At 70.3% G+C, this 56,079-nt stretch carries 52 protein-coding genes, 1 tRNA gene, 1 pseudogene and 1 riboswitch (2 of these 55 running past the window's edge); of the genes and pseudogenes, 19 read left to right on the top strand and 35 right to left on the bottom strand.

The window, feature by feature from the left end; genetic code table 11:
- Together IG08_RS0119055 and IG08_RS0119050 are read left to right on the top strand one after the other, a co-directional pair.
- On the top strand, positions 1–185 hold the 3' portion of the coding sequence (locus IG08_RS0119055) for a roadblock/LC7 domain-containing protein (RefSeq protein WP_030603543.1). 316 nt of this gene lie to the left of the window's left edge; the window shows 185 of its 501 coding nt (coding positions 317–501); the start codon falls outside the window, past its left edge; it ends in the stop codon at positions 183–185.
- A 14-nt stretch (positions 186–199) separates the two neighbouring features.
- Positions 200–574 (top strand): roadblock/LC7 domain-containing protein, encoded by a 375-nt coding sequence (locus IG08_RS0119050; RefSeq protein WP_030603540.1) that lies wholly within the window; start codon positions 200–202, stop codon positions 572–574.
- 188 nt (positions 575–762) lie between these two features.
- Here the strand turns inward: IG08_RS0119050 and IG08_RS0119045 are convergent, their stop codons facing one another.
- The 3 genes from IG08_RS0119045 to IG08_RS0119035 form a co-directional block, all read right to left on the bottom strand.
- Positions 763–1,356, bottom strand: a complete 594-nt coding sequence (locus IG08_RS0119045) for a hypothetical protein (RefSeq protein WP_234342909.1) — start codon at positions 1,354–1,356, stop codon at positions 763–765.
- 81 nt (positions 1,357–1,437) lie between these two features.
- A complete protein-coding gene (locus IG08_RS0119040) occupies positions 1,438–2,310 on the bottom strand; it encodes a MurR/RpiR family transcriptional regulator (protein ID WP_234342908.1) in 873 nt (290 codons plus the stop codon).
- Entirely contained in the window at positions 2,307–3,815 is a 1,509-nt protein-coding gene (locus IG08_RS0119035) for an aromatic amino acid ammonia-lyase (RefSeq protein ID WP_030603530.1), read from the bottom strand. Before IG08_RS0119035 ends, IG08_RS0119040 begins: the two co-directional genes overlap by 4 nt.
- Before the next feature lie 142 nt (positions 3,816–3,957).
- Between IG08_RS0119035 and IG08_RS0119030 the strand changes: the two genes are divergently transcribed.
- From IG08_RS0119030 to IG08_RS0119005, 6 genes are all read left to right on the top strand, one after another.
- Positions 3,958–4,992 carry an ABC transporter ATP-binding protein gene (locus IG08_RS0119030; RefSeq protein WP_030603528.1) on the top strand — a complete coding sequence of 345 codons (1,035 nt, stop codon included), beginning with the start codon at positions 3,958–3,960 and terminating at the stop codon, positions 4,990–4,992.
- Positions 4,989–5,630, top strand: coding sequence for an ABC transporter permease (locus tag IG08_RS0119025; protein WP_030603527.1), 642 nt, complete (start codon positions 4,989–4,991; stop codon positions 5,628–5,630). Before IG08_RS0119030 ends, IG08_RS0119025 begins: the two co-directional genes overlap by 4 nt.
- A 2-nt stretch (positions 5,631–5,632) precedes the next feature.
- Positions 5,633–6,295, top strand: a complete 663-nt coding sequence (locus tag IG08_RS0119020) for an ABC transporter permease (RefSeq protein ID WP_030603525.1) — start codon at positions 5,633–5,635, stop codon at positions 6,293–6,295.
- A gap of 11 nt (positions 6,296–6,306) precedes the next feature.
- On the top strand, positions 6,307–7,242 hold the full coding sequence (locus IG08_RS0119015) for an ABC transporter substrate-binding protein (RefSeq protein WP_030603523.1): 936 nt from the start codon (positions 6,307–6,309) through the stop codon (positions 7,240–7,242).
- Positions 7,243–7,357: 115 nt separating this feature from the next.
- Entirely contained in the window at positions 7,358–8,020 is a 663-nt protein-coding gene (locus IG08_RS0119010) for a carbonic anhydrase (protein ID WP_030603521.1), read from the top strand.
- A 22-nt stretch (positions 8,021–8,042) separates the two neighbouring features.
- Entirely contained in the window at positions 8,043–9,620 is a 1,578-nt protein-coding gene (locus IG08_RS0119005) for a SulP family inorganic anion transporter (protein ID WP_030603518.1), read from the top strand.
- Between the two features lie 58 nt (positions 9,621–9,678).
- On the opposite strand, the gene IG08_RS0119000 is transcribed toward IG08_RS0119005, so the two are convergent.
- The 7 genes from IG08_RS0119000 to IG08_RS0118970 all read right to left on the bottom strand — a co-directional run bounded on the left by IG08_RS0119000 (position 9,679) and on the right by IG08_RS0118970 (position 16,411).
- On the bottom strand, positions 9,679–11,061 hold the full coding sequence (locus tag IG08_RS0119000) for an MFS transporter (RefSeq protein WP_030603515.1): 1,383 nt from the start codon (positions 11,059–11,061) through the stop codon (positions 9,679–9,681).
- Positions 11,058–12,041, bottom strand: a complete 984-nt coding sequence (locus IG08_RS0118995) for a hypothetical protein (RefSeq protein ID WP_052424778.1) — start codon at positions 12,039–12,041, stop codon at positions 11,058–11,060. Before IG08_RS0118995 ends, IG08_RS0119000 begins: the two co-directional genes overlap by 4 nt.
- Positions 12,028–12,369, bottom strand: coding sequence for a darcynin family protein (locus IG08_RS0118990; RefSeq protein WP_030603510.1), 342 nt, complete (start codon positions 12,367–12,369; stop codon positions 12,028–12,030). Before IG08_RS0118990 ends, IG08_RS0118995 begins: the two co-directional genes overlap by 14 nt.
- A 2-nt stretch (positions 12,370–12,371) precedes the next feature.
- Complete coding sequence (locus IG08_RS0118985; protein ID WP_052424777.1) at positions 12,372–13,319, bottom strand: TauD/TfdA family dioxygenase; 948 nt, start codon at positions 13,317–13,319, stop codon at positions 12,372–12,374.
- A 42-nt stretch (positions 13,320–13,361) separates the two neighbouring features.
- The gene (locus IG08_RS0118980) at positions 13,362–14,900 is read right to left on the bottom strand and encodes an AMP-binding protein (protein ID WP_030603504.1); all 1,539 of its coding nucleotides are present in this window, start codon (positions 14,898–14,900) and stop codon (positions 13,362–13,364) included.
- A complete protein-coding gene (locus IG08_RS55870) occupies positions 14,897–15,538 on the bottom strand; it encodes a thermostable hemolysin (RefSeq protein WP_030603501.1) in 642 nt (213 codons plus the stop codon). Before IG08_RS55870 ends, IG08_RS0118980 begins: the two co-directional genes overlap by 4 nt.
- Positions 15,539–15,700: 162 nt before the next feature.
- Positions 15,701–16,411, bottom strand: a complete 711-nt coding sequence (locus IG08_RS0118970; RefSeq protein ID WP_158812257.1) for a TetR/AcrR family transcriptional regulator — start codon at positions 16,409–16,411, stop codon at positions 15,701–15,703.
- Positions 16,412–16,567: 156 nt separating this feature from the next.
- Between IG08_RS0118970 and IG08_RS0118965 the strand changes: the two genes are divergently transcribed.
- Positions 16,568–17,002 carry a hypothetical protein gene (locus tag IG08_RS0118965; protein WP_030603494.1) on the top strand — a complete coding sequence of 145 codons (435 nt, stop codon included), beginning with the start codon at positions 16,568–16,570 and terminating at the stop codon, positions 17,000–17,002.
- Positions 17,003–17,031: 29 nt separating this feature from the next.
- On the opposite strand, the gene IG08_RS0118960 is transcribed toward IG08_RS0118965, so the two are convergent.
- Positions 17,032–17,439 (bottom strand): RidA family protein, encoded by a 408-nt coding sequence (locus IG08_RS0118960; protein WP_030603491.1) that lies wholly within the window; start codon positions 17,437–17,439, stop codon positions 17,032–17,034.
- 97 nt (positions 17,440–17,536) lie between these two features.
- Here IG08_RS0118960 and IG08_RS0118955 point away from each other — a divergent pair, with 97 nt between their 5' ends.
- A complete protein-coding gene (locus IG08_RS0118955) occupies positions 17,537–17,920 on the top strand; it encodes a winged helix-turn-helix transcriptional regulator (RefSeq protein ID WP_030603488.1) in 384 nt (127 codons plus the stop codon).
- Between the two features lie 583 nt (positions 17,921–18,503).
- Here the strand turns inward: IG08_RS0118955 and IG08_RS0118950 are convergent.
- Positions 18,504–19,892 carry a cystathionine beta-synthase gene (locus IG08_RS0118950; protein WP_030603485.1) on the bottom strand — a complete coding sequence of 463 codons (1,389 nt, stop codon included), beginning with the start codon at positions 19,890–19,892 and terminating at the stop codon, positions 18,504–18,506.
- Positions 19,893–20,239: 347 nt separating this feature from the next.
- Here IG08_RS0118950 and IG08_RS0118945 point away from each other — a divergent pair, with 347 nt between their 5' ends.
- From IG08_RS0118945 to IG08_RS0118935, 3 genes are all read left to right on the top strand, one after another.
- Positions 20,240–21,265, top strand: a complete 1,026-nt coding sequence (locus IG08_RS0118945; RefSeq protein WP_030603482.1) for an SGNH/GDSL hydrolase family protein — start codon at positions 20,240–20,242, stop codon at positions 21,263–21,265.
- A gap of 371 nt (positions 21,266–21,636) precedes the next feature.
- The gene (locus IG08_RS0118940) at positions 21,637–22,854 is read left to right on the top strand and encodes an acetyl-CoA C-acetyltransferase (protein WP_030603480.1); all 1,218 of its coding nucleotides are present in this window, start codon (positions 21,637–21,639) and stop codon (positions 22,852–22,854) included.
- Between the two features lie 307 nt (positions 22,855–23,161).
- Positions 23,162–23,935: a hypothetical protein gene (locus tag IG08_RS0118935; RefSeq protein WP_030603477.1), complete on the top strand. Its 774-nt coding sequence runs from the start codon at positions 23,162–23,164 to the stop codon at positions 23,933–23,935.
- Positions 23,936–24,076: 141 nt separating this feature from the next.
- Here IG08_RS0118935 and IG08_RS0118930 read toward each other — a convergent pair whose 3' ends face one another.
- On the bottom strand, positions 24,077–24,358 hold the full coding sequence (locus IG08_RS0118930; protein ID WP_043454709.1) for a hypothetical protein: 282 nt from the start codon (positions 24,356–24,358) through the stop codon (positions 24,077–24,079).
- 134 nt (positions 24,359–24,492) lie between these two features.
- Between IG08_RS0118930 and IG08_RS0118925 the strand changes: the two genes are divergently transcribed.
- Positions 24,493–24,723 carry a DUF4287 domain-containing protein gene (locus IG08_RS0118925; protein WP_030603472.1) on the top strand — a complete coding sequence of 77 codons (231 nt, stop codon included), beginning with the start codon at positions 24,493–24,495 and terminating at the stop codon, positions 24,721–24,723.
- Between the two features lie 95 nt (positions 24,724–24,818).
- On the opposite strand, the gene IG08_RS0118920 is transcribed toward IG08_RS0118925, so the two are convergent.
- The 3 genes from IG08_RS0118920 to IG08_RS0118910 all read right to left on the bottom strand — a co-directional run bounded on the left by IG08_RS0118920 (position 24,819) and on the right by IG08_RS0118910 (position 27,314).
- Positions 24,819–25,712, bottom strand: a complete 894-nt coding sequence (locus tag IG08_RS0118920; protein ID WP_030603469.1) for a Bax inhibitor-1/YccA family protein — start codon at positions 25,710–25,712, stop codon at positions 24,819–24,821.
- 227 nt (positions 25,713–25,939) lie between these two features.
- Positions 25,940–27,115 (bottom strand): 4-hydroxybenzoate 3-monooxygenase, encoded by a 1,176-nt coding sequence (locus IG08_RS0118915; protein ID WP_030603466.1) that lies wholly within the window; start codon positions 27,113–27,115, stop codon positions 25,940–25,942.
- 115 nt (positions 27,116–27,230) lie between these two features.
- A tRNA-Leu gene (locus IG08_RS0118910) sits at positions 27,231–27,314 on the bottom strand.
- Positions 27,315–27,739: 425 nt separating this feature from the next.
- On the opposite strand from IG08_RS0118910, the gene IG08_RS0118905 reads away from it, so the two are divergent.
- On the top strand, positions 27,740–28,513 hold the full coding sequence (locus tag IG08_RS0118905; RefSeq protein WP_030603463.1) for an ABC transporter ATP-binding protein: 774 nt from the start codon (positions 27,740–27,742) through the stop codon (positions 28,511–28,513).
- Entirely contained in the window at positions 28,513–31,041 is a 2,529-nt protein-coding gene (locus IG08_RS0118900; RefSeq protein WP_030603461.1) for an ABC transporter permease, read from the top strand. Before IG08_RS0118905 ends, IG08_RS0118900 begins: the two co-directional genes overlap by 1 nt.
- 51 nt (positions 31,042–31,092) lie before the next feature.
- Here IG08_RS0118900 and IG08_RS0118895 read toward each other — a convergent pair whose 3' ends face one another.
- The 9 genes from IG08_RS0118895 to IG08_RS0118855 all read right to left on the bottom strand — a co-directional run bounded on the left by IG08_RS0118895 (position 31,093) and on the right by IG08_RS0118855 (position 42,494).
- Entirely contained in the window at positions 31,093–32,385 is a 1,293-nt protein-coding gene (locus tag IG08_RS0118895; RefSeq protein ID WP_030603458.1) for a class I SAM-dependent methyltransferase, read from the bottom strand.
- A 227-nt stretch (positions 32,386–32,612) separates the two neighbouring features.
- Positions 32,613–33,995: an NAD(P)/FAD-dependent oxidoreductase gene (locus IG08_RS0118890; RefSeq protein ID WP_030603455.1), complete on the bottom strand. Its 1,383-nt coding sequence runs from the start codon at positions 33,993–33,995 to the stop codon at positions 32,613–32,615.
- A gap of 444 nt (positions 33,996–34,439) precedes the next feature.
- Positions 34,440–35,381 (bottom strand): Ppx/GppA phosphatase family protein, encoded by a 942-nt coding sequence (locus IG08_RS0118885; RefSeq protein ID WP_030603452.1) that lies wholly within the window; start codon positions 35,379–35,381, stop codon positions 34,440–34,442.
- 139 nt (positions 35,382–35,520) lie between these two features.
- On the bottom strand, positions 35,521–36,048 hold the full coding sequence (locus IG08_RS0118880) for a DUF501 domain-containing protein (protein WP_030603449.1): 528 nt from the start codon (positions 36,046–36,048) through the stop codon (positions 35,521–35,523).
- A 36-nt stretch (positions 36,049–36,084) separates the two neighbouring features.
- Positions 36,085–36,561 carry an FtsB family cell division protein gene (locus IG08_RS0118875; RefSeq protein ID WP_030603445.1) on the bottom strand — a complete coding sequence of 159 codons (477 nt, stop codon included), beginning with the start codon at positions 36,559–36,561 and terminating at the stop codon, positions 36,085–36,087.
- 150 nt (positions 36,562–36,711) lie between these two features.
- A complete protein-coding gene (eno, locus tag IG08_RS0118870) occupies positions 36,712–37,998 on the bottom strand; it encodes a phosphopyruvate hydratase (RefSeq protein WP_030603442.1) in 1,287 nt (428 codons plus the stop codon).
- Positions 37,999–38,288: 290 nt separating this feature from the next.
- Positions 38,289–38,972 (bottom strand): LysM peptidoglycan-binding domain-containing protein, encoded by a 684-nt coding sequence (locus IG08_RS0118865; RefSeq protein WP_030603439.1) that lies wholly within the window; start codon positions 38,970–38,972, stop codon positions 38,289–38,291.
- Positions 38,973–38,975: 3 nt separating this feature from the next.
- A riboswitch (cyclic di-AMP (ydaO/yuaA leader) is annotated at positions 38,976–39,154 on the bottom strand.
- A 207-nt stretch (positions 39,155–39,361) separates the two neighbouring features.
- Positions 39,362–40,348 carry a LysM peptidoglycan-binding domain-containing protein gene (locus tag IG08_RS0118860; RefSeq protein WP_030603436.1) on the bottom strand — a complete coding sequence of 329 codons (987 nt, stop codon included), beginning with the start codon at positions 40,346–40,348 and terminating at the stop codon, positions 39,362–39,364.
- A 199-nt stretch (positions 40,349–40,547) separates the two neighbouring features.
- A complete protein-coding gene (locus IG08_RS0118855) occupies positions 40,548–42,494 on the bottom strand; it encodes a recombinase family protein (RefSeq protein WP_030603435.1) in 1,947 nt (648 codons plus the stop codon).
- 201 nt (positions 42,495–42,695) lie between these two features.
- On the opposite strand from IG08_RS0118855, the gene IG08_RS0118850 reads away from it, so the two are divergent.
- A complete protein-coding gene (locus IG08_RS0118850; RefSeq protein WP_030603432.1) occupies positions 42,696–43,967 on the top strand; it encodes a cytochrome P450 family protein in 1,272 nt (423 codons plus the stop codon).
- 1 nt (position 43,968) lies between these two features.
- Here IG08_RS0118850 and IG08_RS63025 read toward each other — a convergent pair.
- The 9 genes and pseudogenes from IG08_RS63025 to IG08_RS0118805 all read right to left on the bottom strand — a co-directional run.
- Positions 43,969–44,310, bottom strand: a pseudogene (locus IG08_RS63025) (hypothetical protein); the annotation flags it as partial.
- On the bottom strand, positions 44,264–46,153 hold the full coding sequence (locus IG08_RS0118840) for a tetratricopeptide repeat protein (protein ID WP_030603427.1): 1,890 nt from the start codon (positions 46,151–46,153) through the stop codon (positions 44,264–44,266). The pseudogene IG08_RS63025 and the gene IG08_RS0118840, both read right to left, overlap by 47 nt.
- A gap of 21 nt (positions 46,154–46,174) precedes the next feature.
- Positions 46,175–46,306 (bottom strand): hypothetical protein, encoded by a 132-nt coding sequence (locus IG08_RS62490; protein ID WP_267964968.1) that lies wholly within the window; start codon positions 46,304–46,306, stop codon positions 46,175–46,177.
- A gap of 41 nt (positions 46,307–46,347) precedes the next feature.
- Positions 46,348–47,337, bottom strand: coding sequence for a nucleoside triphosphate pyrophosphohydrolase (locus IG08_RS0118830; RefSeq protein ID WP_030603424.1), 990 nt, complete (start codon positions 47,335–47,337; stop codon positions 46,348–46,350).
- 95 nt (positions 47,338–47,432) lie between these two features.
- Positions 47,433–48,077 carry a SurA N-terminal domain-containing protein gene (locus tag IG08_RS0118825; RefSeq protein WP_030603421.1) on the bottom strand — a complete coding sequence of 215 codons (645 nt, stop codon included), beginning with the start codon at positions 48,075–48,077 and terminating at the stop codon, positions 47,433–47,435.
- A gap of 134 nt (positions 48,078–48,211) precedes the next feature.
- Complete coding sequence (locus IG08_RS0118820) at positions 48,212–49,039, bottom strand: glycoside hydrolase domain-containing protein (RefSeq protein ID WP_030603419.1); 828 nt, start codon at positions 49,037–49,039, stop codon at positions 48,212–48,214.
- 190 nt (positions 49,040–49,229) lie between these two features.
- On the bottom strand, positions 49,230–50,744 hold the full coding sequence (locus IG08_RS0118815; RefSeq protein ID WP_261725329.1) for a serine/threonine-protein kinase: 1,515 nt from the start codon (positions 50,742–50,744) through the stop codon (positions 49,230–49,232).
- Between the two features lie 17 nt (positions 50,745–50,761).
- Complete coding sequence (locus IG08_RS0118810) at positions 50,762–51,358, bottom strand: hypothetical protein (protein ID WP_030603414.1); 597 nt, start codon at positions 51,356–51,358, stop codon at positions 50,762–50,764.
- A 180-nt stretch (positions 51,359–51,538) separates the two neighbouring features.
- Positions 51,539–53,728 (bottom strand): N-6 DNA methylase, encoded by a 2,190-nt coding sequence (locus IG08_RS0118805; protein WP_030603412.1) that lies wholly within the window; start codon positions 53,726–53,728, stop codon positions 51,539–51,541.
- Positions 53,729–53,930: 202 nt separating this feature from the next.
- Here IG08_RS0118805 and IG08_RS0118800 point away from each other — a divergent pair, with 202 nt between their 5' ends.
- Together IG08_RS0118800 and IG08_RS0118795 are read left to right on the top strand one after the other, a co-directional pair.
- Positions 53,931–54,626: a hypothetical protein gene (locus IG08_RS0118800; RefSeq protein ID WP_030603410.1), complete on the top strand. Its 696-nt coding sequence runs from the start codon at positions 53,931–53,933 to the stop codon at positions 54,624–54,626.
- A gap of 107 nt (positions 54,627–54,733) precedes the next feature.
- The gene (locus IG08_RS0118795; RefSeq protein WP_030603409.1) at positions 54,734–55,543 is read left to right on the top strand and encodes a hypothetical protein; all 810 of its coding nucleotides are present in this window, start codon (positions 54,734–54,736) and stop codon (positions 55,541–55,543) included.
- A gap of 53 nt (positions 55,544–55,596) precedes the next feature.
- Here IG08_RS0118795 and IG08_RS0118790 read toward each other — a convergent pair whose 3' ends face one another.
- A protein-coding gene (locus IG08_RS0118790; protein ID WP_030603407.1) for a GNAT family N-acetyltransferase crosses the window boundary here: on the bottom strand, positions 55,597–56,079 show its 3' portion. Its footprint extends 261 nt past the window's final position; the window shows 483 of its 744 coding nt (coding positions 262–744); the start codon falls outside the window, past its right edge; the stop codon is at positions 55,597–55,599.

The raw sequence follows: 56,079 nt of genomic DNA, 5'->3' as shown, positions 1-56,079 counted from the left end.
TCCACCTGGAGGGCCACCGCGCCGCCGCCCGTATCGCGGAGCTCCTCGACACCCACGCGGCCATGGCGGCCCGGGCACCCGCCAAACCGGCCCGAACGGCCGCCAAGCCCGGCCCGGCCCGGGCCCGGAACGCGCGCACCCCACGCCCCACGACCACCAACACCCGTACGACAGCCGAAAGTTGAAAGGAAGTTCCGTCATGGCCAACACCGAAACCTCGTTGAAAGAGGCGCTCGCCTCCATCGAGGGCGCGACCGGAATCGCGCTCGTCGACTACACCAGCGGCATGGCGCTCGGCACGCTGGGCGGCAGCAAGAGCTTCGACCTGGGCGTGGCCGCCGCCGGCAACACCGATGTCGTCCGCGCCAAGATGCGCACCATGGAGCACCTCGGGCTCAAGGGCCAGCTCGAGGACATCCTGATCACCCTGACCGACCAGTACCACCTGATCCGCCTGATCACCGGCCGCGGCGGCAACGGCCTCTTCCTCTACCTGGTGCTCGACGCCAAGAGGTCCAACCTGGCGATGGCCCGCCACCAGCTGAAGAAGATCGAGGAGGACCTGGAGGTCTGACCAGGGCCAAGCGCTCCGCTGGCTGTGTCGATTTGCGGCTGCGCCGCGGGGCCGCGATAGGCCGTCGCTTTGCTGCGGCGCCGTCGTGGCTGGTCGCGCCCACGCGGCGGTAGCCGCACATTCAACACAGCCCCGCGCCCCTGGGGGGCGGGGCTGCGCCCCGGCCCCCACGGCGAGGAACCATCTGCTCAGACCAGCGCTGCGGTGCGGCGACGCGCCCCGCCCGGGGCCGCGTCGCCCGCCGCGATTCCGGTGCTGCGGTAGGCCTTGACCGTCTTGCCGGCCGGGCTCCCGCCGTGCGCGCCGAGCCAGTCGACACGCACCCACAGCAGCGCGTTCTCGGCCCGTTCGCGCCGTCCGAGCCAGGCGGCCTTCAGCCCGAGGCCCGTACCGCAGCCGGCGAGCAGCATGCCGCCCGCGACGGGCACGGCGAACGAGCTGCCCAGCGCGACCAGCCACGCGAGCAGCAGCCACCAGCGGTGTCCCCGGCGCCAGTTGCGCACGCTCACCGCGCGGTCCTGGAGCACGTCGTGCTTGCCGGCGCGGACGGCCGGACGGGCCAGCGCGACATAGCGCTTGCGGCGCGTGTACGACACCACCGCCGTAGCGATGATGAACAGCGCCGCTCCCGCCATCACGCCGATCCGGCGCCCCGTCAGCCCCGGTATCAGCAGCCCGACACCCGCCGCGAACACCCCGAGCCACCACATGGGCGCGACCCCGGCGCGTACGACGACAGCCACCCGAGCCAGGCCTTGACCTCCGCGAACTCCGCGTGCCACGTTCCGCCTCCTCGTCCGACCGGCACATTCCCTAGGGCGCGCAGGCTAGCGAGCGAAGGTGAGACGAGCCTTAAAGCCGCATCACTCGACGAACAGCCCCCGCGCCGCCGCCCGCGCGTCGAACTCCTCCAGCCGCGCCTGCGCGTCCGGCAGGTCGTCGCACATCGCCTCCAGCAGGACCCGGCCGAGCAGCATCGGCGCGCAGGCCGTGTCGAAGGCGAGGCCGGTGCCGACGGCGGCCGGCAGCAGCAGGTCGGACACCTTGGCGACCGGCGCGAACGCGGAGTCGGCGACGGTCACGACCGTGAGGCCCGCCTCCTTGGCATAGGCGAGCGTGTCCACGACCTCGCGCGGATGCCGGGGCAGGGCGAAGCACAGCAGCGTCGACGCGCCCGCCCGGACCGCGGCGTCGATGCGGTCGTGGATCATCGTGCCGCCCTCGTGGAGCAGCCGTACGTCCGGATGGACCTTGGCGGCGAAGTACGCGAAGCCGTACGCCTGCGAGGCCGCCGCGCGCAGCCCGAGGACGGGCAGCGGGCGCGAGGCCGCGAGCAGCCGTCCCGCCTTCTGCACGGGCCGCGGGTCGGCGAGGACCTCCGCCAGGTGCTTGAGGTTCTCGATCTCGGCCTCGACGGCCTGCTGGTACTCGTTGTACGACGCCGAGGCCGCCGTCTGTTCGCCGGGCGCGACCTCGCGCAGGTGCTTGCGCAGCGCCGGGTAGCCGTCGAAGCCGAGGGCGACCGCGAAACGGGTCACGGAGGGCTGGCTGACCCCGGCCAGTTCGGCCAGCTCCACGCTGGACAGGAACGGCACGTCGGCGGCCCGCCGCACCATGCTGTGCGCGATGCGCCGCTGGGTCGGCGTCAGCCGGTGCCCCTCGAACAGCGCCTGCAGCCGCGCCGCGGGGCTGTCGACCACACTCGCCTCCACGCCCATGTCGCTCTCCGCGCTCATGCCCCGTTCCCCCTCCAGATCTCCGTGAACCGGTCGAGCAGTGCGGCCGCCGCCTTCACGTCGTCCGTGAGCGGCCGGTCGGCCGGGTTCTCGTCGAGCACCGACTCGGCGAGCTCCAGCGCACGGCCCACCGGAAGGTCCGGTTCGGGCCGGAGGCCGCGCTGGCGCAGCGCCCGTACGGCGGCGACGAGTTCACAGCCGACCACGAGACGGTACGCGCCGCACAGACGCAGTGTCTGACGTGCGGCGAGCGAGGCGAAACTGGCCTGTTCCTCGACGCCCCGGGAGAGTACAGCGTGGCCGAGCGAGGCGGGCGCCGAGAAGGCCCGCAGGTCGCCGAGGGCGGCCGCGGCGGCGTACTCCAGGATCATCACGCCGGAGGCGCCGGGCTCCTGGTCGGCGAGGAAGGGTCGCAGCCTGGTGAACCCGGGCTCGTTCAGCGAGGAGAGCCGGGACGTCGACAGCCGGGCCACCTGGGTCAGCGCCAGCCTGAAGTGGTCCAGGGCGAGGGCGAGTTGGGCCTGGTAGAAGCCGCCGTGGTGGTAGGCCGTCATGTCCTCGGGGGCGATCAGGGGGTTCTCCGCGGCCGCGTTGATCTCGATCGCGAGGACCTCCTCCAGGGCGTCCGCCGCGTCCTGGGCCGGGCCGTGGATCTGGGGCAGGCAGCGGAAGCCGTACGGGTCCTGGATCCGGCCCAGCGGCGGGGTCGGCCGGTCCTCGGCGCCGATGAACTCCCGCATGCGGCGGGCGACTTCACTGGAGCCGCGGTGCGGTCGGGCGGCGTGCACGGGGGCGGCGTACGCCTCGTGCGAGCCGTCGACCGCGAGCAGGGAGAGGGCGCCGACGACCTGGGTGGCCTCCACCAGGCCCCGCAGTTCGTGCAGGGCGAGGGCGGCCTGGCCGAGGGTGAGGGCGTTGCTGCTGATGAAGGCAAGGGCGTCGTTGTTGTCGATGGGCTGGGCCTCGGGGGCGCCGGATCCCCGCCAGGGGTGCTCCCCCGCCAGCGCCAGTCCGGCCTGTGCGAGGGCCGCGATGTCCCCCGTGCCGACCGACCCGAACTCGTTGACGACCGGATACGCCCCGCCCTCCAGCGCCTCGCACAGGGCCGTGACGACGGTGGGCCGCAGCCCCGCACCGCCCGCCAGCAGCTGGTTGGCCCGCACGGCGAGCATCGCCCGCACCTGCCGGGCCGGCAGCTCGTCCCCGATCGCCCCGGCGTGACTGCGCAGCAGACGGAGCCCGTGCTCGGCGGCCGCCTCGGTCGGCACGTCCTCGTTCCGGTTGGCACCGACGCCGGTGGAGCGGCCGTAGACGCGGCCGGTCGCGGCGATCTGCCGGGCGGCATCCCAGGATTCGGTCACCCGCTTCATCGCCTCGGTGCCGGGAACCGGCCGCGCGGTCCCGTCGGCGAGGCGCGCGACGTCCTCGACGCCGAGTCCGATCCCGTCGAGGACGACCAGGCCGGTGTGGACAGAACCGATCGTGTCCACGATCCGAGACGACATAGAGCCTCAAACTCCCCTCAATCCGGACATCCGATCTTGCCCTTCGGTCAGCCGTTACGTCGGATTAACGCCGGACCGTTGACAAGCTATTCACTCACCAAGAACTCTGCATGAGGTTATACAGCCGGGCAAGGGACAACTCATGATCCAGTTCGACGCGGTCCACAAGCGCTTCCCCAACGGCACGACAGCAGTGCACGATCTCACCCTCGACATGCCGGAAGGCGGCGTGACCGTCCTCGTCGGATCCTCCGGTTGCGGCAAGACGACCACCCTCAGGATGATCAACCGGATGGTCGAGCCGACCTCCGGCACCATCCGGGTCGGCGGCAAGGACGTCACCCGGCAGGACGCGGCCGAACTGCGGCGTTCCATCGGATACGTCATCCAGCAGTCGGGCCTCTTCCCGCACCGCACGGTGCTCGACAACATCGCCACCGTGCCGCTGCTCCTGGGCCACGGCCGACGCAAGGCCCGGGCCCGCGCGGCCGAGCTCCTGGAGACCGTCGGCCTCGCCGCCGACGCCGGCAAGCGCTACCCCCACCAGCTCTCCGGCGGCCAGCAGCAGCGCGTCGGCGTCGCCCGCGCGCTCGCCGCCGACCCGCCGGTGCTGCTCATGGACGAGCCGTTCGGCGCGGTCGACCCGGTCGTCCGCACCCAGCTCCAGGACGAACTGCTCCGGCTCCAGAAGGAGCTGAACAAGACCATCGTCTTCGTCACGCACGACGTCGACGAGGCGGTGCGGCTCGGCGACCAGATCGCGATCTTCCGCACCGGCGGTCACCTGGTGCAGTGCGCCACGCCCAGCGAGCTGCTGGCCCGCCCGGCCGACGACTTCGTCGCCGACTTCCTCGGCGCCGAGCGCGGCCTGAAGCTGCTCTCGCTGAAGACCCTCGCGGAGGTCCCGCAGGGCCCGGCGCCGGAGGGCGGCGCCTGGACGCTCGTCCTCGACGAGGCGGACAAGCCGGTCCACTGGGCCTCGCAGGACGCCGAGATACCCGTACGACCGCTCAAGAACGAGGACTCCCTCCTCGCGGCCCTCAACGAGTCCGTCGCCTCCCCCACCGGCCTGATCGCCCGCGTCGACGCCGCCGGCGTCCTCACCGGCGTCTCGTCCCGTGACGACATCCACACCCACGCCGGCCAGGCACACACCGAGGCGCGGGTGGCCGTATGACCATCGACTGGTCGTGGATATCCGGCCACACCGACGACCTCACCACCCTCACCGTCTCCCACCTCCAGGCGGCCCTGACCGCGGTCTTCTTCGGCCTGCTGATCAGCCTCCCGCTGGCCGTGGTGGCCCACCGGGTCCGCCCCCTGCGCGGCCTCCTGCTCGGCCTCTCGAACATCCTGTTCACGATCCCCTCGATCGCGATCTTCGTCCTCCTGCTGCCGATCAGCGGCCTGACCCGCACCACGACCGTGATCGGCCTGACCGTCTACACCCTGGTCGTCCTGCTGCGGAACACGGTCGAGGGCCTCGACTCGGTCCCCGCGAAGACCAAGGAGGCGGCGAAGGCCATGGGCACGCGCCCCCTGCGCACCCTCCTCACCGTCGAACTCCCCCTGGCCCTCCCGGTGATCATGGCGGGCGTCCGGATCGCCACGGTCATGTCGATCTCGCTGGTCTCCGTCGCGACCTACATCGGCGACGGCGGTCTCGGCCAGCTCTTCACCGACGGCTTCCAGCGCAACTATCCGACCCCGGTGATCGTGGGAGTGGTCCTCACTCTCCTGCTCGCCGTCGTGGCGGACGCACTGCTGGTCGCCATCCAGTACGTCCTCACCCCCTGGAAGAGGAGGCGAGCCTAGAAATGTACGAGCTCTTCAAGAACCTCGGCAGCTGGCTGACCAGCGGCGCCCAGTGGTCCGGCTCGGACGGCATCGCCCACCGCCTCGCCGAACACCTCCAGTACTCGCTCCTCGCGACCCTCATCGCGATGGCGATCGGCCTCCCGCTCGGCCTGCTGATCGGCCACACCGGCAAGGGCGCCTTCCTCGCGATCAACCTCGCGTCCTTCGGCCGCGCGCTGCCGACCGTCGGCCTGGTCGTCCTCGTCTTCCTAGCCAGCGGCCTGTCCATGACCCCGGTCTACGTCTCGCTGGTCGCCCTCGCGGTCCCGGCGATCGTCACCAACACCTACGCGGGCATGACGGCCGTGGACCCCGACGTGAAGGACGCGGCACGCGGGCAGGGCATGCGCGGCCACCAGGTGCTGTTCCAGGTCGAGTTGCCGCTCGCCCTCCCCCTGATCATGACGGGCCTGCGTCTCGCGCTCATCCAGGTCGTCGCCACGGCCACGATCGCCGCGTACGTCTCCTTCGGCGGCCTCGGCCGCTACGTCTTCGACGGCCTCGCCCAGCGTGACCTCGTCCAGGTGCTCGGCGGCGCGGTGCTCGTGGCCGCGGTCGCCGTCGTCCTCGACCTGGCCCTCTCCGGGCTCCAGCGCTTCCTCTTCCGCCACCGCACTGCCTAGGGACCCTTTCGATGAACCGTCGCACTCTCCTCGGCGCGCTCGCAGGAGCGGCCGTCACCGTCCCCGCCCTGTCCGCCTGTTCCAGCGGCATCACCTCACTCGACAGCACCGGCACGACGTCCGGTGGCGGCGGCTCCAGCAAGAGCGGAGTCACCATCGGCACCGCCAACTTCACCGAGAACCAGGTGCTGGGCTACCTCTACGCCGCCGTACTGGAAGCGGCCGGCGTCAAGGTGACCGTCCGCCCCAACCTCGGCACCCGCGAGATCCTCATCCCCGCCCTCAAGGGCGGCGACATCGACCTGCTCCCCGAGTACCAGGGCGCCCTCCTCCACTACCTGGACCCCAAGGCGACGGCCACGGAGGAGGGCGAGATGCAGAACGCCCTCGCCATCGCCCTCCCCGCCGGCCTCCAGATCCTGCCGTACGGCATGGCCGAGGACTCGGACGCCTTCGTCGTCACCCAGGAGACGGCCAAGAAGTACGGCCTGGCCTCCCTCGCCGACCTGAAGAAGCAGAACGGCAAGCTGGTCATCGGCGCCGCGCCCGAGGTGAAGAAGCGTCAGGTGGGCGTCGTAGGACTGAAGGACGTGTACGGGGTGGAGTTCAAGGAGTTCAAGTCCCTTGATTCCTCGGGCCCCTTGGTCAAGGGCGCCCTGAAGAAGGGCGACGTGGACGTCGCGAACCTCTTCACCACCGACACCGACATCCAGGCCAACGACTGGGTGGTCCTGACCGACCCCAAGAACCTCATCCCCGGCCAGCATGTCGTCCCCCTCATCGCCGACCGCAAGGCCGACTCCACGGTCCGCAAGGCCCTCGCCGAGCTCGGCAACGTCCTGACCACCGCCCAGCTCACCGAGCTCAACCGCCAGGTGGACAAGGACAAGAAGGACCCGGAGGACGTGGCGAACACGTACGCCAAGCAGCACGGGCTGGCGAGGTGAGTGAAGTGAATGATCTGACGACGAATCAACCAAGTGTCGTTAAACAGCACTAAGGGTGACTGATCGGATGCATACGGTGAAGGAGCGCTATCGGTACGACTCCTGAGGACGCGTCATGGCCTCCAACCGCAGGGCCTTTCTGACGGCCACCGCCGTCGGCGCACTGGCCGCCGCCCCGGCAGCGGCGGCCCCCGCCGCCACCGACCACCCGACCGACCCCCACACCGCGCTCGCGGAACTGCTCGCCGGCAACCGGCGGTACGCCACCGGCCACGAGCGCCACCCGCACGAGAGCCGCCCGCTGCGGCACCGGCTCGCGAGCGTGCAGCACCCCTTCGCGGTGATCGTCGGCTGCATCGACTCCCGCGTCCCGCCCGAGCTGGTCTTCGACCAGGGGCTCGGGGACCTGCTGTGCATAAGGACGGCCGGCCAGGTACTGGACGAGGCGGTGCTCGGATCCGTCCAGTACGGCGTCGAGGAGCTGCGCATTCCCCTGGTGCTGGTGCTCGGACACGAGCGCTGCGGGGCCGTCGCGGCGACCCTCGACCATCTGCGCACCGGCGCCCCCGTCCCCGGCCATCTCGCCCTCCTGGTCGACGAGATCGCCCCCGCCGCGCGCCGCACGCGAGCGGTCCCCGGCGACTGGGCCGAGCACACGATGACCGCGCACACGGCCTGGGTACGGGACGCGATCCGCGCGGACCCGGCGTTCCGGCAGGCCCATGTGACGGCGGCGCGCTTCGACCTGGACACCGGGCTGGTCTCCCTCCTCCCCTGAGAAACCCTTCGTGAAGAGAGCCATGAACCTCTCCGTCGTCCCCACCCTCACCGACCTCCGCACCATGACCCGCAACCCCCGCCGCGACCTCCTCTGCGGCCTCACCGTCGCCGTCGTCGCCCTCCCCCTCGCCCTCGGTTTCGGGGTCACCTCCGGACTGGGTGCCGCCGCAGGCCTCGCCACCGCGATCGTCGCCGGGACGCTCGCCGCGCTGTTCGGCGGCAGCGCGCGCCAGGTCAGCGGGCCCACCGGCGCGATGACCGTCGTCCTCGTGCCGATCGTCCATCACTACGGCGCCGACGGCGTCCTGACCGTCGGTCTGCTGGCCGGGGTCATGCTGCTCGGGCTCGCCTTCGCCCGGGCGGGGGCGGCGATGGCGTACGTGCCCGCGCCGGTGATCGCCGGTTTCACCCTCGGGATCGCCTGCGTGATCGCCCTCCAGCAGGTGCCGAACGCGCTCGGCGTCCCGCTGCCGCGCGGCGAGCAGGTGGCGGTCGTGGCGGCGCGGGCGGGAGAGGAGTTCGCGCGCACCCCGCACTGGCCCGCGCTCCTCCTCGCCGCCGCCTCGGCGGCCCTGATGCTGGCCGGCGCCCGCTGGAAGCCGACCGTGCCCTTCTCGCTCGCGGCCGTCGCCGCCGCGACCGCGGTCGCCGAGGCCCTGCACCTGTCCGTCACCCGCATCGGCACGCTCCCGGCCGCCCTCCCCGCGCCGTCCCTCGGCTTCCTGGACGTCGGCCGCGTCCCCTCCCTCCTCGCCCCCGCCGCCGCGGTGGCCGCCCTCGCCGCCCTGGAGTCCCTGCTGTCGGCCTCCGTCGCGGACGCGATGCGGCCGGGCGAGCGCCACGACCCCGGCAAGGAGCTCTTCGGCCAGGGCATCGCGAACCTCGCGGCCCCGCTGTTCGGCGGGGTACCGGCGACGGGTGCGATCGCGCGGACGGCGGTCAACGTCCGCACGGGTGCCGCCTCCCGGCTGGCCGCCCTAGCGCACGCCGTGATCCTCGCCGGGATCGTCGCGGTCGCGGCCCCGCTGGTGGGCCGTATCCCGCTGGCGGCCCTGGCCGGTGTCCTGCTGGCGACGGCCGTACGGATGGTGGAGACGGACGCGGTCCGGGCCATGGCGCGGGCGACCCGCGGGGACGCGCTGGTCCTGGTCCTCACCGCGGCCGCGACGCTCGCGCTGGACCTGGTGCGGGCGGTGCTGATCGGCCTGGGTGTCTCGGTCCTCCTCGCCCTGCGCGCGGCGGTCCTCGGCACCCGCCTCACGCCGGCCGCCGCCGACGAACTCCCCGGCCCGGGCACCGGCACGGTGACCTACCGCTTCGACGGCCCGCTCCTGTTCGCCGCCGCCCACCGCTTCCGCCGCGGCCTCGCCGACGTGCAGGGCGTCACGGCCGTCGACCTACGGCTGTCCGGCCTCACGGCGGTGGACGCGACCGGCGCGCTCGCGCTCAGGGACGCGGTCGACGACCTGCGCGGCCGCGGCATCGAGGTCCAGGTCACCGGGGTCGGCGACGGCCACCGCAGGGTCCTGGAATCCCTGGGGGTACTCCCTGTCGTCCCGAGTCCGAACAGGTACGAGAAGCAGCCCGGGCTGGTGTGAACGCGCCGAGGGCCGCGACCGGGCGAACCGGTCGCGGCCCCTGAACCGCCGTGCTCCGTCAGGTCGTTGTCGTCCGCTCCCTGGGCGCCGTCAGCGCCGGGGCGAGGACCAGCAGCGCGACCAGGACGGTCAGCGCCCAGAAGGCGCCGTTCCCTGCGTGCGACGAGGTGGCCAGTACGGCGGTGAGCGCCGCGATGCCGTTGACGCCCACCGCCGAGCCGATGTTGCGCACCATGGTCGCCGCGGACGTCGCCACCCCGAGCTGCTCGGCGGGAGCCTGGTCCTGGAGCAGGGCGAGCGTCGCCGCGGTGACGGCGCCCGTGCCGAGGCCCGCGGTGACCCCGGCCAGCCAGGGCAGCGCCCCGGTCGCACTGCACACCGTGCTGGCCAGCAGCACCAGCGAGCCGGCCAGCATCGGCGGCCGGTAGCCGCGCTTCGCGACCATGCCCCCGGTCACCGCGCTGCCCAGCACCCAGCCGACCGCCGAGACACCGACGATGACCGCGACCTTCGTCGTCGAGGCGCCCTGCGCGGCCAGCCGCACCGGCAGGACGGTCACCGTCGCGTACATCACCACGCAGGCCCCGACCGTGGCCAGCGCCGCCCCCGCGGAGGGGGTCCGGGCGAACACCTGCCGCGGCACCAGCGCCCCGCCGAAACGGCGCAGCAGCGCCAGCACACCGAGGCCGACGACCGCGGCCGCCGTACCGCCGACCGCGCCGAGCCCGAGGGAGGAGCCCTGGAGCCCGGCCAGCAGGAGCACGGAACCGCCCGTGACCAGGGCGTACTCCCTGGCCGGGAACCCCTTCGACGGGGCGGGGGCGTCCGCGGACCGCCCGGGCAGCGCGACAGCGACCGCCAGCATCACCACGACGCACAGCGGCACGTTCACGAAGAACACCCAGCGCCAGCCCCAGGCCCCGGTGATCGCGGCGCCGACGACGGGACCGAGCACCGCGGCGACGCCCCAGACCATGCTCAGCATGCCCTGGGCCGCGGCCCGGCGCTCGGGGCCGTAGAGCCGTCCCACGATCACGTAGCTGGAGACCACGATCGCGCCGGCGGCCAGGCCGTGCACGACCCGCGCCGCCACCAGCACGCCGAACGAGCCGGCGAACCCGGCCGCCGCGGAGGCGGCGAGGAACGCCAGGGTCGCGCCCACCGCGAGCACCCGGTCGTCGAGCCGGTCGGCGATCCAGCCCGCCAGCGGCGTGCCGGCGACCTGGGCCAGCATGAACCCGGAGACCAGCCAGGCGTAGCCGCCGCCCGCGCCGCCGCCGACGTCCGCGAGGACGTCGGGCAGGACCGTGCCCATCACGGTGGCGTCCATGGCCGCGAGCAGCAGGGCGAGCACCGCGGCGGCCACGCCCACCCTGCCCGCCGTGGCCCCGGCCCGCGGCCGAGTCGCCGAGGAGACGGCGCCCACGGCCGAGGAGGTCACAGCACGCTCCCCGGGACGGTGGCGGACAGCACGGGCTCGTCCGCGTGGTGGACGCGGCTGACGCCCGCGAAGGAGGCGATCAGCTCGCGCAGTTCGTCGTCCAGCACCTCGTCCACGGTGTGCAGGGTGCCGTCGGCCGCGAACAGCCGCTCGCCGAAGCCGATGGTCATCCTCAACTGCACGGCCGCGGACGGGTTCCCGGTGACGAAGTCGACGCCCAGGGCCTCGGTCGTCGCCTCCTGGAAGGCCGCGGCCAGCCGGCGGTTGAGGTCCTCGATCTCGCCCAGCAGCACCCGCACCCGCGCCTGCTGGTCCTCGGTGAGCTCCGGGTACAGCAGCTTCATCGCCACGTGGTCGATCTTCACGTGCCGTGCCTCGTCCAGGCCGTGGGTGTGCAGCAGACGCGTGAAGAAGCGGGCGCGCCGCGGGTCCAGGCTGTCGGTGCGGTGCTCGAAGACCGTGATCACGGACTCGCCGACGTAGGCCGAGCAGCACAGCGCGACCAGCTTCACGTACGGGTGGTCGTCGGTGCGGAAGACGTCGAGGCGTTCGTCGAACAGGGCCTTGTGGACCCGGGGTTCGACGCCGGTGAGCGCGCGCACGTACCGGTAGAACGTGTTGGCGTGCTGGATCTCCTCCGCCGCGAAGCAGGACAGCGCGTGGTGCAGTTCGTGCCCCGTGTTCACGGGGTCCCGCAGGTCGTGCAGTTCCCCCATGACCAGGGCCATGACCGCGCTGACATGGCGTTCGATCTCGGCGAGCTGGGCGAGTTCCTTGGTGATGTACGCGACCGCCTCGGGCTCGTGGCCGGGCTCTCCGTAGGCGACCGTGGACAAGTACGCCAGTTCCTCGAAGGTGGCGGCCTCGGACCAGTCGAAGGCGTTCGGGTGGAAGGTGTTGACGTGGGCGAGCCGGGTCACCGAGGCGAGTTCGGCCCGTACGGCCCCGGCCACGTCCGCGAACTGCTCAGCCGTTGTCATTGCCCTGCTCCTTCTCGTACTCCTTGTAGCCGTCCGGGACGCCGATGGTGATGTCGTGGATGCGCACCCAGCCGCGGGCGATGAACTCGCTGTCCCTGAGGCCCTCGACGAAGTAGTAGTAGGCCTTCAGGTCGTCGGTCTCGATCAGCAGGAAGTCGGAGTAGTCGGCGGCGAACGCCTCGGCGTCGAAGTGCCGGACGGTCAGCCGGTCGGCGTACGGGGCGACGATGTCCTTCTGGAAGACCTCTTCGTACCTGCCGCGCTCCTCCCTGCTCAGGCGCAGCCAGGAGGGGTCGAACTGGTAGCGGATGACGATGCCGTACTTCACGGTCAGCTCCTGGCGTAGCTCTGCGAGTTGAGGATGGCGCGGTCGGGGTCGGTGATGGCGCGGCGGCCGTGCATGACCCGGGAGTTGTCGATCAGGACGATGTCGCCGTCCTGCCACGGGATGTCCTCGGTCACGGCCTCGGTGACGGAGGTGTACTCGGCGACCAGGTCGTCGGGTATGGACGAGCCGTCGGCGAACCGTATGTCCGGCGTCTCGTAGTTGAAGGAGGGGCCGAGCAGGCTGTTGGCCCAGGCGGTGCGGGTGGACCACTTGGTGGGGTGGGCGGCGTACACCTGGAAGTCGTAGTGGAGGCTGCCGTCCGCGTTCTCCCGGAACTCCACCTTCGAGCCGGGGTTGGCCTGCTCGTACAGGTCGGCGACGGTCACCTCGTCGGGGCCGCGTCCGTCGCCGGCCATGAAGGCGGCGAGGCGGCGCCACAGTTCGGCGGGCACGGTGCGGGCGTAGCGGACGGGCTGCGCGGCGAAGGCCTCCTTCGCCCGGTCGGAGAGCGCGTCCCAGACGCGGTAGCCGTCGCAGACGGTGGTCTCGGAACCGGACCTGGCCGCCTTGACGCAGTGGAACCACAGCAGTTCGGGCGCGTACGGCGTGCCGCCGTTCTCCAGGTGCAGGCCGATCGGGTCGTGGCCGGAGTCGACCTTCTGCGCGGCGGAGCCGTGGAAGACCCGGGCGGGGTCGAGCGTGGTGCGCGAACTGTACTGCTGCACCAGGTCGTTGAAGTCCTCCACCGTCGGCTGGAAGCCGCGGAGCAGGAGGTGTCCGGCGTCGGCCAGCAGCCCGTCGAGTCCGGCCTCGAAGAGGGCGGCGAAGGAGACGCCGGCGCCGTGACCGGGGTTCGGGGTGATCATCATGGCGTCGCCGTTGCCGACGGACGTCAGCCGGAGGGCGTTGTGTGCCTTCGCGGTCTGCAGGGTGTTCTGGGCAGCGTTCATCTCATCCCCCATGAGTTGGGATCTGCGTCGGGTGGGTGTGGATCAGTGGGCAGGGGCCGGCTCGGCGGCCCGCACGAGTTCGGCGAGGATCAGGTCCCGCCGGGGCCGCCCGGTGACGGTGAAGTACCGCTCCCGCAGCGCCGTTTCGTCCGGTACGGCGATGAAGCGCTCGGGCCGGTCGGTCTCCGCGAGGTGCTCGGCCGCGTAGGCCCGGGCCTGCCGCTCCGCCTCGCCGTCGCCCGCGGCCTCGGCACCGGTGGTGACGAGCAGCGCGGTGAGGTACTCCATGCCGTCGCCGAAGAGGACGGCGTCGACCACGGAGGGGCAGGTCCGCAGCCGTCCCTCGACCCATTCCGGGGAGACGTTGCGTCCGTGGCTGGTGATGATCACGTTCTTGAGCCGGCCCAGAATGCGGATGGAGCCGTCCGGGTCGATCTCGGCACGGTCGCCGGTGTGCAGCCGGCCGTCCTCGTCCACCGGTCGGCTGGTGGGGTCCTCGACGGTGTAACCGGCGAACAGGGAAGTGGACTTCACGAGCAGCTCGCCCTCGGCGGAGAGCTGCACCTCGCAGTGCGGCAGGGGCCGGCCGACCGTGCCGGGCCGCCAGTGCGCGGTGGTGTTCCAGGAGACCACCGAGCTGTTCTCGGAGAGCCCGTAGCCCTCGTGGACGCGCAGCCCCGCCGCGTCGAGCCGCAGCAGCGCGGCCGCGTCGACCGGTGCGCCGCCGGCCATCAGGAACGGCCGCCGGCCGGGCCCGAACACCGCGTCCGCGTCGGCGCCGCAGCCGGCCACCGCCTTGTCCAGGGCACTGACCACCGCCGGCGGCAGCACCGCGGCGGTCGGCTCGCCGGCCCCGAGCCACCGCAGCGCGTCGTCGGCGCGGGAGCCCGCGGTGCCGAGCAGGGCGACGGAGTCGGGCAGCAGCACCATGCGGCCGCCGCGCAGGATCGGCAGGTAGACGGCGGTCACCTGCTCGATCAGCAGACTGAAGGGGACGAGCGAGAGATACCGCTCGAAGATGCCGGGCGGGCAGACCGTGTGCAGCGAGTCCAGGAGCGCGGCGAGTCCGTGGGCGCGGATCTTGACGCCCTTCGGAGCGCCGGTCGTCCCCGAGGTGTGGATGATCTTGACGATCCGGTCGACGTCGTCCGGTACGGCCGTCCCGGTCACCGGTTCGTCCGTGTCGTACGGCGTGACGTCCACGATGTCGACCACCTCGGCCAGGCCCCACTCCCGGAGCCTGCGGGCGCCCGCGGTGTCGACCAGGCACACCTGGACGTTCCGCAGCAGCGAGGCGGCCTGCTCCGCCGAGAAGGCGAGCGGGACGGGCACCTCCACCAGCTCTTCGAGGAGTAACGCGAGGTCGGCGGCCACCCACTCCGGGCCGTTGCCGGCGACCAGGCCGACCGGGGTTCCCGCGGGTGTCCCCCGTGCGTCCAGCGCGCGCCGGATGCCCTCGCTCCACGCCCGCATCCGCCCGTAGGTGAAGGTCCGCGGGGCCGATCCGTCGTCCGAAAGCCGTTCGACGAGCGTCCTGTTCGTGTTCTCGGGCGCGCACAGCGCCTCCAGGACCACCTTCATCGGACGCCCGCCGTCTCGGCGAGGGCCGCGGGCCGGTGCCAGGTCACCGCCAGGTGGTAGCCGAGTTCGGCGCGTTCGCTGATCTCCGCGCCGAAGTGGCGCACGTCGACGTATCCGGCCATGGGGTCGGTGTCGTAGTAGGTGCCCCAACGGCCCTGCTGCTCCTGGGGGAGCTGGTCCTCGCGGGCCTGGGTCACCGGGGTGAAGCGGATGCCTATGCGGGCCAGCAGGGCGGCCAGCCGGCGGGTGATGGTGCACATGATGAACTCGGCGCCGTTGCACCAGCAGAAGGCGGGCAGCATCCGCACCAGCGCGAGCCCCGCTCCGGGTTCCACCGAGGCCAGCGGCCCGATCTCGACCAGCGCGGTCGGTTCGCAGGCGGTGCCGGTACGCCCGGTGAGGGTGTCGGCGGCGGAGGCCCCGAAGTAGTTCTCGATGAACAGCGGGCGCGATCCGCCGTAGGTGAGTCCGGCGCAGGCCACAGGCGCCGTCTCGGAGCTCCCGTCCGGGCTCAGCGCGACATAGGAGTCGGGCGAGGGCTCGATTCGGGCCTGGTAGTCGCGTACGTAGCGGGTGCGAGCAAGATCCCCGCATGCCTCCCACAGGGTGCTCCCCCTGCGGGCGATCGTGATGCGCATGTCCCCTCCGTTTCACGGTCGCCTGCTCCTGGCGGGCAGGCACGCATCACGTTATGACTACTGGTCACTTTTTGACACCCAGTTCAAGTAAGGGGGTGGTAAGAGCAGAAACCGGACTCAGCTCCTCCGCCAAGGGCGGTTACGGAGCGTTCCGGAACCCGGTCACCGGTCGCCGTCGGCCGCCGTCACGATCTCGTTGACCACCTGCTGGATCGAGGTCAGCTCCTCGGCCTCCAGGCGGGGCCAGCCGAGCCCCTGGACCATGGAGGCCAGCACCTGCAGCCGGTCACGGAGACTGTCCTCCTCGGCCCACAGGAACCGGCGGGACAGCAGGTGCATCGCCGCGTAACCGAGGATGTACGAGCGCAGGGCATCGACGGCGACGGCGGGCGTGAGCCGCGGATTGTCGAACGGCCCCTCGGCCACCGCGCGCTCCACGACCGAGCCGACCACCTGCGCCATCTGCGACTCGACCAGGTCGCGCCGCTTCAGCCGGGTCTCGGACGCGGCCTCGCACACGGCGTCGGTGCGGGCGGTGATGCTGCACTCGAACAGCACGGGGGCCACCTCCGCGTGCCGCATGTAGGCGAGCATCAGCGCGTAGAGGGCCGACACCCCGCCCCACGCCAGGTCGGCGATCGCCTGGTAGTAGCGCAGCTGCCTGCGGGCGCTCTCGGCGGACAGCTCGATGAGCAGGTCCTCGCGACAGGTGAAGTGGTTGTAGATGGTCCCCTTGGAGTAGCCGGCCGCGTCGGCCAGGCGTCCGAGGGTGAGGTTGTGGAAGCCGTCGCGCTCGATCATGTCGAGCGCCAGACGGACCAGCATCTGGTCACGCTCCGCGACCTCTTTGGCTTTCCTTTGCACGGTACGCATGCGCGTCATTATGAATGACCGCAAGTCGTATATCGACTGTTGGTCAAAGATTCTTTCCGGTGATCCCACCACAACTCCACACGGGCACCCGGAACAGGGGGGATATCCCCAGTGCGGCCGCCTCCCCCGCTCCCTACCGTGGATCGCATGACCGGAATGGACGCGCGGGACACCGAACTCAAGAAGGACATCAACGCCTCCCTGCAGGCCCGCAGGGAACTGGGCGAGGAGTACGAGTCCGCGCTGGTCGACTCGTTCATGGAGAAGGTCGACCAGCGCATCGACGGCGCGGTGGAGCGCCGGCTGCGTCGGCAGCTCGCCGAGCAGCAGATGGTGGTGGCCCGGGGCTCCCGGTCACCGAAACCCACCGATTCCTGGGGCGAGCGCTTCGGCTTCGGCATCGTCTCGCTGGTGCTGGCGATCCCGCTGTCCGCGATCGGCGGCGCCGTGGCCCACCTCCCGGGCCTGCTCGTCGCCTGGGCCGGCATCGTCGGCGTGAACGCCTTCCAGGCGGTCCGCGGCAACCCGGACCTCTTCCGCGGCCGCCGACGCCACCACCGGCCCTCCCAGGACAGCGACTGGGAGGACTGACCGAGGCCGCCCGACCGAAGCGCGGCTGTTCAGTCGAGAACCGCCGTGGCCTCGATCTCGACCAGATGGTCGGGGACGTCCAGCGCCGCGACGCCCAGCAGCGTGACCGGCGGCACCGGGGTGACCTCGAGCCGCGCGGCCGCCCGGGAGATGCCCTCCATGAGCAGCGGCATCTTGTCGGGGGTCCAGTCGACGACGTGGACGGTCAGTTTCGCCACGTCGCCGAAGGAGCCGCCCACCTCGGCCAGGGCGGTGCCGATGTTGAGGTAGCACTGCTCGACCTGCGCGGCGAGGTCGCCTTCGCCGACCGTGACCCCCTTCGCGTCCCAGGCGACCTGCCCGGCGATGAAGACCAGCCTCGACCCGGATGCGAGCGACACCTGCCGATAGGCGTCGATCTCCGGCAATCCGCTGGGGTTGACCAGGGTGATGGCCATGTTGTCCGCCTCCCGTGCTCTCTTGTGGTTACTGGGGAACCGTAGGAGAGTGGCCGCCGACATGGAAGAACGCACTTTTCGGTGACTGGGGAACCTGATGGTGACCAAGCAGTTCAAGGGCTCGCCCGAGGAAGCGGCGGACTTGCGGCGCGCGGACTCACTGGCGCGCGAGATCTTCTCGGACGTGGCCAACAAGTGGGCGCTCCTGATCATCGAGACCCTCGGCGAACGCACCCTGCGCTTCACCGAGTTGCGGAACGGGATCGAGGGCATCAGCCACAAGATGCTCACCCAGAACCTGCGGATGCTGGAGCGCAACGGCCTGGTCGAGCGGAGCGTGCACCCCACGGTGCCGCCGCGGGTCGAGTACACCCTCACCGAGCCGGGCCGGGGCCTGCGCGCGACCGTGGACGGGATGTGCGACTGGACGCACCGGTACCTCGGTCACATCGAGGCCGCGCGGGATCTCTTCGACGCCTGAGGCGAATTCGACGCCTGAGAAGGGGTCGTGGAAAAGCTATGCGCGGGGACCGCCGCACCCCCGTTACCGGGGGGCGGGACGACGGCGGTCCCCGCGAAGGACGCGTGCCGGGTCAGGGCCGGGCGTGCGCGTCCCAGGCGTCGGTGGAGGTCCGGGAGCCGCTCCGGAGGTCCGTGACGCCGTTCGGTTGTCGGCGGGGGCGGGGAGCCGCTCCCGCCCTGCCGACAACCACTAATGTGCCGGACCCGTGTTAAGCGGGTGCTGCGCGGACGTGTCGCCCTCGTACCACTTTCGCGAAGTCCACCGTTCGGGTGGGAAACCGCAAGTTCGCCGTGGCCACGGGCCGTTCACCGGACGTTTCCCATAGGGCCCGTCCGGCGGATTGTGCCGGCGTCGCGGGGTCCGGCACGCGCTCCCCCACTGCCTCAAAAGCGTGGGGGGACCCCCAGCGGCGTTGTCGTCGGTTGCCGACTCCCCCATCGCGTCGCCGCCCCCTCCGCCTTGCAGCTGCACGCACCAGACCCCGCTCGGGTTGCCTGGCAGGCGCCGCTTCTTGCAGCCGGCCTGATCCGCCGGAAGGGCTCTACTTCCCGCCCTTGGCGAGGAAGGCCAGCAGGTCCTGCCGGCTGATCACACCGGTGGGCTTGCCCTCGACGAGGACGATCGCCGCGTCCGCCGTGCCGAGCACGGTCATCAGGTCCCCGACCGGCTCGCCGGAACCGACCTGGGGCAGCGGGGCCGACATGTGCTTCTCCAGCGGGTCCTCCAGCGACGCGCTCTTGGTGAACAGCGCGTCGAGCAGCTCGCGTTCCACGACCGACCCGACGACCTCGGCGGCCATGACGTCCGGGTGACCGGCGCCCGGCTTGACGATCGGCATCTGCGAGACGCCGTACTCGCGCAGCACCTCGATGGCCTGACCGACCGTCTCGTCCGGGTGCATGTGGACGAGGGACGGGATGGCGCCGTGCACCTTGTCGTTGAGCACGTCGGCGACGCGGGCGCTGGGGCCCTCGTCCTCGAGGAAGCCGTAGTCGGCCATCCACTCGTCGTTGAAGATCTTCGAGAGGTAGCCGCGCCCGCTGTCCGGCAGCAGCACGACCACGACGTCATCCGGCCCGAGCCGCTCGGCGACCCGCAGCGCCGCCACGACGGCCATACCGCAGGAACCACCGACGAGCAGCCCCTCCTCCTTCGCGAGCCGGCGGGTCATCTGGAAGGAGTCCTTGTCGGACACGGCCACGATCTCGTCGGCGACGGTCCGGTCGTAGGCGGTCGGCCAGAAGTCCTCACCGACGCCCTCGACGAGATACGGCCGCCCGGAGCCGCCCGAGTACACGGAGCCCTCGGGGTCCGCGCCGACGACCTGCACCTTGCCGTCGCTGGCGTCCTTCAGATAGCGCCCGGTGCCGGAGATGGTGCCGCCGGTGCCGACGCCCGCCACGAAGTGGGTGATCCGCCCCTCCGTCTGCTCCCACAGCTCGGGGCCGGTCGAGTGGTAGTGGGAGAGCGGGTTGTTCGGGTTGGAGTACTGGTCCGGCTTCCACGCACCCGGCGTCTCACGGACCAGCCGGTCGGAGACGTTGTAGTAGGAGTCGGGGTGCTCGGGATCCACGGCGGTGGGGCACACGACGACCTCCGCCCCGTACGCCCGCAGCACGTTGATCTTGTCGGTGCTCACCTTGTCGGGGCACACGAAGATGCAGTGGTAGCCCTTCTGCTGGGCCACGATGGCGAGGCCGACACCGGTGTTCCCGCTGGTCGGCTCGACGATCGTGCCGCCGGGCTTGAGCGCGCCGCTCTCCTCCGCCGCCTCGATCATGCGCAGGGCGATGCGGTCCTTCACGGAACCGCCCGGGTTGAAGTACTCGACCTTGGCCAGGACGGTCGCCTGGATGCCCGTGGTCACACTGTTGAGCCTCAGCAGCGGGGTGTTGCCGACGAGGCTGATCATCGAGTCGTGGAATTGCACCGTTGTCTCCGGATGCTGCAAAAGATGTGGTGGTAGTGGTTCCGCCAGCCTATGGCCTGTACGGGTCGCATGACGTTCGTTCACTGCCTGTTGGGATTGGGCCACGGTCCGTGCGGGGCAAGGAGTGGGTGTACGGCTAGGGCCTGTCTTCCGGATCAGGCCGACTTCGACACACGGTGCCTGACCGGCGCCGGTGAGCGGGGCCTGGTGCGTGCAGCTGCAAGGCGGAGGAGGGCGTCGACGCGGAGCGTCGGCAACCGACGACAACGCGGCAGGTGTGCGCACCAGGCCCCGCGGCCCCGGGCTGATCCGGAAGACAGGCCCTCAAGAGGAGGTGGCGGCGACGTATGACGAGCATGTCGAGGGCGAGGGTGGCCCGGCGGATCGCGGCCGGCGCCGCGTACGGCGGCGGCGGGATCGGTCTGGTCGGCGCGGCGGCCGTGGGTGTGCTGCTGGCGGAGGTACAGCTGGTCAAACGCCAGGTGGGCAACGGCGAACCGCCGCACGTCCCCCAGGCGGAGGGCCGCTACGGCCACGTCTACACCACCCCGGACGAACCGCACCTGCGCCTGACGATGCTGGGCGACTCCACGGCCGCCGGCCAGGGCGTCCACCGGGCGGGCCAGACACCGGGCGCGCTGCTGGCGTCGGGGCTGGCCGCGGTGGCGGAACGCCCGGTGGACCTCCGTAACGTCGCCCTTCCCGGGGCGACCTCCGACGACCTGGACCGCCAGGTGGCCCTGACCCTGGCGAACCCGGCCCGGGTGCCGGACGTCTGCGTGATCATGATCGGCGCGAACGACGTCACCCACCGCATGTCCGCGGCCCTCTCGGTCCGCCATCTGTCCTCCGCGGTACGACGGCTGCGCACGGCCGGCGCGGAGGTGGTGGTCGGCACCTGTCCCGACCTGGGGACGGTGGAGCAGGTGCAGCAGCCGCTGCGCTGGCTGGCCCGACGGGCCTCCCGGCAGCTCGCGGCCGCCCAGACGATCGGTGCCGTCGAACAGGGCGGCCGCACGGTGTCCCTGGGCGACCTGCTGGGCCCGGAGTTCGCGGCGAACCCGCGTGAGCTGTTCGGCCCGGACAACTACCACCCCTCCGCGGAGGGCTACGCCACGGCGGCGATGGCGATCCTGCCGACCGTCTGCGCCGCGCTGGGCCTCTGGCCGGCCGAGGAGGACCGCCCGGACGCCTCCCGTCGCGAGGGCTTCCTCCCGGTGGCCCGCGCGGCCGCGGAGGCCGCCTCGGAGGCGGGCACGGAGGTCACGGCGGCACTGTCCACGGGACCGAAGGGGCCGTGGGCGCTGCTGAAGCGGCGCCGGCGCCGAAGGGTCCCGGAGCCGGAGCGGACCCCGGCGACTCCGTCGACTTGATCTCGCCCCCGCCGCCCCTTCCCATTCCCGTCCCAGGGGGGCTCTGCCCCCTGGACCCCCGCTCCTCAAACGCCGGAGGGGCTGTTTTAGCCCGCCCGGCGCCTGAGAACGAGAACTGCCACCCCGAACCAGGCGCCGGGCCACGCAATCAGCCCGTCCGGCGTTTGAGGACGAGGCCGTTCAGGCCGACAGCGGGGGCTGGGGGCGGCAGCCCCCAGGGACGGGACGGGTAGGGGCGGCGGGGGCGAGAAAAGCAAGCGCTTAGAAAACTGCGGTCAGGGTCACACCGCCACACCCGTGACCGAGGCCATACGTACGGGTAACTTCCAAACCAAGCCGTGCATGAACCCCCGTACGCCAATGGAGCCGTGATGCCCGAAGCCGTGATCGTCTCGACCGCCCGCTCCCCCATCGGCCGCGCCTTCAAGGGCTCTCTCAAGGACCTGCGGCCCGACGACCTCACCGCCACGATCATCCAGGCGGCCCTGGCCAAGGTCCCCGAGCTGGACCCGAGGGACATCGACGACCTGCACCTCGGCTGCGGCCTCCCCGGCGGCGAGCAGGGCAACAACCTCGGCCGGATCGTCGCCGTGCAGATGGGGATGGACCACCTCCCCGGCTGCACGATCACCCGTTACTGTTCCTCGTCGCTGCAGACGAGCCGCATGGCCCTGCACGCGATCAAGGCCGGCGAGGGCGACGTCTTCATCTCGGCCGGCGTGGAGATGGTCTCCAGCTACGCCAGGGGCAGCTCCGACACCCCCGACACGCGCAACCCCCTCTTCGCCGAGGCCGAGGCCCGCACCGCCGAGGTCGCCCAGCAGGAGGGCACGACCTGGCACGACCCCCGCGAGGACGGCCTGCTCCCCGACCCGTACATCGCGATGGGCCAGACCGCCGAGAACCTGGCCCGCCTCAAGGGCGTCACCCGCCAGGACATGGACGAGTTCGGCGTCCGCTCGCAGAACCTCGCCGAGGAAGCCATCAAGAACGGCTTCTGGGAGCGCGAGATCACCCCGGTCACGACCCCCGACGGCACGGTCGTCTCCAAGGACGACGGCCCGCGCGCCGGCGTCACCCTGGAGGCCGTCGGCGGCCTCAAGCCGGTCTTCCGCCCCGACGGCCTGGTCACCGCCGGCAACTGCTGCCCCCTGAACGACGGCGCCGCCGCGGTCGTCATCATGAGCGACACCAAGGCCCGCGAGCTCGGCCTCACCCCGCTCGCCCGCATCGTCTCCACCGGCGTCTCGGGCCTGTCCCCCGAGATCATGGGCCTCGGCCCGGTGGACGCGACCAACCAGGCGCTGCGCCGCGCCGGCCTCACCATCGACGACATCGACCTGGTCGAGATCAACGAGGCGTTCGCCGCCCAGGTGATCCCCTCCTACCGCGACCTGAACATCCCGCTGGAGAAGCTGAACGTCAACGGCGGCGCCATCGCCGTCGGCCACCCCTTCGGCATGACCGGCGCCCGCATCACCGGCACGCTCATCAACTCCCTCCAGTTCCACGACAAGCAGTTCGGTCTGGAGACGATGTGCGTCGGCGGCGGCCAGGGCATGGCGATGGTCATCGAGCGCCTGAGCTGAACCGGAGCGGGGCGATCTAAGTGATCAACTCCCCGTATTCGCACGGAAACCCAGCGTGAGCGATCGGCCCAGAACCCGAGAAACCCCAAGGTTCTGGGCCGATTTGTGATCCAATCTCCCCCAGGATGTGACCTATCTCCCTTGGGAAAGGGATTTACGCAGGTCAGAGTCGTTTCAGCACCAAACCCCGGGCCCAAAGTCCTGTCCGTTTCGTGACGTTACGCACTGACAGCGGGATAGTCCGCCCTTCAAGCTGATGTAGGAAGTCGGGGGTCGACTTTGAACCGGGAGTACGTCAGTGAGCGCCATGCCGATCGCATTGCTGGTCACCACGGCCGCCACGGGCGCCGTGGGCGTCGCCGTCCTGCGCACCCTCATGGTGCTGCGCCGACAGGTCGCCGCCCTGCACACCGAACTCGCCGCGAGCAACCGCTCCGCCGCGCGGGGTCTGGTGCCGGCCGCCCGTCATTCCGCCGACGTCGATGAGATACGCGCCGCCGTGGCGGAGGCCCTCGCCGAGGAGCGTGAGCGGGAGCTCGCCGAGGCGCGGGCCTTCTGGGCCGCCCAGGAGGCCCGTGACGCCTCCGACGCGCCCTCGCTGCTGGGCCTGCCCGACAGCGAGCTGTTCCTGCCCCGGCAGGCCGATTTCGTGGGCCTGGAGCCGGTGACCGAGGCGGGCGCCGACGCCGACGAGTTCGCGGGCGAGTCCGCCGAACTGGCCGCGGCCCGCCGCCGCCACCCCTCCCACCCGGACTTCGTCCCGATGACGTCCCCCGTGGCCAACGACCACGAGCGCACGGTGGCCACCCTGGAAGAACTCGCCGCCTCCGCCACCGAACTGGCCGACGTCCGCCCCGGCCCCCTCGGCACCCTCGACGTCTACGTCTTCGCCGACGGCACGACCCTGTGCATGACCCCGGGCCACCGGGAGACGGCGGAACGCCTGTCGGCGGCCCTGCGTGCAGGCGAGACCCCGGTACTGCTGGGCGGTTCGGGCATCTCGGGCGCGTACACCCTGACCTTCGCGTGCGGCGAGGAGAACGTCTACATCCTGGCGGACAGGGTCATAGCAAGCCTGTAAGAGGCTTCAGGCGGGGCGCACAAGAGGCTTCGCTGCGGGCCGTGAAGAGGCTTCCCTTCAGAGCGCCGGGCACCTGCAGCCCCCTAGGGGCGCGGGGAACTGCGCGACCAGCCACAACGCACCCGCACCCGCCAACGCGCCCTAGACCCCCGCCCTCTTCTGCGCCTCCTCAACCAACAGAACCGCATCAGAAACCTGGCCCTCGTCCACAAGCACGAGGGCCAAGTCATGCACAGCAACAGTGATTTGATCAGCCGCGGCGAACATCCCCGCATCCGGCATCACCCGAGGCTCAACCTCCGGCGCCTCCAGAACCTGCGCCCACCGAGCCAACTCCCGGGCCAACCCCAGGGCCTCAGAAGCAGCCCCCCGTTGCAGACGCGACTGCGGCGCCGCCCGAAGCCGATCGGCAAAGTGATCCACAGCCAGGGTCAACCGCTTCGTATCCGCCACGCGGCAACCGTACGCGCCACACCGGGACTGTTGCCAACAGGCCAACGCTCAGGCACGGTGACCTGAAGGACCGGCTTACATCCCCTTTGCGTCCGGAGGCGCCGATGTCCCACGTCCTCTCCGAGGAGACCCACCGCAATCTGCTCGCCCGCATCCCCCACTGCACCGGTCGTGAAGTGTCCGACTGGCTCCGCACCGTCGACGAAGGCCCGGCTCTCTTCCGCTTCGAGGAAAAGGTCAGCTGGCTCCGCCACGAACACAACCTCGCGTACGGCCACGCGAAAGCGCTCATCCACGAGTACGACCTGAGGAGGGCCGCGCGCAAATTCCTCTAGGCGCGCACCGCATCTGGTACCCCAGACGACGAAGGGCCCCGGGAGACGAACCCGGGGCCCTTCGCTGCACAACCGCCGCAGACGATCGTCGGCGACTAGTCGCTGCTGTTGAGGATCGCGATGAGCCTCAGGAACTCCAGGTAGATCCACACGAGCGTCAGCGTCAGCCCGAAGGCCGCCAGCCACGCCTCCTCGCGCGGGGCGCCGTAGGCGATGCCGTCCTCGACCTGCTTGAAGTCCAGGGCGAGGAAGCACGCACCGAGCAGGATGCCGATGATGCCGAACATGATGCCGAGGCCGCCGCTGCGGAAGCCGAGGCCGTCACCGCCGCCGAACACCGCGAACAGCAGGTTCACGGCCATCAGCAGGACGAAGCCGAGCGCGGCCGCCATCACGAAGCCGTAGAACCGGCGGTTGACGCGGATCCAGCCGGCCTTGTAGGCGATCAGTACGGCGGCGAAGACCGCCAGCGTGCCGATCACGGCCTGCATGGCCGCACCGCTCGCGATGCGGTTGTCGACGATGCTCGAGATGACCCCGAGGAACACACCCTCGAACGCGGCGTACGTCAGGATCAGCGCGGGCGAGGCCTTGCGCTTGAAGGACTGGACGAAGGCCAGGACCATACCGATCAGCGCGGCGCCGATGCCGATGCCGTACGAACGGCCGATGTTCGCGTCGTCGACGGGCAGCAGTGCCCAGGCGAGCGCGGCCGTGACGATCAGCACGCCGAGCGTGGTGCCGGTACGCAGGACGACGTCGTCGATCGTCATCCGGCCGGTGGTGACCGGGGCCTGCGGCGGCGCACCCTGCAGGTCCTGCTGGGCGTAGGGGTTCTGCGCGTACGGGTTGCCGGACTGCGGCTGGGCGTACGGGCTGCCCTGCGTTCCTACAGCTGCGCCCCCGGCCTGCGGCGCGGTGTTGAAGCCCGCGTAGCCGTTGTCGCGGCTGAAGCCCCGTCGCGAGAAGACCGGGTTGCTGCTCCTCATTTCACTCCTCCATGGCCACCGTGCGTAGCCTTGGCTCAAGAGTAATGGAAAGGCAAAGGATTGACCCTAGTGCTTGGGGAGGATCTTTCCCTTGTCATGGTGCGCAACACGCTACGCGGATCCGTGATTCCCGGCGCCGGAGGGGCCCGTTCATGACCAAGCCGGTACATGGCCGGAACCCGCCGGAGATCGACTCCTTATCCCACCCGAACGTCTCACCCGAGGTCTCACCCGAACGGGAAGCCCGTGTACCCCTCGGCCAGGTCGGTCTCGGCCGCCTCGGACGACGCGAGCCGCTCGAGACGGGCGATCTGGAGGCGGTCCTCGAAGGGCGTCGCGTCGGGAGCCCGGTGCAGGAGCGTCGTCATGTCGTAGGAGAACCGCTCGGCCTGCCACACCCGCCGCAGGCAGGTCTCCGAGTAGGCGTCGAGCAGCTCCGCCGAGCCCGTCTCCTTCTGGTACGTCAGCGCCCCCGCGAAGGTCACGACGTCCCCGACGGCCAGGTTGAGCCCCTTGGCGCCCGTGGGCGGCACGATGTGCGCCGCGTCGCCGGCGAGGAAGAGACGGCCGTGCCGCATGGGCTCGTGGACGTAGGAGCGCATGGGGGTGACGGACTTCTGGGTGATCGGGCCGCGCTCCAGCGTCCAGTCGTCGTCGGTCTCGAAGCGGCGCTCCAGCTCGTCCCAGATCTCCTCGTCCCCCCACTCCGCGGCGTCCGTGCCCTCCGGCACCTGGAGGTAGAGGCGGGAGACGGACGGGGAGCGCATGGAGAGGAGGGCGAAACCGCGGTCGTGGCGGGCGTAGACGAGCTCGTCGTGCGAGGGCGGCACGTCGGCGAGGATGCCGAGCCAGCCGAAGGGATACGTCCGCTCGAAGACCCGGACGAGTTCGGACGGGATCGCCTTGCGGGCGACACCCCAGGAGCCGTCGCAGCCGACGACGTAGTCGCAGTCGAGGACGTCCTCGCGGCCTTCGTGGCGGAAGCGGATGCGCGGGCTGTCGGTGTCCGCGCCCTCGACGGCCAGTGCCTCCGCCTCGAACAGCAGCGGGCCGCCCTCCTTGAGCTGGAGGGCGATGAGGTCCTTGCAGACCTCGGTCTGGGCGTAGACGGTCACGGACCGGCCGCCGGTGAGGGCGGGGAAGTCGACGCGGTGGCGCTTCCTGTCGTAGCGCAGCTCGATGCCGTCGTGGCGCAGGCCCTCGCGGTCCATGCGCTCCCCGGCGCCGGCCGCGCGCAGCACGTCCACCGTCCCCTGTTCCAGGATTCCGGCCCGCTGCCGCTGCTCGACGTAGGCGCGGTCACGGCTCTCCAGGACGACCGAGTCGATGCCCGCGTTGTGGAGCAGCCGGGCGAGGAGGAGGCCGGCGGGGCCCGCTCCGATGATGCCGACGGTGGTGCGCATCGCCGAACCTCTCTGTTCGTGTAGTGAAATTTACTTCACCAACTTGCGAACACGAGTCTGCGCCCCTCTTCATGAGGTGTCAATGAATGCTGCAGGGATCGATGAACGTCGGAAGTGCCCGGAGCCGGACTTGAACCGGCACGCCCGCGAAGGGGCAGCGAGGTTTAAGCTCGCCGTGTCTGCATTCCACCATCCGGGCAGGCCATGGGCTCCGCGTTGAGGTTCCGAGCCTATCGGGATGCATCCCCCGAACAGCGGACGGGCGGACCGATGTTGTCTTATTTTATTGACGTCTGAGGGTGCATCAGCCCGTGGAACGGGCCATCCGCACTTGCCAATAGCCTTGCAAGAGGCAGGCGGCCCCGCATGCGGAATGACGGAATTTCACCGCCCGAACGAGGGTGCTCCACCTGTTCTTGACGTAAGCGCCCGCAAGCGCTTGCCAGAGGGTCCCTCAAAGCGGCCGTCAGGGGCCGCCGTCATCCCCAGGTATGACACGGCGGCGCCCGGTCCCTCCCGAGTCTGCCTTCGGAACCGGAACAGCGGCTGACTACACGGGCCCGGCCGGGCACCACGATGGAACACGCCCCCTTCAAGACGTCGTTCCGCGAGGAGTTCCATCCCGTGACCACCACACCCGTCGCCGGCCGGGCCACCGCCACCATGGCCGCGCGCGCCACGGACCTGTCGAAGATCTACGGACAGGGCGAGACCCAGGTGGTCGCCCTCGACCGGGTCTCCGTCGAGTTCCGGCAGGCCGAGTTCACCGCGATCATGGGCCCCTCCGGCTCCGGAAAGTCCACGCTGATGCACTGCGTGGCCGGTCTGGACACCTTCTCCTCCGGGTCGGTGCGCATCGGCGAGACCGAGCTGGGCTCCCTGAAGGACAAGCAGCTGACGAAGCTGCGCCGGGACAAGATCGGCTTCATCTTCCAGGCGTTCAACCTGCTGCCGACCCTGACGGCCCTGGAGAACATCACGCTCCCCATGGACATCGCGGGCCGCAAGCCGGACAAGCAGTGGCTGGACTCGGTGATCGCCATGGTGGGTCTGGCCGACCGGCTCGGCCACCGCCCCGCCCAGCTCTCCGGCGGCCAGCAGCAGCGCGTCGCCGTGGCCCGGGCGCTCGCTTCCCGGCCCGACATCATCTTCGGCGACGAGCCGACCGGAAACCTCGACTCGCGCTCCGGCGCGGAGGTACTGGGCTTTCTCCGCAACTCCGTAAGGGAGTTGGGGCAGACGGTGGTCATGGTGACCCACGACCCGGTGGCGGCGGCGTACGCGGACCGGGTCATCTTCCTCGCGGACGGCCGGATCGTCGACGAGGTGTACGGCCCGACGGCCGACTCCGTGCTGGACCGCATGAAGCAGTTCGACGCGAAGGGCCGTACCAGCTGATGTTCCGCACCGCCCTGCGCAACGTCCTCGCGCACAAGGCCAGGCTGCTCATGACCGTGCTCGCCGTGATGCTCGGCGTGGCATTCGTGTCCGGAACGCTGGTCTTCACCAACACTCTCTCCAACGCCCTCCAGAACAGCTCCGCCAAGGGCTTCGACCAGGTCGACGTCGCCGTCGAGGCCAAGTACCAGGAGAGCAAGGGCGATCAGGTCGGCAAGAGCCCCGAGCTGACGCAGGCGCTGCTCGCCAAGAGCGAGCAAGTCCCGGGCGCCGCCTCCGCGATCGGCGTCGTCAGCGGCTTCACCGCCATCGCCGACAAGGACGGCAAGCTCATCGGCGGCGGCTTCCAGTCGCAGGGCGGCAACTACTGGGAGGCCAAGGACCCCCGGTATCCGCTGGTCAGCGGGCACGCCCCGAGCGGCGCGAACGAGGTCGCCATCGACTCGGAGACCGCCGAGCGCGCCGGCTACAAGGTCGGCGACACCGTGCGCCTCTCGATCGACGGCCCGGTCCTGAAGCCCACCGTCGCGGGCATCTTCACCACCGACGACGGCAATGTCGCCGCCGGCGGCAGCCTCGCCCTCTTCGACACGGCGACCGCGCAGTCGCTGTTCGGCAAGGCGGGCACGTACGACGAGATCGACGTGAAGGCGGCGGCCGGAACCAGCCAGGCCACGCTGAAGGCCGCGCTCGACAAGGCGCTGCCGGCCGATACCGTCGAGACCACCACCGGCAAGCAACTCGCCGACGACCAGGCGGAGATGATCTCCTCCTCGATGAGCGGGCTGAAGCAGGGCCTGCTGGTCTTCGCGGGCATCGCGCTCTTCGTCGGTACGTTCATCATCGCCAACACCTTCACCATGCTGATCGCCCAGCGCACCAAGGAGCTCGCGCTGCTGCGGGCGGTGGGCGCCTCGCGCAAGCAGGTCACGCGATCCGTGCTGATCGAGGCGTTCGTCGTCGGCGCGGTCGCCGCCGTGACCGGGCTCGTCGCCGGCATCGGCATCGGTGCCGGGCTGAAGTCGCTCATCGGCATGCTCGGCGCGACCGTCCCCGACGGACCGCTGGTCATCACCCCGGGTACGGTCGGCACGGCCCTCGCGGTCGGCATCCTCATCACCATGCTGGCGGCCTGGCTGCCCGGCCGCCGGGCCGCGAAGATCCCGCCGGTCGCGGCGATGAGCAGCGTGCACGCGGCGGCGACCACCAAGTCGCTGGTGCTGCGCAACACGCTCGGCGCGCTCTTCTCCGGCGCCGGCATCGCGGTCGTCCTGGCGGCCACGTCGATGAGCGGCTCGGACGGCCAGGCCCCCATGGGCATAGGCGCCGTACTCCTCATCATCGGCGTGTTCATCCTGACCCCGCTGCTGTCCCGCCCGCTGATCGCGGCGGCGGCGCCATTCATGCGCGTCTTCGGCATCTCCGGCAAGCTGGCCCGCCAGAACTCGGTCCGCAATCCGCGCCGTACGGCCGCCACCGCCTCCGCGCTGATGATCGGCCTCACCCTCATCACCGGCATGACGGTGATGGCGGGCAGCCTGCAGAAGTCCATCGACAAGATGGCGTCCTCGGCGATCAAGGCCGACTACGTCGTCTCGATGGCGAACGGCAACTCCCTCTCCCCGGACGTCGCCGAGAAGGTCGCGAAGCTCGACGACGTCACCGCCAGCAGCCCGCTGCGCAACGCGCCCTCGCGCATCGGCGGCAAGACCGAGTACCTGACCGGGGTCACGGGCTCGACCATCGGCGAGCTGACCGACCTGACGGTCGACTCCGGCGCCTTCAAGGTCGGCGGCAGCCAGGTCGTCGTGGACGACGACACCGCCAAGTCCCATGGCTGGAAGGCCGGTTCGCGCTTCACCGTCAACTACGAGGACGGCAAGAAGCAGCAGCTGACGGTCGCCGGGGTCTACGAGGGCAACGAGATGATCCAGGGCATCATCCTGGACAACGCGGCGCTCTCCCCGCACGAGACCGACCCGGCCGACATGCAGGTCATGGTGAAGACGTCCGACGGCGCGTCGAGCGCCACGAAGGACAAGCTGGAGAAGGCCCTCGGCTCGAACCCCGCCATCAAGGTCCAGGACAAGAAGGACCTCTCCAACGAGATCGCGCAGATGTTCACGCTGGTACTGAACATGCTCTACGGCCTGCTCGCGATGGCGGTGCTCGTGGCGGTCCTCGGGGTCATCAACACCCTGGCCATGTCGGTCTTCGAGCGCTCCCAGGAGATCGGGATGCTGCGGGCGATCGGCCTCGACCGCAAGGGCATCAAGCGGATGGTGCGCCTGGAGTCCCTGGTGATCTCCCTGTTCGGCGGTGTGCTCGGCATCGGTCTCGGCGTGTTCTTCGGCTGGGCCGCCGGTGAGCTGGTGGGGTCGAGCATGGCGACGTACGAACTGGTCATGCCGTGGGCCCGGATGGCCGTCTTCCTGCTCCTGGCGGCGACGGTGGGCGTCCTGGCCGCACTGTGGCCGGCCCGTCGGGCGGCACGGCTGAACATGCTGACGGCGATCAAGTCGGAGTAGTCGCAGGTGGATAGGGGCCTGTCGCCAATTGGCGACAGGCCCCTTCTGTTTTCAGTTCCAGGTACGGGAGCGCAACGGCACCCCGGACGCCCCGGACTCGGGCGTCCTGACCGCCAGCACCTGGTTGACGCCGATGCGGTTGCGTTCGAAGGCGAGCGCGCAGGCGGCCATGTACAGCCGCCAGACGCGGGCCCGGCCCGGGCTGGTCAGCCGTATGGCCCGCACCCAGCCGGCCTCCAGGTTGGCGACCCAGCGGCGCAGGGTGAGGGCGTAGTGCTCGCGGATCGACTCGACGTCCCGCACCTCGAACCCGGCCCGCTCCAGCAGGCTCACGGTGTCGCCGAGGGGCGCGAGTTCGCCGTCGGGGAAGACGTAGGCGTCGATGAACCCGTCGAGGCTGTACGTCGATTCGTCGTGCTGCGGGCGCCGGGCGATCTGGTGGTTGAGCAGCCGCCCGCCGGGCCTGAGGAGCCGCAGCAGGTCCTCCGCGTACTCCAAGTACCGCTCGGAGCCGACGTGTTCGGCCATGCCGACGGAGGAGACGGCGTCGAAGGGGCCGTCGGCGACATCACGGTAGTCCTGGACGCGGATCTCGATCCGGTCGGTCAGGCCCTCCTCGGCCACGCGCTTGCGGGCGTACGCCGCCTGCTCCTGGGAGAGGGTGATGCCGACGACGCTCACGCCGTGCTCGCGGGCCGCGTGGATGGCCAGGGAGCCCCAGCCGCAGCCGACGTCGAGCAGGCGCTGACCGGGTGTCAGGGCGAGCTTGCGGCAGATGAGTTCGAGCTTGTCGCGCTGGGCGAGCTCCAGCGTGCTCTCGGGGGATTCCCAGTAGGCGCACGAGTAGACCATCGACGGGCCGAGGACGACCTCGTAGAAGTCGTTGCCGACGTCGTAGTGATGGCTGACCGCGCGTTTGTCGCTGCGCTTGGTGTGCAGGTGGCCGCGGGCCCTGCGGACCTCCTCGGGAGGCGGGGCGGGCGGCAGCGGCGGACCGGCGAGTGCGATCAGTCCGCGCACGGCGGAGCGCACCTCGGGTTCGCGCAGCGCCTCCCGGAGGGTTCTGGCATCCTCCCCGCGCTCCCAGACGAGGCCCGAGATCAGGCCGAGGGCGGCGTAGAGGTCGCCCTCGATGTCCAGGTCCCCGGACACCCAGGCCCGGGCCAGGCCCAGCTCGCCCGGCTTCCACAGCAGCCGGCGCACTGCCCTGCGGTTGTGCACGATCAGCGCAGGCGCGTCGGGCGGGCCGGCCTGCGAACCGTCCCAGGCGCGGATGCGCACGGGGAGCGGCGTCCCTAGTAGTTGTTCGAAGAGGGTTCTGAGCCGCAGCGCGGCATTTGCCATGGCGCACACCTCCGTGACGAGGATCCCGGAATTGTCCACCTAGGTAAACACCGGCAGGCCGGAGATCAGTCCCGACACCGGTCCAGGCATTCCGGCCCGTCCGGCGTTTGAGGACGAGGCCGTTCAGGCCGAAGGGACGTCCGGGGCACAGCCCCCAGGAACGCCGAAGGACCCCCTGCACCACGGATGGCAGGGGGCCCTTCGGTTCGATCAGCGACCGGAGCGGGTCAGGAGGCCTTGGCCTCGGTCTTCTTCTCCGGCTGAGCCGCCGCAGGCACGGGCTTCGCGGCCTCGTAGAACTCCTCGCGCGGGTGCTCCATCGCGCCGAGGGAGACGACCTCGCGCTTGAGGAACATGCCGAGGGTCCAGTCGGCGAAGACACGGACCTTGCGGTTCCAGGTCGGCATGGCCAGACCGTGGTAGCCGCGGTGCATGTACCAGGCGAGACGGCCCTTGAGCTTGATCTTCATCTTGCCCATGACGATCATCGCGACGCCCTTGTGCAGGCCGAGACCCGCGACGGCGCCCTTGTTGCCGTGGCTGTAGTCCTTCTGCGGGAAGCCCCGCATACCGGAGATCACGTTGTCGCCGAGGACACGCGCCTGACGCAGCGCGTGCTGTGCGTTCGGCGGGCACCAGGCGTTCTCGTTGCCCGCCTTGCGGCCGACGAGGTCCGGCACCTGGGCGTTGTCGCCCGCGGCCCAGATGTAGTCCGTGCCCTGCACCTGCAGGGTGGTCCGGGTGTCCACGTGACCGCGCGGGCCCAGCGGAAGGCCGTAGCGCGCGAGGACCGGGTTCGGCTTGACGCCGGCCGTCCACACGATGGTGTTGGAGTCGACCTCGAGGCCGTTCTTGAGCACCACGTGGCCGTCGACGCAGGAGTCCATCGAGGTGGAGAGGTAGATCTCCACGCCGCGGCTCTCCAGGTGCTCCTTGCCGTACTGGCCGAGCTTGGGGCCGACCTCGGGAAGGATCTTGTCGGCGGCGTCGACGAGGATGAACCGCATGTCCTCGCGGGAGACGCTGGTGTAGTACTTCGCCGCGTCGCGGGCCATGTCCTCGACCTCGCCGATGGTCTCCGCACCCGCGAAGCCACCGCCGACGAAGACGAAGGTGAGCGCCTTGCGGCGGATCTCCTCGTCGGTCGTCGAGTCGGCCTTGTCCAGCTGCTCGAGGACGTGGTTGCGCAGGCCGATGGCCTCCTCGATGCCCTTCATACCGATGCCCTGCTCGGCGAGGCCGGGGATCGGGAAGGTGCGGGAGACCGCGCCGAGCGCGATGACCAGGTAGTCGAAGGGCAGCTCGTACGCCTCGCCGACCAGCGGGGCGATCGAGGCGACCTTGCGGTCCTGATCGATGGTGGTGACCCGGCCGGTGAGGACCTCCGCCTTGGGCAGCACGCGTCGCAGCGGGACGACGACGTGGCGCGGGGAGATGTTGCCGGCGGCGGTTTCGGGAAGGAAGGGCTGGTAGGTCATGTACGACCGGGGGTCGACGACCGTGACGGTCGCCTCGCCGTAGCGCATCTTCTTGAGAATGCGCCGAGCTGCGTACAGGCCTACGTACCCACCGCCTACTACGAGGATCCTGGGACGCTCCGTGGTGCTCATGCCATCGAGTATCCACCCGCCTCAGGGGGGTCGCTCGTGCGCCCCTTCACAAGCTCCACCAGGGGGTGTGTTATCCTCCGCCGCTCACGTGATCCAGGTCATGGCGCGGACCCCGAATCACGGTACAGGGCGGGCCGGTGTCAATGCCGCGTGAGCTGCCTCTCCGGGTCGCGGGGCCTCCTGTGAGTGCCCCGAAACGATCTCCCGCGCACCCCTCCCGAGTTGATGGTGCGCCACCCTTCTGAACACGTTCAAGGGCCTGTCGGACCCCCGGAAGGGTCAACCGGACCCTTTTCCTGCTCCGGCAGGACGGAATTCCTTGTGAAGAACTTCACGAAGTTTTCCGGCGACATGTCACCGAGGGGTTCCGAAGGCCCCCTCGGGGGCGCTCATACGTTATCCGACCTGCTCAATCGGAAGCTACCGATCGGTAACAAAGGAGACCTACGCCACCGACCACGCGATGCCGTCGAGGATGTCGTGCTCGCTCACGACGACCTCCTCGGCCCCGATCCGCTCCATGATCGAGAGCAGTACGAGGGCCCCCGCGGCGATGACGTCGACGCGCCCCGGATGCATGGAGGGGACGGCCGCGCGTTCGGCGTACGTGGAGTGCAGCAGCCACTCGGTGATCTCGCGGACCCGGTCGTGGGAGACACGGGAGTGGTGGATGGCCTCCGAGTCGTACTCGGGCAGCTCCTGGGCGATCGCCGACACAGTGGTGACGGACCCGGCGAGCCCGACCAGCGTGTGCGCCTCGCGCAGCGGAACCGTCTCCTCGGCGAGGTCGAGGGCGGCCTCGATGTCGGCGCGCATGGCGGCGATCTGCGCGTCGGTGGGCGGGTCGGTGACCGCACCTTCCTGTACGAGATGCCGCTCGGTCATCCGCACACACCCGACGTCGACCGAGCGCGCCGCCCGCACGTGGTCGTCCCCGACGACGAACTCGGTCGAGCCGCCGCCGATGTCCACGACCAGGTAGGGCTTGGTGAGGTCGTCCCGCCCCTTGAGCTCCTTGGTCGCCCCTGTGAAGGAGAACTCCGCCTCCTGGTCGCCGGTGATGACCTCCGGCTCGACGCCCAGGATGTCCAGCACCCCGCGCACGAACTCGTCCCGGTTCTCCGCGTCCCGGGACGCGGAGGTGGCGACGAAACGGAGCCGCTCGGCGCCGTGCTCCTTGACGACCGCCGCGTACTCACGGCAGGCGGCGAAGGTCCGCTCCAGCGCCTCGGGGGCGAGCCGCCCGGTGCGGTCGACGCCCTGCCCGAGCCGCACGATGGTCATACGCCGGTCCAGGTCGACGAGTTCACCCGTCTCCGGGTCCGCGTCGGCGACGAGGAGCCGGATGGAGTTCGTACCGCAGTCGATGGCGGCGACGCGGGTCATGGTGGAGCCTCCTGCGTGAGCTTGCGAGCGCCGGTCAGCTGTATCCAGCCGCCCGTCCGGCGTTTGAGGACGAGGCCCGTTCAGGGCCGAAGCGGGGGTCTGGGGCCTGCCGCCCCCAGGGACGGGACTGCCCCGAGGGTCACTCCTCAGCGCCACCCGGCACCACACACGCCCCCTTGCGCCACCACTCCGGCAGCATCGCGATCGCCTCGTCGCCCAGCGGGTTGACGCCCGGGCCCGCGGCCAGGGAGTGCCCCACCAGCACATGCAGACACTTCACCCGGTCCGGCATCCCGCCCGCGCTCGGGAAGCCCTCCAGGACCTCGATGGCGTCCCGGCGCGCGATGTAGTCCTCGTGCGCGGAGCGATACGCGGCGGCGAGTTCCGGGTCGGTCTGCAGCCGCTCCGTCATCTCCTTCATGACGCCGTTCGCCTCCAGGGTGCCGATCGCCGAGGCGGCGCGCGGACACGTCAGGTAGTACGTCGTCGGGAAGGGCGTGCCGTCGGGCAGCCGCGGCGCGGTCTCCACGACGTCCGGCTGCCCGCACGGGCACCGGTGCGCGATCGCGCGCAGGCCGCGCGGCGGGCGCCCGAGCTGCTGCTTGAAGGCCTCGACGTCCGCGTCGGTGGGCTCGGTGCGAGGTGTGGTCGGCGGGGGCGTTTCCATCGGTCCTGAGGTTGTCTTTCTGCTATCCGTCATCCGTCATCGGTCGGAGGCGTCGGACTTGTCGACGCCGTCCCAGACGTTCGCGTACCAGGGGCGGTCTGCCGTCCCGAGGTCGGCGCGGGACTGCTTGGCGGCGTCCGGGTCGACGACGATGAAACCCGTCTCCCCCGGCATCACATAATGCAGCCGCTGCCGGATCTGCTGCTCCGCGTACGCGTCGTCCTTCCACCGCGCCTTGAGGTCGCGCAGCTGCTCGACCCGCTGCCTGGCCTGCTCCTGCTCCTGCTGGAGGTCGGCGATCTCGGCGCGCTGGGACACGTACTGCCTTATGGGATAGGCCAGCGCCACCACCAGCGTGCACAGGACCAGAGCGAGGAGCGCGGCCCGGCCGGTGAGCCGGGAGCGGCGGGCCTGCCGCTTGGTCTGGGAGCGGTAGACACGGGCCGCGGTCTGCTCGCCGAGCAGCTTGATCCTGGTCGCGGTGGAGAAACGGTCGCGGTCCTTCACGGCCATCGGCTCTCCGCCTCCCCTTCCACGTGCGTACGTCCCCGCACACGGTACGGGACCGGGTACGGGGACGTACGTACGACTGGCTAAGGCTTGACCCTGCTGAGCTCAGCCCTTGCTGTGCCCGTGGTCCGCAGAGCGGACGCGCGGGAAGGCTCAGCCCTTGAAGCGCGGGAAGGCGCTGCGGCCGGCGTACACCGCGGCGTCGTCGAGGATCTCCTCGATGCGCAGCAGCTGGTTGTACTTGGCGACACGGTCCGAGCGGGCCGGGGCGCCGGTCTTGATCTGGCCGCAGTTCACCGCGACGGCGAGGTCGGCGATGGTGACGTCCTCGGTCTCGCCGGAGCGGTGGGACATCATGCACTTGAAGCCGTTGCGCTGGGCCATCTCGACGGCGTCCAGGGTCTCGGTCAGCGAGCCGATCTGGTTGACCTTGACGAGCAGGGCGTTGGCGGAGCCCTCCTCGATGCCGCGGGCCAGGCGCTCCGGGTTGGTGACGAAGAGGTCGTCGCCGACGATCTGGACCTTGTCGCCCAGCTTGTCGGTGATGACCTTCCAGCCGGCCCAGTCGTCCTCGAACAGCGGGTCCTCGATGGAGACGAGCGGATACGCGGAGACGAGCTCCTCGTAGTACTCGGTCATCTCGGCGGCCGAGCGGGACTTGCCCTCGAACTCGTACTTGCCGTCCTTGTAGAACTCGGACGCGGCGACGTCGAGCGCGAGCGCGATCTGCTCACCGGGGACGTAACCGGCCTGCTTGATGGCCTCGACGATGAGGTCGAGGGCGGCGCGGTTGGACTCCAGGTTCGGGGCGAAGCCGCCCTCGTCGCCGAGGCCCGTGGACAGGCCCTTGGTCTTCAGCACCTTCTTGAGGGTGTGGTAGACCTCGGCGCCCCAACGCAGGGCCTCGGAGAAGGACTCCGCGCCGATCGGGGCGATCATGAACTCCTGGATGTCCACGTTGGAGTCGGCGTGCGAGCCGCCGTTCAGGATGTTCATCATCGGAACGGGCAGCAGGTGCGCGTTCGGGCCGCCCAGGTAGCGGAAGAGCGGGAGGTCGCTGGCCTCGGAGGCGGCGTGGGCGACGGCGAGCGAGACGCCGAGGATGGCGTTGGCGCCGAGCGAGGCCTTGTTGTCGGTGGCGTCCAGGTCGAACATCGCCTGGTCGATCAGGCGCTGCTCGGTGGCGTCGTAGCCGACGAGCTCCGGGCCGATCTGCTCGATGACGGCGAGGACTGCCTTCTCGACACCCTTGCCCAGGTAGCGGTTCGGGTCACCGTCGCGCAGCTCGATGGCCTCGAAGGCGCCCGTGGAGGCGCCGGAGGGGACGGCGGCACGACCCGTGCTGCCGTCGTCGAGGCCGACCTCGACCTCGACCGTGGGGTTGCCTCGGGAGTCCAGGATTTCCCGGGCTACGACGACGTCGATGGACGGCACGAGCATCTCCTTCTTCAATGTGACGCGGGTACGCAGTGTCGCGATGGCTCTGCGAGACGAGCCTAACCGCCTGCGGGGGATCCACCAGCCGGTCGACCGCCCCGTGGACAGAACCGAGAGTAAATTGTTTCCGAACGGAACAAAGACACTCCTGGAAACCGGGCAGAAAAAAGCCCCGCCCCGGTGCGTACGGGGGAACACGCACCGGAGCGGGGAGCCCGTGGGGACGGGGGGACCCTCACGAGGCCTTCAGTATGAGGACCACGGATGTGAGGGCGCTGTGGTTCAGCTGGGCCTTACTTGAGGTGGAGCTGCTGACCCGGGTAGATGAGGTCGGCGTCCTCGACGATGTCCTTGTTCAGCTTGAACAGCTTCGCCCAGCCGCCCTTGACGTCGTGCTCCTCGGCGATGGAGCTGAGGGTGTCACCCTTGACGACCTTGTACTCGCCGTCGCCCTTCTTGACCTTCTCACCGGTCGGGGTGGTGACGGTCTTCTTGGCGGCCGGACGCTCGGTGGAGCGCGAGGTCTGCTGCTCGGTCGAACGGGTGGCGGTGCTGTCGCTGCTCGAGGAGCTGCCGCTGTCCGAGGAGCTGGAGCCGCTGTAGGAGGCGCTCGACAGGCCCACGCCACAGGACGGCCAGGCACCCTTGCCCTGGGAGGCGAGGACCTTCTCGGCGACCGCTATCTGCTCGGACTTGGAGGCCTGGTCGGCGGTGGAGGCGTAGGCGCTGCCGCCGTACGCGGCCCAGGTGGAGGCGGAGAACTGCAGACCGCCGTAGTAGCCGTTGCCGGTGTTGATGGACCAGTTGCCGCCGGACTCGCACTGGGCGACGGTGTCCCACTCGGAGGCGGTGGCGGCGGAGGCGTTGCCGGCCGCCATCAGCGGGGCGGCGATGGCGACACCGGTGACACCGGCGATCGCGGCGGCCCGGGTGGCCTTGGACGGACGACGGTGCTTGCCCTTGCCGGAAAACAGCATGGTTGATCCCCTCACCGACGCCTGCGAGGTGAGCTGTCGGGTTCGGGCCGGTTGAGTTGCCCGGCCGCGCACCTCCCGGTGCGCGGCTTAACCCCAAGCCGGTTCCAGCCGCGAGTTGCCTCAACTGCTGGGCCCGGCACTTACCTTGGGTCCCCCGCTCCTGCCTACGGCGCTGTTAAGCGACGACTGTTCCCGTACGGCCGCTGGCAGGATTCGGCGTTGCGGCAGACGGGGCTCGTGTTGGCGAGCGGTGATGACCGTAGACAGGCGATCGGCGGAATTTCAAAGACGATCAGGGCTTCTGAGACTCATCCCACACTTTCACCAAACCGGACATTCCGGAGCGAATTGTGACGTGAACTCCCGGTGTTTTTCCGGACGTTCCGCCCCTATCGAATCGCCGTGTCGAGGGTCTGACCGGGAGCGATATCGCTCGGGTCGGCTCCGATGAGGGCCTTGTTCTCGGCATAGAGGGCGCGCCATCCGCCGTCGAGGCCAAGGGAGTCGGCGATGGAGGCGAGGGAGTCGCCTTCCTGGACCGTGTAGGTGTCGGCGGCGTGACGGCCACTGGAGGCGGTGTCGCCGTCGTCGGCCGCATCCTCGTCGGCGCTGCCGCCCCGGTGCTTGCCGGAGCCGAGGGAGCCGATGTCGACCAGGGCGGAAGAGCCGCCCTCCTGCCAGGACTTGTCCGATTCCTCACCCTTCGTCACCACTGTGGGTGAGCTGTCGGAAGGCTGCGCATCGGGGTCGACAGCGCTGGACTTGTCCGACTTGACCGGCTTGTCGGTGTCAGCGCCAGTGGAGGCGGACGACGACGGGGAGGACCCCGCGGACGAGCCGGACACCGAGTCGAGCAGGCCGGAAGAGTCCGATGAATCGGAGGAATTGGACTTGCCGGCCGAGCCCGAAGAACCGGACGAACCGGATGAACCAGACGAGTCGGACGCCGAGGTCGAGGGTGTCTCGCTCGCCACACCGGTGTCGACGTCGGTCGAGGCGTCGTCCTTGCTGAGACCGGCGAGCAGACCGCAGGTCGGCCAGGCGGCGATGCCCTGGTCCGCGAGGAGCTTCTCGGCGACGGCTATCTGCTGGTTGCGGCTGGCCTGGTCGGCGGTCTCGGCGAAGTCGAGGCCGCCGTACTTCTCCCAGTTGGCCTGGGACATCTGGAGCCCGCCGTAGTAGCCGTTGCCGTCGTTCGCACTCCAGGAGCCGCCGCTCTCGCAGTTCGCGACCTGGTCCCACGTGGTGCTGGTGGCCGCGCTGGCCCCGGTCGCACCGAGCAGCGGGATCGCGATGGCGGATCCGGTCACGCCGGCCGCGACGAGGAGAGCCGGGGCCTGACGAGGGCGACGGTGACGACCGTTCCCGGAGAGCATGTGGGGGCCTTTCCCGAGACAGCAAGGACCAGCGCGACGGGCGATGCGGAGTGATGCGAGGCAATGCAGGGTGATGCGGGTCGTCACGCTGGTTCGTGAACGTATAGGCAGTCGATCACTTGTCACAAGTTAATGCCGCGTAGATCACGTGAAGATCACAGAGTTGAGTGCGTGTCACCTTTGCGGTGCTGGGGCGGGGTCACTCGCGGACGTCCGCGAGCAGGCCGGCCCTGAGCTGAGCCGTCACCGCGAGCGGCGGCAGGGACGGCCGCCTGTACGCATCGACTCCAGCGGTGTCGGCATCCAGACTCTTCATGACCTCCGGCCATGCGCCCTTTTTCCACCAGGAAAGTTGCCGCTCACGAATCGGGTCGACGGGTCCCCAAATAAGGGGCATGTCACCCCAGGAGAGGCCATGGCGAAGCCGGTGGAGCATCCCCTCGAACTGGAGACGGATGTCGTACTTACTCGTGAAGTGACGCTTGGTGAAGTACGGCCGCAGCACCTCCAGCACCTTCTCCCACTGCTCGTCGTCAGGGTCCGGTGGCACCTTCGTGCCGGTCGTCCAGTGCCACTCGCTGACAGCACACCTTCCGCCGGGCTTGCCGAGGATGGTCGCATCGCCGATGACGACCTTCACGTCGAACATGTCGAAGACCTTCCTGCGCTCCTCCAGCGTCAGGTTCTCCAGCCGCTCCTTGGCACTGGTCGCGATGCCGACGAGATCGCGCTCCCGGCGTTCGTGCTCGCTGTACGCCTCCAACCACTGCTGGGCGAACTTGCGTTGCTCCCGAAATTCCGCCAGTTCGGCCTCAAGTGCCGTGATGGAGGCCTTGAGCATCGCCGGGTCGACGCCGGCGCGTACGTACTCGGGAATACGCACCTCGATCAGGTGCTCCTGTTCGGCGATTCTGGCCGTGAACTCGGCGACGCGCTTCTCGTACTTCTCCTTGCCTCCGGGGAGGCTGCCCACTCGTTCGGCAGCCACCAGGTCCCGTGGATGCCCTTCGGCATCGAGAAGCCCGGCCAGCTCCTCCCAGACGGCGCCCTCGATGTCATCCGCCTCAAAGACGGGCTCGCGGCACGAGGGATCCTTGAGACCTCCCTTGCAGCGGTACGACCGTTCAGCGCCCCTACCGGCTCCCGTGTACACCTCGCCGCACGTGCCGTGAATCCGTCCGGTGAGGGGGTAGACGCCATTGCCGCGCCGACCGTTCCGGAAGCCGAGATCCTTCAGAGCAGCCATTAGCTGTGCGGCCCGCTCCTCGGAGAAGATGGGCGGGACGCCGATTCTGACCTGGTCACCGTGGACGGGGGTGCCGTCGGCGCAACGAAGGGTGGCGTTCTTCCCGTTGCCGCGATCGGTCTTTCGGTAGACCACGTAACCGTCGTGAATGGTTTCGCCGTGGAGGCGGTTGCGGAGGTTGCCGACGCTCCAGGGGACACCGCTGCGGGCGAAGAGCTTGCGGTTGTTGAGTTCCTCACAAGCCTCCGTGAGGTTCATGCCCTGGTCGACGATAAATTCCGCGGCGACGGCGAGGACCATGGCCTCGTGAGCGTCGGTAACAAGGACCGACAAGCGTTTACGGCGTCCGTCGACTTCCTTGGTGTCCTTCTCGATCCTGTAGCCGTAGGGAGCCGAGCCACCGGGCCAGCCGCCGTAGCTGATCTTCAGCTCTCGGCCTGCGACGGTGCGCTCCTTGATGCGTAGCCAGTCCATCTCGGAGAAGGTGACGTACCTCATGAACTGCTGCCAGCCCTCTTCGGTGCTGGTGTCGATGCCTTCGGTGACCGAGATGAAGTAAATGCCGATGTCAGCCATGTTCCAGGCCCACTGGTAGGCGGCTCGGGCTGTACGCCCGATGCGGTCGACCTTGGGGACGAGGATGCGGTTGAAGCGCTGTTGGTGCGCGTCAGCGACGAGACGGTCCATCTCGGGGCGGCTCTCCAGAGTCCCGGACACGGCTTCGTCCACGTAGGAGCCGTAGAGGGTGACTTCAGGATGTCGGTCGAGCCATCCGTTGGAGACCTTGTCCTGGTCTTCGAGCCCGAAGCCGTCGAGCTGGCCGAGGGTGGAAACGCGTGCGTACTTGGCGACGACTACGGACGCCGGGGCGGCAAGGCATGGGCGTGCCACAATGGGCATGTTCAGTCCTCCGAGACTGTTCCGTCCCCGGGGTGTTCGAGCACCGCCGGGAAGGTTCCGGCTCCTTTGCGCTGCTACAAGTGCTCAGGGGCCGGTGCCGTTTGGGGAACTTTACCTGCCGCTCTGTGCAGTTGAAGGGGAATTGCACAGAACGGTTCGGCGTCCTCATCCACGCAACACGGCTCCCGGTACCGTCATCGCGTGAACGCCCCACATAGCGAACCCGAACTCTTCACCTGGGAGTTCGCCACCGACCCCTACCCCGCCTACGCGTGGCTCCGCGAGCATTCGCCCGTGCACCGCACCACGCTCCCCAGCGGGGTGGAGGCCTGGTTGGTCACCCGGTACGCAGACGCCAAGCAGGCACTCGCCGACCAGCGGCTCTCCAAGAACCCCGTGCACCATTCCGAAGACGCCCGCGGCAAGAGCAAGACGGGCATCCCCGGAGAGCGCAGCGCCAACCTCATGACCCACCTGCTCAACATCGACCCACCTGACCACACGCGACTCCGTCGGCTCGTCTCCAAGGCGTTCACACCCCGCCGCGTGGCCGAATTCGCGCCCCGGGTCCAAGAGCTGACCGACCACCTCATCGACCAGTTCGCGCAGACCGGAAGTGCCGACCTCATTCACGAGTTCGCGTTCCCCCTCCCCATCTACGCCATCTGCGACCTGCTCGGCGTCCCCCGCGAGGACCAGGACGACTTCCGGGACTGGGCGGGGATGATGATCCGGCACCAGGGAGGGCCGAGGGGCGGTGTCGCGCGGTCCGTGAAGAAGATGCGCGGCTATCTCGCCGAGCTGATCCACCGCAAACGGGAGGCACTCCCGGACACTCCCGGCCCAGGCGAAGACCTGATCTCCGGGCTCATCCGCGCCTCCGACCACGGCGAGCACCTCACCGAGAACGAGGCCGCGGCCATGTGTTTCGTGCTTTTGTTCGCTGGTTTTGAGACTGTTATCAACTTGATCGGCAACGGCACGTACGCGCTGCTGCGCAATCCAAAACAGCGGGCGCAACTACAGAAGTCGATCGAACGTGGCGAACAGGAACTGCTCGACACCGGCATCGAAGAGCTCCTCCGATACGACGGCCCTGTCGAACTGGCCACCTGGCGCTACGCGACCGAGCCCCTCGAAATCGGCGAACAACACATCACTTCCGGTGATCCCGTACTCGTGGTCCTCGCCGCCGCCGACCGTGATCCCGCCCGTTTCGACGAGCCGGACACACTCGACCTCTCCCGCAGGGACAACCAACACCTCGGCTACGGACATGGCATCCACTACTGCATCGGCGCCCCACTCGCCCGTCTCGAAGGCCGCACCGCACTGGCCACCTTGCTGCGCCGTCTCCCCGATCTCCAACTTGCCGCTGCTCCCACGGACTTGCGCTGGCGAGGCGGACTGATCATGCGTGGACTACGGAACCTCCCTGTGGAGTTCACCGCCGACCGACAGGTCACTCCTTGACGGGATCCCGCGGCTCGCGCTTCTCGCCATGGGCCTGCTTGGCGTCGACGTAACGGGCGACCAGCCAGGCCTCCACACCGCTGGGGAGCTTGGCCCAGTGCACGGGCGCGTGCTCGCGGAGTCAGGCGTAGGCGGGGCAGGGGTTGGTGGCGAACTCTCAGGTGAGGAGTTCGGGGGCGGGAGGCGGGGTCGTGGAGTGGGCCTGGTTGGCTACTCCTTGACGGTATCCGCAGTGCGGGGCTGTGGTTGCGGGCCCGCCTTGGGGCTCCGGCTTCGTATGTACGGCGTGGGGGCCTTCAACCCGCTGTGGTGGGTCCGGGCCTTGGTTTGTCGTCCCCGGCAGCCCGGCGGCGCAGCTCCGTCCCCTCCTTAGCACTCTCGCCGCCCCTCAACTGGAGCAGGACCCCGAGGTAGTGCATGCCCTGCATGTCCCCGGCGTCGGAGGCACGCCGGTACCACATCTCGGCTGACTCCGCGTCCCCGTCACCTTGGCGCTGCCTCCCGAGCAAGACCGCCGCCGAGATGTCTCCGGCCTCGTATGCGGTCAGGCACCAGTGCATGGCCCCTGTCTGGTTCTCGTGTCCCGCCTTGCCCATGAGCAGCTCTCCCAGCAGGCGCGCAGCTTCCACGTCCCCCGCCTTGGCGGCCTCCCGTAGCCAGTGCTCGGCACGGTCACCGTGTATCCGCCCGAGCTCAAGCCCGGCCCAGGAGATGCCGCTGCTCGCGGCAGCCTCCAGATAAGGAAGTGCGTCGCCCTCGGCGCCCCGATTCAGCAGGCGTCTCGCCATGTACTCCACCGCCTGCTGGTGTCCCACATCAGCCGCACGGCGCGCCAGTGCTTCGCCGTCGTCGCCGCCGATGTAGATGCCGAGGCGGAACATCACCTCCGCCTCCCCTCTTTCGATACGAGGTCGCAGCGCGGTGCGTGCCGCATTGACGACGGCGTCTTGGTTCAGCGCGTCTCCCTCTGTCGCGTCCAGCAGCATCCACCACACCGCGTCCGGCACCGGCTCCAGGTCGTCCGACCTCAGCGCCTCCGCGACGAGCGCCCCGTACGCCCGCCAGGTACCGCCCTCGTCACCCTGCACGAGCAGTCCCGAGGCGCCGAACTTCGGTGCCGTCGCCCAGGCGAGGGCGTCCTCGAACGACTCGCGCTCCTCCGTTCCGTACTGCTCCTGGACCTCCCTGAGCAGGTCGACCCGTACCGCTCCCATGACCCCGCACCGGGCGAGATCGACCGCGGCCCTCACCAGCGACCGCCCTCGCGGATGCTCCCGTCGTGTTCCGGCGCGTCTCCACTCGTCGAACAGCAGGTGCCCGATCGCGAAGTAGGAGGCCGCGCCCTCCTTGCCGCTCCACATGTATGCCGGGTAGGCACGCGGATCGTCGTCGTGTGCCGCCAGCCGTGCCAGTTCGGCCTCGCTCCACTCGCGCGGCAGCTCCACCGTGCGGGCCATGGCGACGACCCGGTCGCCGGGGGCGATCCCGGCACGGCGGCGGTAGTACTCGTCGGGGCTCATCGTGCCGAGAACGACCGCGCCGTGGCTGGTGAGCCGCCCCAACAGCCGTGGTTCCAGGGCGCCTTCACCGAGATGGTCGGTCAACTCGTCCAGCCACACGACGTACTTCCCGGGCCTGCCCTTCAGCGCGGCGACCAGGTCGCGCAGGTCCTCGCCGGGGTCCGGCGCGTACAGCCGGTGGTCCGCCAACGACCGCACCGCATGCCACGCTGTGTACGACTTGCCCGCGTACCGCTCGCCCAGGATCAGCACCAGGCCGTGGTGGGCGAGCTTGGCGCGCAGGTCCTCGTCACAGTCCCGCGTGACATACGGCGGTACGTCGGGCAGCCCGGGCACGTGCCGGGTCGGGCGTACGCCGAACTCGACGGCGCCCACCTCACCGACCGGCCGCCACTCCGCCGGGGCGGAGACAGGGCCGTAGTGGTTGTGCTGCACGCCGACGACCCGGTCGTGGAAAGTGCTGTTGCGGAAGTCGAGGTGGTCTCCGGCGACTTGGTCACCGACCGGGACCGAGGCTATGCGGTCAGCCCGGGTGAGGGGGCTTTGGGCGGTTCCGCCGGGGACGGTGTTGGTCGTACTGCGCGCGGGCGGGGGCTTCCTGGCGATCCTTCGGAGTTCGGAGAGGATCGCCGGGTGGTCCCTGCGCAGGGTCGCCAGCAGCCCCACCCGCTTGTCCGCCTCGGTCGGCTACTTCCAGACGCCGGTCGATTCGGGGATACCCGACTGCTTCATCAACCGCTCGACCCGTCTCGCCGCGTCCGGCGACTTGCGGACCTCACCCAGCAGTGCGTCCCTGAGTTCCTCCAACTCCGCATCCACACAAGCCCCCACGCCTCGCACCGCCCGTAAGGGCAACGGTACTAACCGTCGACCCCTTCAGCAGCCCGCACGGCATCCCGATAGGCCCGCGCGGCAACCCGCAGAGCCGCCTCCGGATCCACCCCCGCCGCCTCCGACCGAACCGCCAGGGCCAGCAGTTCGTACCCGATGCCCTGCCCCGCCGGAAGCGGCACCTCCAGTCCCGCCGTCCGTACCCGCGAGGCCAGTTTCGCCGCGAGGGCCAGGCCGGGCTGGCCTATGGGGATGCCGTCCGTCACCGACTCCCGTTGCTTCTCCACCGCCTTGGTGCGCAGCCAGTGCTCCTTGACTTCCTCGGGGGTCGTCGCCGTCTCGTCGCCGAAGACGTGGGGGTGGCGGTGGATGAGCTTGGTGACGATGCCGGCGGCCACGTCGTCGATGGAGAAGGGGGCGTCGTCATCGTCGGGGCCGCCCTCCTCCGCGATGCGGGCGTGGAAGACGACCTGGAGCAGGACGTCGCCCAGTTCCTCGCGGAGTTCGTCGCGGTCGCCCTCCTCGATCGCCTCGACCAGTTCGTACGCCTCCTCGATGCCGTACTTCGCGAGGCCCTTGTGGGTCTGCTGGGAGGACCAGGGGCACTCGGCGCGGATGCGGTCCATGACCTGGACGAGGTCGAGGAGGCGGGCGCCCGGGAGGTCGTAGGAGGCGGGGAGGAGTTCGAGTTCGGGCATGGACACGCGGCCCGAGCCGGCGAGGCGGGCCAGTCCGTCCGTCAGGGCCGGTTCGCCCTCGCCCATCGCCACGACGACCACGGTGTGCCCGCCTGCGCATGCCTCGACCAGTTCTTCCGCGGTCGGGGACACCTCGTCGACCGGTATCCCCGCCTCGCGCAGATACGGCAGCTGCGGGTGCGTACCGTCCGCGCACAGCACACGGTCGGCGGCGTGCAGCGCCTGCCAGGCGGGCCAGGACAGCAGGCCGGGGGCGACGCGGTGGCTGGTGGTGAGCAGGACGATGCGGCCGGGGGTGGCTTCGGGACTGGTTGCGTTCACTCTCCGAACGTAGCCCACGGTGCGGACACTCCCCCGAGTTATCCACAGGGCTGGTGGGCCGGCCTTCGCCCGAGCCCGCCGTACCGTTCCTCCGGCTACGCCGTCTGCTCGGTCCCCGCCGTCGTGACTTCCCGTACCCACGGAGTCTTCGCGTCGACGCGGGTGCTCTTCTCCGCGTCCCAGGTGCCGTAGCGCGGGTTGAGGTCGACGTCCAGTTCCTCGGAGGCCTTGGTGAGGGCGCTCCAGAAGGCGGGGTCGCCGGTGTTGGTGCCGAGCGAGGCAGCGAGTTTCTGGGCCTCCAGCTGGAGGCGGAGGTTGTCGTCGAGGCGTTCCGGTGCGATGCCGTACTGCTGCAGCCAGGCCGTCTCCAGGCCCTTGGAGCCGCCGGCCTGCTCCTCCAGGCCGGACCGCATGTCCTGGACCTCCTTGCGGGTCACGGTCACGCCCGCGTCCTGGGCGGCGCGGTGCAGCACCTGGTCGAGGACCATGCCGTGCAGGGTGTCGCGGGTGAGGGTGCCGGTCTTGGCGACGGCCTGCGCGTACTGCGCGTCGTCCGTGACGACCGCACGCTGGGCCTCGCGCACCTCGTTCACCCTGTTCTCGAGCTGCGCGACGGTGATCCGCTGGCCTCCGACGACGGCCGCCGCGCCGGGGTGCGCATCGTTTCCGCAGGCGGTGAGGAGGGGGGCCGCGGCGATCGCGGCGGTGAGGAGGAGCGCGGTGCGACGGCGGCGGTGCAAGGAAGCCTCCCGAGGAGATTGTGCGGCGGTGCACAAGGTCTTGCGGTGATCGATGGTAGGCAGTGGGCAAGCTCTGGCCAACCCATTCGACCAACGATTCACCGCGACTTCGGGCACCGCCGCGCCCCGCGCGCTCAGCCGGTGATGGCCACCGGGGCGTCCCACGCGTCGCGGTCCACGGTGATCGTGTAACCGCCTCGGGTCTCCTTGCTGTTGACCATGTACTGGTGGCCGCGGCTGTGACCGGTGTACCGGGTCGCGCCGAACGGCCAGTCCGCGGTGGTGGTGTTCTGCTTGTCCCACAGTGCGTACCAGAGGTTGCCGGGCAGGTCGGTCTGGTCCTTGGCGTTCGCGATCGCCTTCGCGCTGGAGCTGGTGAAGCCGTAGTAGCCCGCTCGGTACGTCTTGGCGCGCAGGCCCTTGTCGAAGGCGCGCACGTAGGTGAGGACGGCGTTGTTGCACGCCGTGTTCGTGATGTCGTACGCCTCCATGTCGAGGTAGATCGGGCTGCCCGCCTTCATGCCGAGGGCGGACGCCTTGGTGACGGCGTCGGTGGCGTCGCTCGCGCCGAGGGAGGCCGCGGTGGTGGCGGTGAGTTTCTCGGGATTGGAGCCGGTCTGGCACGGGGGCTGGGCTCCGACGTAGATCGGGATGAGCTTCCAGCCGACGGTGCTGACCGACCTGATCCAGGAGGCGGTGAGGTTGGGCTGGGAGCAGCCGCGGTTCTTGCCGCCCACGTAGACGGCGGCGGCGCCGTAGAAGCCGGTGTGCCAGGCCTTCATCGCGGAGAGGGAGGGTGCGGCGCAGGTGTCGAAGGCGCGGCCGGTGTACGTCTTCTGCGCGGGCCAGGTGGTCGCGGCCATGGAGGTCTGCGCGGCGATGCCCGCTCCGGCGGCGACGGCGGCACCGGCGACCGTCCATGTGACGTATCTGCGCTTCTTCGACTGACGATGGCTGGACATGCGTGAACCCCACCCCTGGTTGTGCGTGGTGCGTCGCGTGATGACGGCGCGCGCGGCGCATCGGAGAGCGCACGGCGTACGCATCAGCGCGCACGGCGCGTGAAACGGATCGCAAGCTAGCGCGCCGCACCTCGGTTCGGGAAACACCGCCCCCAGGAGCGCACAAGATTCTTTCAGGGAGCGGCAAAAACTAGCCGCGCACCTGTCCCAGCCACTGCAGCGTCCTGCGGACCTCCGCCGCGAGCGGGTGTCCGGGGCCCTGCAGCCGCTCCACGTCGTGCAGCAGGCGCGCGAGCGTGTCGTGGGCGGCGGGGCGGTCGCCGAGGGCGAGCAGGAGGAGGCCGATGCGACGGCGGACGTCGTGGGAGAGCTCGGGGCCGCCGGCCACGTACTGGTTCTCGTAGTACGGCAGGAGCGCGCGGTACTCGGCGAGCGCCGCCGCCGGTTCGCCGAGCTGTTCCAGGCACTGGGCGGCTTCGTAGCGGTAGCGCAGGGACTGCGGGTCGGCCTGGCCGGCCTCGGCGGCGCGTTCGTCGGCGAGGCGGCGCAGTTCGGGCAGCGCGCGCCGGTACTGGCCGTCGTCCATGAGGGTGGCCGCGTACTGCTTGCGCAGGGTGCGCACGACCGGGGAGTGCGCGCCGTGCTGTTCGGCGGCGGCGGGCAGGATCGCGCCGAGGATGTCGACGGCCTGGGTGATGCGGCCCTCGCCGAGCAGGCGCTTGACCTCGTCGACGGCGCGTGCGACGTCCGGTTTCTCGGCTGCGGGCGCGACCGGCGTGGCGGGGGCGGGCTGGGGCGCGGGCGTGCGCGCGCGGTCCGGCCAGGGGGCGTGCGGGCGCAGGAAGGGGCGTGTGGGATCGAGGGGCGCCCCGGTGGGCATCCCGCGCGCGGGCAGGAGCAGCGCCAGGTCCTCGTACACGTCCTGCGCGGAGGCGGGCCGGTGCTGCGGGTCCTTGGCGAGCAGGCGCAGGACGAGCGCTTCGAGCGGCTCCGGGACTTCGGGGCGGATGCGGCGCACGGGCAGCGGGGGCTCGTACAGATGCCGGTGCAGCACGCCGAGCGCCGTCGAGCCCGCGAACGGGACGTCGCCGCTGAGGAGTTCGTGCAGGAGCACGCCGAGCGCGTACAGGTCGGTGTACGGGCCGACCGCGCCACCCATGGCCTGCTCGGGCGCCATGTAGGCGGGCGAGCCGATGGGTGAGCCGGTGTGGGTGAGGCGGGTCGTGTCGGTGTCCATGACGGACGCGACGCCGAGGTCGAGGACGGTGACGGTGCCGTCCTGCTTCACCATCACGTTGCGCGGCTTGAGGTCGCGGTGGACGATCGGCACGGCGTGCACGGCGCTCAGCACGGCGCAGAGTTGCGCGGCGACCGCGACCGCCCACTGCCAGGGGTACGGGTCGTGCTCGGCGAGGTGGTCGGAGAGGTCGGCGCCGTCGACGTACTGCATGACGAGGAACAGCTCCTCGCCCTCGCTGCCCGCGTCGTGCACCGTGACGAGTCCCGGGTGGTCGACCTGCGCGGTGACCCGGCACTCGCGCACGAAGCGGCGGCGCAGTTCGTCGGCCTCCTGGCCGGCCACCTTGTCGGGGCGCAGCAGCTTCACCGCCACGCGCCGGTCGAGCCGTTGGTCGTAGGCCGTCCAGACCTGTCCCATGCCGCCCTGCCCGATGAGCGTGGACAGTTCGTAGCGGCCGGCGACCACACGTCCTGTCGCCACGGTCACCTTCCGCCCTCGTGGTTGCCGTTGTGGTGGTCGTCGTGCTTGCGCAGGTAGTCGCTGAGCTCGTCGAGTTCGGCGCGCACCTGGTCGATACGAGCGGGCGCGGGGCGCTGCGGCGGCGGGGGCGGTACGACGGTTCCGTGGGCGTGGGGCGCGGGCGGCCGGGGCTGCGGCACAGGCGTGGCGGTGTAGGGCGACGCGGGCTGCGGATAGCCGTATGTGGAGTGGTGGGTCGGGCCCTGGGGAGGCGGCGCGTAGCCGGTGAACTGTGCCCGCTGCTGGTGGAACCGAATGTCGATGACCAGGAAGTACACGCTGCTGAAGAGCCCCAGCAACAGGACCAGGGCCAGGGCGATGTCGGTGCTGACGTCCGCCTCCGGGAGCGCGCCGACCACCGCGAAGCCCGCGATGGACAGCGGCAGGCTCACCCAGGCCATCGCCCAGTCGGCCAACCGTCCGCGCAGGAAGGCGACCCGGAACAGCGGAGCGCAGGCGAGCAGGCCGCAGGAGAGGAAACCGACGGCGGCGAACAGCACGCGCAAGGTGATGACGGTGCCCGCGCTGCGGGCGGGCGGCGCCGCGCCGTGGCCGTACATGACTGCTCCTGGACCGGGTGAAGCCGATGGGGACGGACGTGCGAGTGAGGTGAGTCGGTTCGCTGTCGGAGTTCGAGCGTATAGGCCGACACGGACAAGCGGTCCCGGGTTGTACCGAACCGTTGTCGTGCTGATCACTTCGTACGGCGGTGCGGGTCGCGCGGAGGCTCGGCTTCCGCCTCAGTCGGGCGCGACGGTCCCGTCGGTGAGGCCGTCGTACATCCCGCGCACGAGCTGCTCCCCGAGCCGGCCCGCGCGCCTCAGCGCCCGCTCGAACTCTTCGAGTGCGCGGAAGCGCGCGCCGTAGCGCCGTTGTTCGTCGAGCGGGAGCCGGGGCAGTTGGAGGCGGCGCACGTCCAGGCGGGTGGCGGTGGAGGCATAACTGCTGGCCTGGCGGTTGTTGGCGGTGCCGCGCAGGAAGCCGGCGAGGAACCAGGGGTCGAGCGCCGTGGGATCGGGGCGCAGGAGCACGAGGTTGCGCCCCAGGGCGGCGCCCCCCGTCGCGTCGTCGATCACGCGCGCCACCGAGCCGCCTCCGAGCACCGGCACGACGACGTCTCCCGGCTCCGTCAGTACGGCTTCCTCGTCGCTCTCGGGAAGTGTTCCGGACGGGTCGGTTCCGGCCAGGACGTCGTGGTCGGTGAGAACGGGCACGCGCGCGTGGCCGCCGTTTCCGCCCGCACGCATCACCAGGGCGCCCCCGCGCGCGAGTTCGCCGACGGTGGTGAGCGGCCAGCGCGTGGGCTGTGCGGGGTCGATGGGCGGTGGGGTGAGGTCGGCGGTCAGACGCAGGGTCTCGCCCAGGCGCTCGCGTACGGCCGTGAGCTGGTCGGTGCCGTCGGCCGCCGTCGCGGGCGGGAGATGGCGGGCGGGGGCGAGGTCCACGTCGTCGTCGAGGAGTTCGATGACGGGCAGCGAGCGGGCCAGGCCCGGCCGTTCGTCGAAGTGGCCGGCCCGGTCGTAGGCCTGCCAGGCGTCGAGTACGGCCTCCCGCACGGCCCGCCAGTCCGGCCCGCCACGCCCCTCGGTGGCGAACTGCCCCGCGTCGGCGAGCAGTACCTCCGGCTGCGCGGGCGCCTTCTCGGGCCGACGCAGCACCCACAGGTGGAGCGGGATGTTGTACGGCGGTGCCGCACCGACGGGCAGGGCGATGACCGCGCGCAGGGCGCCGCGCCGCAGCAGGTCGGCGCGGATACGGCGGCCGGAGCGGCGGGAGGCGGCGGCGGGCGGCATGAGGAGTACGGCGGCGCCGCCGTCCTTGAGCCGGGCGAGCGCGTGCTGCACCCAGGCCAGCTCGGACTCGTTGCGGGCCGGGAAGCCGTACTCCCAGCGGGGGTCGTAGGCGAGCTCGTCGTGGCCCCAGTTGCGCTCGTTGAACGGGGGGTGGCACAGGACGGCGTCGGCGTGCAGCCGGGGGTGGGCGTCGGCGCGCAGGGTGTCGCCGACGGCTCCGTGCACGGTGGCCCGGGTGTGCAGCGCGAGGCGGAGCGCGGTGAGCGCGGCGAGGTCGGGGGCGCTGTCCTGGGCGTAGAGCTCCTGGTCGGGGCGGGGGGTGACGGCGCGCAGGAGGGCGCCGGTGCCGCAGGCCGGGTCGAGGACGGTGCGGGCGGGGCCGGCGAGGTCGGCCATGAGGCCGGCCAGTTCGGCGGGGGTGAGGGTGTACTGGCGCGGGTTGGCGTCGAGGTGCCGGCCGAGCAGGAACTCGAACGCCTGCCGGGCGCCCAGCTCGGCCGCGAGCTCGGCGGCGCCGCGCAGGAGGGGGGTGGAGGGGAGGAGAGCGGGCCCCGTGGGGGCGTGAACTGCGGGCCGGGTGTTCACAGGGTGTGGGGTGTTCACGGCGGGGGGTGTGTGAACACCGGAGGCCGCGTGTGCGAGTGGCGCGGTGTTCACGGCGGCCGGTCCGTCCGCGCCGGACGCCGCGTGAACCGACCGCGAGGTGTTCACAGCGGACCGGGTGTTCACGGCCCGTGCCGGCGGTCCGAACCTCGGTGTCAGCACCTCCTCCAGCGCGGCCGGCAGCATCGCGGCCAGCCGCTCGTCGGAGCCGGCGCTCACCTCCAGCCAGACCGTCGGGCGGTCGTGGATCAGCAGCAGGACGCAGCCGGCGTGGGTGAGGGCGGTGACCGGGCCCTCGGGATGCCCGGCGAGCTGCTGCCAGACCCGCTCACGCAGTGGGACCTCGGCGAGTTTTCCCTGCTTGCGCAGCCAGGCCTCGACCTCGGCGAGCGCGAAGGACGGGCTGGTCTCAGTACCGCCGACGGGCTTGGGGAAGTCGGCGTGCCGACGGCGCCAGTTGCTGACGGCCGCGCGGCCGACGCCGGCGAGCCGTGCGATCCCGGCGGCGGTCACCTCAGTTGCGTTGTCCTGCACCCGCCCGGCTCCCCTCGTCAACCCACTGCCCTACGTGTGTCGCCGAGCATACCGACGCAAGCAAGATCTACCCATTCACGGCCGTGTACACATCGATGAGCGTGAATCGTGTTGACTCGGTTCACACGCTCTGCTCTTATTGACCCAGCGAACGAGCGACGGCCGAGTGGCGGCAGTCGCCGCATGGGGAGGGGACACAGCCATGGGCATGAAGGGCAAGGTCGCGCTGGGCGCCGTCGTGGGGATCGTCGTGATCGGGGTCGTCTCGGCGAACTCCGGGGACAACGGGGACGGCGGCGGCTCCGGGGGCAGCGACAAGGGCTCTTCGGCGTCCGCGGAGCGCGAGTCCGGCAGCAAGAAGGACAAGGACACCGGCACGGAGGAGGTCGCCGAGAAGAAGGTCGCGTTCGCGGGGGACGGCGACTTCGAGGTCGGTTCGGACGTAAAGCCCGGCACCTACCGCACCACCGGCAACACCGACGGGATGTGCTACTGGGAGCGGGCCAAGGACGCCTCGGGCGAGATGGACTCGCTGTTGGCCAACGACAATGTCATCGGCGCCAGTTACGTCACGGTCAAGTCCACCGACAAGCTCTTCAAGTCGAGCGACTGCAACGACTGGGAGGCCGTCGACCCGAAGGCGAAGGGCTCCCCCGCCTCCACGATGGCCGGCGACGGCGGCATGTTCCGAGTCGGCGCCGACATCGCCCCGGGCACCTACAAGTCCACCGGCAACACCGACGACTCCTGCTACTGGGAGCGCGACAAGGACGCCGAGCACGGCATCGACTCGATCATCGCGAACAACAACGTCAACGGCACGGCCGTAGTGACGATCAACGCCTCGGACGCCTACTTCAAGACGTCGGGCTGCCAGGACTGGAAGAAGACCGGCTGACCCGGCCGGCTCCGGTTCTCTCCGCACGGAGCGGGCGCGGCCTCATGCCGCCGCGCCGCGCCTCGACTCACCGTTCACCACACCGCATCCCTCACCAAGGAAGTCCCATGCGTCGCACCGTACTTGCCGCTCTCTGTCTCGCCGCCGCGGCCACCACAGGGCTCACCGGCTGCCTGCCCGGCCAGAACAAGGCGGACAGCAAGCCGAGCATGTCCGCCGAATCGGGGAACGAGTCGGGGAACGAGTCGGGGAAGACGAGCGAGAAGACGGAACCGTTCGCCGGACTGTCCGGCGGTGAGATCGCCGACCGGGCCGTCAAGGCGACGACCGGTGCCTCGTCGCTGCGGATGACGGGTGACATCGCCGACGACGAGAGCGGTGGCACCATCCGTATCGACATGGCCCTGAACAAGAAGGGCGAGTGCGCCGGCACCCTGGGCATGGGCGGCGAGGGCAAGGCCGAGTTGATCAAGACCGGCGACACCGTCTACATGAAGTACGACGAGGCGTTCCTGCGGGCCCAGAGCGAGGGCGAGTCGGCGTCGGACACCGACGCGGCCGTGGCGCTGCTGGCCGGGAAGTGGACCAAGATGAAGGCGACTGGCCAGGACGCCAAGGACATCGCGGGCTTCTGCGACCTGGACACGGTGCTCGGCGACACCGAGGACACCGGCTCGGACGCGTCCCGCGGGAAGACGACCACCGTCGACGGCGAGCCCGCGATCGTGCTGCACGAGAAGGACGGCAAGGATCGCTACAGGCTGTACGTCGCCACCGAGGGCGAGCCGTATCTGCTTCGGGTCGACAACTCAACCGGGTCGGACCAGGGGTCCGTCACCTTCGGCGACTACGACGAACCGGTCCCGGCGCAGAAGCCCAGCGGCGAGATCCTCGACCTCGACGCCCTGGGTGGCTGAAACCTTCGTAGCCCCTCGTAGCCCCTCGTAGCCCCCGTGCCGATGCGGCCCGCTCACAGAGCGTGCCGCATCCACACGTTGGGCTCGACGTACACCGCGTACCCGCGCTCCGGCTCGCACCGCACCGGCACCAGCGCTCCCGGCACCTCGACGTCGCCCTGGGTGTCGAAGGGCAGGCCGGTCCAGCCGCGCCACTGCTCCAGTGAGCCGGAGACCGTCATGGAGGCCGGGGCCACGGCGTGGATGACGGCGCCGGCCCGGGCGTGGACGCGCAGCCAGGGGTCGTGGGGCAGGCCGTCGGGGCGTACGCGGCGGGCGTACTCCTCGATCGGGGTGCGCGGTTCCAGGTGTTTGGCACTGGGGCGGACGGGGGCGACGACCTCGCGGAAGCCGTGGGCGCGGGCGTTGTCGCGCATCGCCGAGAGCATGCGGGAGGACAGGCCATGGCCCTGGAGACGCGGGTCGACGACGATCGAGATCGCGCTCACCATGTCAGGGCGTACGCCCCGGCGCAGGTCGCTGAAGGCCCAGACGAG

The organism is Streptomyces fulvoviolaceus (genome assembly GCF_000718165.1).
Classification (GTDB): Bacteria; Actinomycetota; Actinomycetes; order Streptomycetales; family Streptomycetaceae; genus Streptomyces; species Streptomyces fulvoviolaceus.
Note: the sequence above shows the minus strand (reverse complement) of the source record. Positions and strands in the feature narration are given on the sequence as shown.

Excerpts from the sequence above, each read along its gene's own strand:
- IG08_RS0119050 (WP_030603540.1), top strand. The coding sequence starts at position 200 with ATGGCCAACACCGAAACCTCGTTGAAAGAGGCGCTCGCCTCCATCGAG.
- IG08_RS0119040 (WP_234342908.1), bottom strand. The coding sequence starts at position 2,310 with ATGAGCGCGGAGAGCGACATGGGCGTGGAGGCGAGTGTGGTCGACAGC.
- IG08_RS0119035 (WP_030603530.1), bottom strand. The coding sequence starts at position 3,815 with ATGTCGTCTCGGATCGTGGACACGATCGGTTCTGTCCACACCGGCCTG.
- IG08_RS0119030 (WP_030603528.1), top strand. The coding sequence starts at position 3,958 with ATGATCCAGTTCGACGCGGTCCACAAGCGCTTCCCCAACGGCACGACA.
- IG08_RS0119025 (WP_030603527.1), top strand. The coding sequence starts at position 4,989 with ATGACCATCGACTGGTCGTGGATATCCGGCCACACCGACGACCTCACC.
- IG08_RS0119020 (WP_030603525.1), top strand. The coding sequence starts at position 5,633 with ATGTACGAGCTCTTCAAGAACCTCGGCAGCTGGCTGACCAGCGGCGCC.
- IG08_RS0119015 (WP_030603523.1), top strand. The coding sequence starts at position 6,307 with ATGAACCGTCGCACTCTCCTCGGCGCGCTCGCAGGAGCGGCCGTCACC.
- IG08_RS0119010 (WP_030603521.1), top strand. The coding sequence starts at position 7,358 with ATGGCCTCCAACCGCAGGGCCTTTCTGACGGCCACCGCCGTCGGCGCA.
- IG08_RS0119005 (WP_030603518.1), top strand. The coding sequence starts at position 8,043 with ATGAACCTCTCCGTCGTCCCCACCCTCACCGACCTCCGCACCATGACC.
- IG08_RS0118995 (WP_052424778.1), bottom strand. The coding sequence starts at position 12,041 with ATGACAACGGCTGAGCAGTTCGCGGACGTGGCCGGGGCCGTACGGGCC.
- IG08_RS0118985 (WP_052424777.1), bottom strand. The coding sequence starts at position 13,319 with ATGAACGCTGCCCAGAACACCCTGCAGACCGCGAAGGCACACAACGCC.
- IG08_RS0118980 (WP_030603504.1), bottom strand. The coding sequence starts at position 14,900 with ATGAAGGTGGTCCTGGAGGCGCTGTGCGCGCCCGAGAACACGAACAGG.
- IG08_RS55870 (WP_030603501.1), bottom strand. The coding sequence starts at position 15,538 with ATGCGCATCACGATCGCCCGCAGGGGGAGCACCCTGTGGGAGGCATGC.
- IG08_RS0118970 (WP_158812257.1), bottom strand. The coding sequence starts at position 16,411 with ATGCGTACCGTGCAAAGGAAAGCCAAAGAGGTCGCGGAGCGTGACCAG.
- IG08_RS0118965 (WP_030603494.1), top strand. The coding sequence starts at position 16,568 with ATGGACGCGCGGGACACCGAACTCAAGAAGGACATCAACGCCTCCCTG.
- IG08_RS0118960 (WP_030603491.1), bottom strand. The coding sequence starts at position 17,439 with ATGGCCATCACCCTGGTCAACCCCAGCGGATTGCCGGAGATCGACGCC.
- IG08_RS0118955 (WP_030603488.1), top strand. The coding sequence starts at position 17,537 with ATGGTGACCAAGCAGTTCAAGGGCTCGCCCGAGGAAGCGGCGGACTTG.
- IG08_RS0118945 (WP_030603482.1), top strand. The coding sequence starts at position 20,240 with ATGACGAGCATGTCGAGGGCGAGGGTGGCCCGGCGGATCGCGGCCGGC.
- IG08_RS0118940 (WP_030603480.1), top strand. The coding sequence starts at position 21,637 with ATGCCCGAAGCCGTGATCGTCTCGACCGCCCGCTCCCCCATCGGCCGC.
- IG08_RS0118935 (WP_030603477.1), top strand. The coding sequence starts at position 23,162 with ATGCCGATCGCATTGCTGGTCACCACGGCCGCCACGGGCGCCGTGGGC.
- IG08_RS0118925 (WP_030603472.1), top strand. The coding sequence starts at position 24,493 with ATGTCCCACGTCCTCTCCGAGGAGACCCACCGCAATCTGCTCGCCCGC.
- IG08_RS0118920 (WP_030603469.1), bottom strand. The coding sequence starts at position 25,712 with ATGAGGAGCAGCAACCCGGTCTTCTCGCGACGGGGCTTCAGCCGCGAC.
- IG08_RS0118915 (WP_030603466.1), bottom strand. The coding sequence starts at position 27,115 with ATGCGCACCACCGTCGGCATCATCGGAGCGGGCCCCGCCGGCCTCCTC.
- IG08_RS0118900 (WP_030603461.1), top strand. The coding sequence starts at position 28,513 with ATGTTCCGCACCGCCCTGCGCAACGTCCTCGCGCACAAGGCCAGGCTG.
- IG08_RS0118895 (WP_030603458.1), bottom strand. The coding sequence starts at position 32,385 with ATGGCAAATGCCGCGCTGCGGCTCAGAACCCTCTTCGAACAACTACTA.
- IG08_RS0118890 (WP_030603455.1), bottom strand. The coding sequence starts at position 33,995 with ATGAGCACCACGGAGCGTCCCAGGATCCTCGTAGTAGGCGGTGGGTAC.
- IG08_RS0118885 (WP_030603452.1), bottom strand. The coding sequence starts at position 35,381 with ATGACCCGCGTCGCCGCCATCGACTGCGGTACGAACTCCATCCGGCTC.
- IG08_RS0118880 (WP_030603449.1), bottom strand. The coding sequence starts at position 36,048 with ATGGAAACGCCCCCGCCGACCACACCTCGCACCGAGCCCACCGACGCG.
- IG08_RS0118875 (WP_030603445.1), bottom strand. The coding sequence starts at position 36,561 with ATGGCCGTGAAGGACCGCGACCGTTTCTCCACCGCGACCAGGATCAAG.
- eno (WP_030603442.1), bottom strand. The coding sequence starts at position 37,998 with ATGCTCGTGCCGTCCATCGACGTCGTCGTAGCCCGGGAAATCCTGGAC.
- IG08_RS0118865 (WP_030603439.1), bottom strand. The coding sequence starts at position 38,972 with ATGCTGTTTTCCGGCAAGGGCAAGCACCGTCGTCCGTCCAAGGCCACC.
- IG08_RS0118860 (WP_030603436.1), bottom strand. The coding sequence starts at position 40,348 with ATGCTCTCCGGGAACGGTCGTCACCGTCGCCCTCGTCAGGCCCCGGCT.
- IG08_RS0118855 (WP_030603435.1), bottom strand. The coding sequence starts at position 42,494 with ATGCCCATTGTGGCACGCCCATGCCTTGCCGCCCCGGCGTCCGTAGTC.
- IG08_RS0118820 (WP_030603419.1), bottom strand. The coding sequence starts at position 49,039 with ATGTCCAGCCATCGTCAGTCGAAGAAGCGCAGATACGTCACATGGACG.
- IG08_RS0118810 (WP_030603414.1), bottom strand. The coding sequence starts at position 51,358 with ATGTACGGCCACGGCGCGGCGCCGCCCGCCCGCAGCGCGGGCACCGTC.
- IG08_RS0118800 (WP_030603410.1), top strand. The coding sequence starts at position 53,931 with ATGGGCATGAAGGGCAAGGTCGCGCTGGGCGCCGTCGTGGGGATCGTC.
- IG08_RS0118795 (WP_030603409.1), top strand. The coding sequence starts at position 54,734 with ATGCGTCGCACCGTACTTGCCGCTCTCTGTCTCGCCGCCGCGGCCACC.